This is a genomic window from Clostridium sp. (genome assembly GCF_036639235.1).
In the GTDB taxonomy this organism is placed as follows: domain Bacteria; phylum Bacillota; class Clostridia; order Clostridiales; family Caloramatoraceae; genus Clostridium_AB.
On record NZ_JAVWJB010000002.1, the window covers coordinates 1 to 57671 of the forward strand.

At 32.4% G+C, this 57671-nt stretch carries 65 protein-coding genes and 1 tRNA gene (1 of these 66 running past the window's edge); 8 read left to right on the plus strand and 58 right to left on the minus strand.

What is annotated here, in order from left to right; translation table 11 throughout:
- Positions 1-122: 122 nt before the first annotated feature.
- On the minus strand, positions 123-446 hold the full coding sequence (locus tag RR539_RS00740) for a hypothetical protein (protein ID WP_332474435.1): 324 nt from the start codon (positions 444-446) through the stop codon (positions 123-125).
- Positions 447-644: 198 nt separating this feature from the next.
- The gene (locus RR539_RS00745) at positions 645-1433 is read right to left on the minus strand and encodes a hypothetical protein (protein WP_332474436.1); all 789 of its coding nucleotides are present in this window, start codon (positions 1431-1433) and stop codon (positions 645-647) included.
- Positions 1434-2068: 635 nt separating this feature from the next.
- Between RR539_RS00745 and RR539_RS00750 the strand changes: the two genes are divergently transcribed.
- Positions 2069-2150, plus strand: a tRNA-Leu gene (locus RR539_RS00750).
- A 37-nt stretch (positions 2151-2187) separates the two neighbouring features.
- On the opposite strand, the gene RR539_RS00755 is transcribed toward RR539_RS00750, so the two are convergent.
- The gene (locus RR539_RS00755) at positions 2188-2859 is read right to left on the minus strand and encodes a CPBP family intramembrane glutamic endopeptidase (protein WP_332474437.1); all 672 of its coding nucleotides are present in this window, start codon (positions 2857-2859) and stop codon (positions 2188-2190) included.
- Positions 2860-3076: 217 nt separating this feature from the next.
- Between RR539_RS00755 and RR539_RS00760 the strand changes: the two genes are divergently transcribed.
- The 3 genes from RR539_RS00760 to RR539_RS00770 all read left to right on the plus strand — a co-directional run bounded on the left by RR539_RS00760 (position 3077) and on the right by RR539_RS00770 (position 5147).
- On the plus strand, positions 3077-4123 hold the full coding sequence (locus RR539_RS00760; RefSeq protein ID WP_332474438.1) for a helix-turn-helix domain-containing protein: 1047 nt from the start codon (positions 3077-3079) through the stop codon (positions 4121-4123).
- 112 nt (positions 4124-4235) lie between these two features.
- The gene (locus tag RR539_RS00765; RefSeq protein WP_332474439.1) at positions 4236-4907 is read left to right on the plus strand and encodes a peptidoglycan-binding protein; all 672 of its coding nucleotides are present in this window, start codon (positions 4236-4238) and stop codon (positions 4905-4907) included.
- A gap of 18 nt (positions 4908-4925) precedes the next feature.
- A complete protein-coding gene (locus RR539_RS00770) occupies positions 4926-5147 on the plus strand; it encodes a holin (RefSeq protein ID WP_442878374.1) in 222 nt (73 codons plus the stop codon).
- A 45-nt stretch (positions 5148-5192) separates the two neighbouring features.
- On the opposite strand, the gene RR539_RS00775 is transcribed toward RR539_RS00770, so the two are convergent.
- The 21 genes from RR539_RS00775 to pta form a co-directional block, all read right to left on the minus strand.
- Positions 5193-5543, minus strand: a complete 351-nt coding sequence (locus RR539_RS00775) for a YraN family protein (protein WP_332474441.1) — start codon at positions 5541-5543, stop codon at positions 5193-5195.
- A 1-nt stretch (position 5544) separates the two neighbouring features.
- Positions 5545-6312 (minus strand): ribonuclease HII, encoded by a 768-nt coding sequence (locus tag RR539_RS00780; protein WP_332500162.1) that lies wholly within the window; start codon positions 6310-6312, stop codon positions 5545-5547.
- Entirely contained in the window at positions 6312-7190 is an 879-nt protein-coding gene (gene ylqF / locus RR539_RS00785) for a ribosome biogenesis GTPase YlqF (protein WP_332474443.1), read from the minus strand. Before ylqF ends, RR539_RS00780 begins: the two co-directional genes overlap by 1 nt.
- A gap of 73 nt (positions 7191-7263) precedes the next feature.
- On the minus strand, positions 7264-7608 hold the full coding sequence (gene rplS, locus RR539_RS00790; RefSeq protein WP_332474444.1) for a 50S ribosomal protein L19: 345 nt from the start codon (positions 7606-7608) through the stop codon (positions 7264-7266).
- Between the two features lie 103 nt (positions 7609-7711).
- A complete protein-coding gene (gene trmD, locus RR539_RS00795; RefSeq protein WP_332474445.1) occupies positions 7712-8440 on the minus strand; it encodes a tRNA (guanosine(37)-N1)-methyltransferase TrmD in 729 nt (242 codons plus the stop codon).
- On the minus strand, positions 8437-8949 hold the full coding sequence (gene rimM / locus RR539_RS00800) for a ribosome maturation factor RimM (RefSeq protein WP_332474446.1): 513 nt from the start codon (positions 8947-8949) through the stop codon (positions 8437-8439). Before rimM ends, trmD begins: the two co-directional genes overlap by 4 nt.
- A 51-nt stretch (positions 8950-9000) precedes the next feature.
- The gene (locus tag RR539_RS00805) at positions 9001-9228 is read right to left on the minus strand and encodes a KH domain-containing protein (RefSeq protein ID WP_332474447.1); all 228 of its coding nucleotides are present in this window, start codon (positions 9226-9228) and stop codon (positions 9001-9003) included.
- 17 nt (positions 9229-9245) lie between these two features.
- Positions 9246-9491, minus strand: coding sequence for a 30S ribosomal protein S16 (gene rpsP / locus RR539_RS00810; protein WP_332474448.1), 246 nt, complete (start codon positions 9489-9491; stop codon positions 9246-9248).
- Positions 9492-9524: 33 nt separating this feature from the next.
- Positions 9525-10865 carry a signal recognition particle protein gene (gene ffh / locus RR539_RS00815; protein ID WP_332483326.1) on the minus strand — a complete coding sequence of 447 codons (1341 nt, stop codon included), beginning with the start codon at positions 10863-10865 and terminating at the stop codon, positions 9525-9527.
- Positions 10866-10877: 12 nt separating this feature from the next.
- Positions 10878-11210 (minus strand): YlxM family DNA-binding protein, encoded by a 333-nt coding sequence (ylxM, locus tag RR539_RS00820; protein WP_332474667.1) that lies wholly within the window; start codon positions 11208-11210, stop codon positions 10878-10880.
- Positions 11211-11285: 75 nt separating this feature from the next.
- Complete coding sequence (gene ftsY / locus RR539_RS00825; RefSeq protein WP_332474668.1) at positions 11286-12194, minus strand: signal recognition particle-docking protein FtsY; 909 nt, start codon at positions 12192-12194, stop codon at positions 11286-11288.
- Complete coding sequence (smc, locus tag RR539_RS00830; protein ID WP_332474669.1) at positions 12195-15743, minus strand: chromosome segregation protein SMC; 3549 nt, start codon at positions 15741-15743, stop codon at positions 12195-12197.
- A 163-nt stretch (positions 15744-15906) separates the two neighbouring features.
- Positions 15907-16167: a stage V sporulation protein S gene (locus RR539_RS00835; protein WP_332473049.1), complete on the minus strand. Its 261-nt coding sequence runs from the start codon at positions 16165-16167 to the stop codon at positions 15907-15909.
- Positions 16168-16242: 75 nt separating this feature from the next.
- Positions 16243-17310 (minus strand): elongator complex protein 3, encoded by a 1068-nt coding sequence (locus tag RR539_RS00840; RefSeq protein WP_332473048.1) that lies wholly within the window; start codon positions 17308-17310, stop codon positions 16243-16245.
- On the minus strand, positions 17303-18022 hold the full coding sequence (gene rnc / locus RR539_RS00845) for a ribonuclease III (protein WP_332473047.1): 720 nt from the start codon (positions 18020-18022) through the stop codon (positions 17303-17305). Before rnc ends, RR539_RS00840 begins: the two co-directional genes overlap by 8 nt.
- Positions 18023-18108: 86 nt before the next feature.
- Positions 18109-18342, minus strand: coding sequence for an acyl carrier protein (gene acpP, locus RR539_RS00850; protein WP_332473046.1), 234 nt, complete (start codon positions 18340-18342; stop codon positions 18109-18111).
- 151 nt (positions 18343-18493) lie between these two features.
- Positions 18494-19483 (minus strand): phosphate acyltransferase PlsX, encoded by a 990-nt coding sequence (gene plsX / locus RR539_RS00855; RefSeq protein WP_332473045.1) that lies wholly within the window; start codon positions 19481-19483, stop codon positions 18494-18496.
- Between the two features lie 136 nt (positions 19484-19619).
- Positions 19620-19796, minus strand: a complete 177-nt coding sequence (rpmF, locus tag RR539_RS00860; protein WP_332473044.1) for a 50S ribosomal protein L32 — start codon at positions 19794-19796, stop codon at positions 19620-19622.
- 12 nt (positions 19797-19808) lie between these two features.
- Positions 19809-20312, minus strand: coding sequence for a YceD family protein (locus tag RR539_RS00865; RefSeq protein WP_332473043.1), 504 nt, complete (start codon positions 20310-20312; stop codon positions 19809-19811).
- Between the two features lie 121 nt (positions 20313-20433).
- Positions 20434-21627, minus strand: coding sequence for an acetate/propionate family kinase (locus RR539_RS00870; RefSeq protein WP_332473042.1), 1194 nt, complete (start codon positions 21625-21627; stop codon positions 20434-20436).
- Between the two features lie 28 nt (positions 21628-21655).
- Entirely contained in the window at positions 21656-22666 is a 1011-nt protein-coding gene (gene pta / locus RR539_RS00875) for a phosphate acetyltransferase (protein ID WP_332473041.1), read from the minus strand.
- Positions 22667-22892: 226 nt separating this feature from the next.
- Here pta and RR539_RS00880 point away from each other — a divergent pair, with 226 nt between their 5' ends.
- Positions 22893-24110 (plus strand): nucleotidyltransferase, encoded by a 1218-nt coding sequence (locus RR539_RS00880; RefSeq protein ID WP_332473040.1) that lies wholly within the window; start codon positions 22893-22895, stop codon positions 24108-24110.
- A 69-nt stretch (positions 24111-24179) separates the two neighbouring features.
- Positions 24180-25358 (plus strand): hypothetical protein, encoded by a 1179-nt coding sequence (locus RR539_RS00885; RefSeq protein ID WP_332473039.1) that lies wholly within the window; start codon positions 24180-24182, stop codon positions 25356-25358.
- Here the strand turns inward: RR539_RS00885 and coaD are convergent.
- From coaD to RR539_RS00925, 8 genes are all read right to left on the minus strand, one after another.
- A complete protein-coding gene (gene coaD, locus RR539_RS00890) occupies positions 25355-25846 on the minus strand; it encodes a pantetheine-phosphate adenylyltransferase (protein WP_332473038.1) in 492 nt (163 codons plus the stop codon). The two genes, RR539_RS00885 and coaD, sit on opposite strands and share 4 nt — an antisense overlap.
- The gene (gene rsmD, locus RR539_RS00895) at positions 25839-26402 is read right to left on the minus strand and encodes a 16S rRNA (guanine(966)-N(2))-methyltransferase RsmD (RefSeq protein ID WP_332473037.1); all 564 of its coding nucleotides are present in this window, start codon (positions 26400-26402) and stop codon (positions 25839-25841) included. The genes coaD and rsmD overlap by 8 nt, the downstream gene beginning before the upstream one ends.
- 147 nt (positions 26403-26549) lie before the next feature.
- Positions 26550-26765: an alpha/beta-type small acid-soluble spore protein gene (locus RR539_RS00900; protein WP_332473036.1), complete on the minus strand. Its 216-nt coding sequence runs from the start codon at positions 26763-26765 to the stop codon at positions 26550-26552.
- A gap of 193 nt (positions 26766-26958) precedes the next feature.
- The gene (locus RR539_RS00905) at positions 26959-27174 is read right to left on the minus strand and encodes an alpha/beta-type small acid-soluble spore protein (RefSeq protein ID WP_332473035.1); all 216 of its coding nucleotides are present in this window, start codon (positions 27172-27174) and stop codon (positions 26959-26961) included.
- Between the two features lie 204 nt (positions 27175-27378).
- Positions 27379-27582, minus strand: a complete 204-nt coding sequence (locus RR539_RS00910) for an alpha/beta-type small acid-soluble spore protein (RefSeq protein WP_332473034.1) — start codon at positions 27580-27582, stop codon at positions 27379-27381.
- Positions 27583-27683: 101 nt separating this feature from the next.
- The gene (gene recG, locus RR539_RS00915) at positions 27684-29723 is read right to left on the minus strand and encodes an ATP-dependent DNA helicase RecG (RefSeq protein ID WP_442878375.1); all 2040 of its coding nucleotides are present in this window, start codon (positions 29721-29723) and stop codon (positions 27684-27686) included.
- Between the two features lie 77 nt (positions 29724-29800).
- Positions 29801-31432 (minus strand): DAK2 domain-containing protein, encoded by a 1632-nt coding sequence (locus tag RR539_RS00920; protein WP_332473032.1) that lies wholly within the window; start codon positions 31430-31432, stop codon positions 29801-29803.
- A 17-nt stretch (positions 31433-31449) separates the two neighbouring features.
- Positions 31450-31800, minus strand: a complete 351-nt coding sequence (locus tag RR539_RS00925; RefSeq protein ID WP_332473031.1) for an Asp23/Gls24 family envelope stress response protein — start codon at positions 31798-31800, stop codon at positions 31450-31452.
- Between the two features lie 265 nt (positions 31801-32065).
- Between RR539_RS00925 and rpmB the strand changes: the two genes are divergently transcribed.
- Positions 32066-32257, plus strand: a complete 192-nt coding sequence (rpmB, locus tag RR539_RS00930) for a 50S ribosomal protein L28 (RefSeq protein WP_332473030.1) — start codon at positions 32066-32068, stop codon at positions 32255-32257.
- Positions 32258-32293: 36 nt separating this feature from the next.
- Here the strand turns inward: rpmB and RR539_RS00935 are convergent, their stop codons facing one another.
- From RR539_RS00935 to dapF, 18 genes are all read right to left on the minus strand, one after another.
- Positions 32294-32461 carry a hypothetical protein gene (locus tag RR539_RS00935; protein WP_332483328.1) on the minus strand — a complete coding sequence of 56 codons (168 nt, stop codon included), beginning with the start codon at positions 32459-32461 and terminating at the stop codon, positions 32294-32296.
- A 257-nt stretch (positions 32462-32718) separates the two neighbouring features.
- Positions 32719-33357 carry a thiamine diphosphokinase gene (locus tag RR539_RS00940; RefSeq protein ID WP_332473029.1) on the minus strand — a complete coding sequence of 213 codons (639 nt, stop codon included), beginning with the start codon at positions 33355-33357 and terminating at the stop codon, positions 32719-32721.
- Positions 33358-33359: 2 nt separating this feature from the next.
- Positions 33360-34010 carry a ribulose-phosphate 3-epimerase gene (gene rpe / locus RR539_RS00945; protein WP_332473028.1) on the minus strand — a complete coding sequence of 217 codons (651 nt, stop codon included), beginning with the start codon at positions 34008-34010 and terminating at the stop codon, positions 33360-33362.
- On the minus strand, positions 34007-34882 hold the full coding sequence (rsgA, locus tag RR539_RS00950; protein WP_332483329.1) for a ribosome small subunit-dependent GTPase A: 876 nt from the start codon (positions 34880-34882) through the stop codon (positions 34007-34009). Before rsgA ends, rpe begins: the two co-directional genes overlap by 4 nt.
- Before the next feature lie 18 nt (positions 34883-34900).
- A complete protein-coding gene (gene pknB, locus RR539_RS00955; protein ID WP_332473026.1) occupies positions 34901-36760 on the minus strand; it encodes a Stk1 family PASTA domain-containing Ser/Thr kinase in 1860 nt (619 codons plus the stop codon).
- Positions 36753-37475: a Stp1/IreP family PP2C-type Ser/Thr phosphatase gene (locus RR539_RS00960; protein ID WP_332473025.1), complete on the minus strand. Its 723-nt coding sequence runs from the start codon at positions 37473-37475 to the stop codon at positions 36753-36755. The genes pknB and RR539_RS00960 overlap by 8 nt, the downstream gene beginning before the upstream one ends.
- Before the next feature lie 10 nt (positions 37476-37485).
- Positions 37486-38556, minus strand: a complete 1071-nt coding sequence (gene rlmN / locus RR539_RS00965) for a 23S rRNA (adenine(2503)-C(2))-methyltransferase RlmN (RefSeq protein ID WP_332473024.1) — start codon at positions 38554-38556, stop codon at positions 37486-37488.
- On the minus strand, positions 38516-39859 hold the full coding sequence (gene rsmB, locus RR539_RS00970; RefSeq protein WP_332473023.1) for a 16S rRNA (cytosine(967)-C(5))-methyltransferase RsmB: 1344 nt from the start codon (positions 39857-39859) through the stop codon (positions 38516-38518). The genes rlmN and rsmB overlap by 41 nt, the downstream gene beginning before the upstream one ends.
- A gap of 134 nt (positions 39860-39993) precedes the next feature.
- On the minus strand, positions 39994-40680 hold the full coding sequence (locus RR539_RS00975) for a zinc metallopeptidase (protein WP_332473022.1): 687 nt from the start codon (positions 40678-40680) through the stop codon (positions 39994-39996).
- A 7-nt stretch (positions 40681-40687) separates the two neighbouring features.
- Positions 40688-41617 (minus strand): methionyl-tRNA formyltransferase, encoded by a 930-nt coding sequence (gene fmt / locus RR539_RS00980; protein WP_332473021.1) that lies wholly within the window; start codon positions 41615-41617, stop codon positions 40688-40690.
- 13 nt (positions 41618-41630) lie between these two features.
- Entirely contained in the window at positions 41631-42077 is a 447-nt protein-coding gene (gene def, locus RR539_RS00985; RefSeq protein WP_332473020.1) for a peptide deformylase, read from the minus strand.
- A 13-nt stretch (positions 42078-42090) separates the two neighbouring features.
- Complete coding sequence (gene priA / locus RR539_RS00990; RefSeq protein ID WP_332500163.1) at positions 42091-44517, minus strand: primosomal protein N'; 2427 nt, start codon at positions 44515-44517, stop codon at positions 42091-42093.
- A 26-nt stretch (positions 44518-44543) separates the two neighbouring features.
- A complete protein-coding gene (gene coaBC, locus RR539_RS00995) occupies positions 44544-45731 on the minus strand; it encodes a bifunctional phosphopantothenoylcysteine decarboxylase/phosphopantothenate--cysteine ligase CoaBC (RefSeq protein WP_332473018.1) in 1188 nt (395 codons plus the stop codon).
- A gap of 3 nt (positions 45732-45734) precedes the next feature.
- A complete protein-coding gene (gene rpoZ, locus RR539_RS01000) occupies positions 45735-45953 on the minus strand; it encodes a DNA-directed RNA polymerase subunit omega (RefSeq protein WP_332473017.1) in 219 nt (72 codons plus the stop codon).
- 2 nt (positions 45954-45955) lie between these two features.
- Entirely contained in the window at positions 45956-46573 is a 618-nt protein-coding gene (gene gmk / locus RR539_RS01005) for a guanylate kinase (RefSeq protein WP_442878376.1), read from the minus strand.
- A 14-nt stretch (positions 46574-46587) separates the two neighbouring features.
- Positions 46588-46863: an extracellular matrix/biofilm regulator RemA gene (gene remA / locus RR539_RS01010; protein WP_332473015.1), complete on the minus strand. Its 276-nt coding sequence runs from the start codon at positions 46861-46863 to the stop codon at positions 46588-46590.
- A gap of 12 nt (positions 46864-46875) precedes the next feature.
- Positions 46876-47757: a YicC/YloC family endoribonuclease gene (locus tag RR539_RS01015; RefSeq protein ID WP_442878377.1), complete on the minus strand. Its 882-nt coding sequence runs from the start codon at positions 47755-47757 to the stop codon at positions 46876-46878.
- A gap of 123 nt (positions 47758-47880) precedes the next feature.
- Positions 47881-48705 (minus strand): diaminopimelate epimerase, encoded by an 825-nt coding sequence (dapF, locus tag RR539_RS01020; protein ID WP_332473013.1) that lies wholly within the window; start codon positions 48703-48705, stop codon positions 47881-47883.
- Positions 48706-48816: 111 nt separating this feature from the next.
- Between dapF and RR539_RS01025 the strand changes: the two genes are divergently transcribed.
- Complete coding sequence (locus RR539_RS01025) at positions 48817-50562, plus strand: Rqc2 family fibronectin-binding protein (RefSeq protein WP_332473012.1); 1746 nt, start codon at positions 48817-48819, stop codon at positions 50560-50562.
- Between the two features lie 40 nt (positions 50563-50602).
- Here RR539_RS01025 and uraA read toward each other — a convergent pair whose 3' ends face one another.
- From uraA to ileS, 8 genes are all read right to left on the minus strand, one after another.
- On the minus strand, positions 50603-51877 hold the full coding sequence (gene uraA, locus RR539_RS01030; protein WP_332473011.1) for a uracil permease: 1275 nt from the start codon (positions 51875-51877) through the stop codon (positions 50603-50605).
- A gap of 49 nt (positions 51878-51926) precedes the next feature.
- Positions 51927-52466 (minus strand): bifunctional pyr operon transcriptional regulator/uracil phosphoribosyltransferase PyrR, encoded by a 540-nt coding sequence (gene pyrR, locus RR539_RS01035; RefSeq protein WP_332473010.1) that lies wholly within the window; start codon positions 52464-52466, stop codon positions 51927-51929.
- A gap of 147 nt (positions 52467-52613) precedes the next feature.
- A complete protein-coding gene (locus RR539_RS01040) occupies positions 52614-53528 on the minus strand; it encodes an RluA family pseudouridine synthase (protein WP_332473009.1) in 915 nt (304 codons plus the stop codon).
- Between the two features lie 8 nt (positions 53529-53536).
- On the minus strand, positions 53537-53989 hold the full coding sequence (lspA, locus tag RR539_RS01045) for a signal peptidase II (RefSeq protein WP_332473008.1): 453 nt from the start codon (positions 53987-53989) through the stop codon (positions 53537-53539).
- A gap of 117 nt (positions 53990-54106) precedes the next feature.
- Positions 54107-54667, minus strand: a complete 561-nt coding sequence (locus RR539_RS01050) for a TraR/DksA family transcriptional regulator (protein ID WP_332473007.1) — start codon at positions 54665-54667, stop codon at positions 54107-54109.
- A gap of 11 nt (positions 54668-54678) precedes the next feature.
- Positions 54679-55044, minus strand: a complete 366-nt coding sequence (locus RR539_RS01055) for a DUF5665 domain-containing protein (protein WP_332473006.1) — start codon at positions 55042-55044, stop codon at positions 54679-54681.
- A 96-nt stretch (positions 55045-55140) separates the two neighbouring features.
- Positions 55141-55914: a 3-deoxy-7-phosphoheptulonate synthase gene (aroF, locus tag RR539_RS01060; RefSeq protein ID WP_332473005.1), complete on the minus strand. Its 774-nt coding sequence runs from the start codon at positions 55912-55914 to the stop codon at positions 55141-55143.
- 215 nt (positions 55915-56129) lie between these two features.
- On the minus strand, positions 56130-57671 hold the 3' portion of the coding sequence (gene ileS, locus RR539_RS01065; protein WP_332473051.1) for an isoleucine--tRNA ligase. The gene runs 1245 nt beyond the window's last position; 1542 of the gene's 2787 nt are visible here — the last part of the coding sequence; the start codon falls outside the window, past its right edge; its stop codon occupies positions 56130-56132.

The following is a 57671-nucleotide window of genomic DNA, read 5'->3' on the forward strand; positions in this document are numbered from 1 at the left end:
CTATATTCTTTATTCCCACAACCTACAAACATAAAACTCAATACCATACACATTAAACACATGGTTAAAAATCTTTTCAACATTACACACCCCTTAAACAAATATACTCTTATTACTATTAATTATTCTTTAAACTTTTCATAAAACTCTTTTTTAGCATTATTATTGTAAGTATTACTATTTGCCATATACTGTTGTAAATCTTCTTGTCTTGACATATCCATTTTTGTAAACATTTCATATATTAATCCATATGTTTTTAAATCTTCTTCTAGTGCTGAATGAAGCAAACTACATACGCTTTTATAATCTTCATCAGTTATCGAGTCCCTAAGAGTGTCCACCTTTTTTATTTTGTCTGCTACTAAATCAATATTACTTAAACTTAAATTTCTTACTCTTATATACTCTCTACTCTCCATAGATTGAGAAACATCTTTTAACATGTTATTTGAAAAGTCACCTATATCATCAACTATATATTTTAATTCTTGAATTTTTTGCTTAGATTGTTTATTTATTTCTGAAATATGATTAATTCCAACTACAGAAACAAATAACCCTATTACAATAGATGTAACTATGATAGCCCTTTTATTACTTTTGGCATTTACAATATCATTTTGTCGCTTTTGCTCTTCTTCTTAGATTTTAATAAATTTCACCTTATCTTCTACATACTCCTTAGTATATAGTTTTATCTCCTCTAAATTACGTCCACATCTAACACAACAACCATCTGTATCTTTATTTACCCTTCCACAAATACACATCCATTTATCTTCTAACATAGAAGGATAACATACTGCTTCATTATCTATTACTTGCTTAAGATTATATAATTCTTCATCACTTAAATTAATAGTTGGTACAGTAACTATATTAGGATTTTCACTTTCCCAAACCTCACCATTATCAAACATAACCTTTACTACTGATACATTAATTTGTCTAGTATCTAAATGGTTTGATAATTTAACTACCTTATCATATCCAAAACAATCTCTAGGTGATACAATAACATCTTGTACCATAGAAACTATTTTATTATCATCCCCTACAGGCTCTCCAAATGAGTTAAAACACTCAATTATGTATTTAGTTGCTACAACTGTCTTATCAGAAATATTTCTAAACTTAACTACACAATTTACATCATCTGTACTTCCTATTATTTTGTGTCCTACAATTTCTACTGGAGAATTTAAGTCAACTGTATTAGGTTTGTATAAGTCATCTTTATCACTTAATTGTATTGCTTTTCTTGTGTAATCGGCTTTGCTATTTTCAGGTAATACTATTGCATGTATCATGGCAAAGAAAAATAAGAATACACCATATACATACCATGTAGCAAAGTCCTTTCCCTTCGATTGTGCTATAAAAGCAGGAATTACTCCTATAATCAAAGATATGATTATAAATGTTATCATTTTTACATTTCCCCCTATTAGTTAATATACTAAAATTATACATTGCAACCATTTTAATTACAACATTACCACTATTTATAATATACAATTAATTATTGTAAATTTTATTTGGGGGAGAAAAGTATGTTTACCCCTTTTATCTCAGAAAAAAATGGGGTAACAAATTAAAATAAAAAAGAACAATATTTTTAAAGATTTTCATAATTATCTACATATACAAGTTATTTAAGCACACTCAATAAACACAACTTGGTATTATATATACCAATTGCGTGTACAAAACTTATTAACTTTTTTATGTATTATTCGTGATTTATTTTACTTTCTATAATTTACAATCATAATTTTACGTCAATTAATTTTCAATCATTTGTAATTATTACAATTATTTATATTCATCTAATTTGACTTAAACACTTTAAAGAATTATAATTATATTCGACCTATTATAAAAAATCGAGTGTGTGAATTTGTTCAAAATCGAGTTCGATTTATTTCATACATACTTTAAATCTATTTTAAAAACTTCTTTTAGTAAATATAGAATTGCATAAACTTTAGTATTTTCAATGGTTTATGGAGCCTTTTCATTTTATTTACTATGGTTCATTAATATGCTATAATTTTATTGATAAGCCGATGTGGCGGAATGGCAGACGCACTCGACTCAAAATCGAGAGGGCAACCGTGTGGGTTCGAGTCCCACCATCGGTACCAAAAATCAGCAGCAAGTATAACTTGCTGCTTTTTTATTTTATAGTATTCCAAACAGTATAAACCCTATTGTATTAATTGAGAAATTAGCACACATATGAACAAGCCATGAGGTATATATGTTTCCACTTTTTTCATTAAAGAAGTTAAATATTAACCCTCCTATAAAAAGACCTATAAGAGATAATAGAATAACGCTAATATGGAACCATCCTATCATCATAGCTATATGATAAAATGCAAATACTGCTGAACTAAATATATATGCAAATCTTCTAGAGGCTATCCTCTTTAAAGATAAAAATGCAAACCCTCTAAAGAAAAACTCTTCTAATAGGGAATTTACTAAAGATATATAAATAGCTACCCATATAAAATTTGTCTTAGTAACTCCTACCCCACTTTCAAGACTTGATGTTACGGAAGAAAAATCAAATATTCCTCTAAATAAAAAATAAGCTCCTAATATAAAAACATATATACCTAAACCTAATGCTATAGCTATCTTAATACTATTAAAATTAGGCGTAATCACTTGCTTTAAGCTGCAATCCTCAATAAAACATGAATATAAAATAGGTAATATTAAAAATAATCCTATTTTTACAGCTGACTTTATAGCATATCCTGGTTGAATTATAGCATCTATAATCCCCATTATTACACAGGATATTAAAACAATAATGATAATTCCACTTTTATTACTTCTCATTATATTTCCCCTTATTTTCATATTATTACAAATACATACTACCACAACCTTAAACTTAGTAAAATATATCTTAATAATATAAAGCCTTTAATTAATTTAACTAATGGTTAATTTATTAAACTAATATCTTAATTACTACTCAATATTAATTTTAATATATAAATGATACACTATATATATCAAAAGCTTTTGAAATATATAAACAGGGAAGTGCCAAATGAAAATCAATGAAGTGATTAAAAATAACCGCTTAAAACAAAAACTTACACAGGAACAGCTTGCAACTGTAATCGGTGTATCTACTCCTGCTGTTAACAAGTGGGAAAAAGGAATATCCTATCCTGATATAACTATTCTTTCTCCCCTTGCTAGGATTTTAAAAGTAGATATTAACACCCTTTTATCTTTTAATGAGGAACTATCCGAAAAAGAAATATTTGATTTTATTGAACTTAATATCCCTCTAATACCTGATAAGGGTTATGATTTTATTTTCAATAAATGCATTGATAAAATATCAGAATATCCAACCTGTGAAAAATTAATAATAAACATTGCAGTATCACTTAACGGCTCTCTTTATATGTTTAATATAGAAAATAAAAAATACTATGAGGATAAAATTTATAGTTTGCTTGATAAATGTACTAAAAGTAATGATTCTCAAATTAAATACGATGCAATTTCTATGTTAATTAGTATCTTTACTGAGAAAAAAGACTATTCTAATGCTCAAAAATATATAGATATGCTTCCTGCATCAACCTATGATAAAAAACTTCATCAAGGAAATTTGTATTTATCATCTGGAAAACTAGATATGGCCTGTGAAATTTTTGAAGGTAAACTTATTGAATCTACAACAGATATGTACACAACACTAAACTTTTTAATGGATATTGCTATTAATCAAAATCGAATAGATGATGCTCATTATATAGCTGGAATAATTAAATCTACTACTACTATATTTGAAATGTGGGAATATAATACATTTTCTTCATACTTTCATCTTTATAGTAAATTACAAGATGAAGATAATACTATTAACTCTCTTAAAAACCTTTTAGAATCATCATGTAATATGTGGGACATTTCTAATACTAAACTATACTCCCACCTTAATTCAAAGGACCATTCTATACAAGATAAAAATATATTCCACCAGTGTATTATAAATATTATTCAAAATGATCCTGATGGAAGTTTAGAATTTATTAAAGATAAATCTAAGCTTGAGAAATTATTAAAACAATATATTTAACTTTAAAAGCGGATTGTATGGAAGTTAGCTTCTATGTAGTTCGCTTTTAATTTGTAACCTTTCCTTTGAATTTACATAACTTATAATATACAAAGATAAGGTGGTGTTTTAATTGTCAAAGGATTTATCCCTTTTACATCCCCATGTTAAAGACCTTTGCGAAAAGTTTTTAACAAAATGTAAATCCTCCGGTCTTGATGTAATTATAACTCAGACACTAAGAAGCATTGCTGAACAAAATGAGCTTTATGCACAGGGAAGAACAAAACCAGGTAGTAAGATTACTAATGCAAAAGGCGGATACTCCATGCATAACTATGGCCTTGCCTTCGATATTGCAATTAAAGTTAGTGGAAAAGTAGTTTGGGATAATGACGCTTTGTATGCTAAAGCTGGTAAAATTGGAGAGTCCTTAGGACTTGAATGGGGAGGCTCTTGGAAAAACTTTAAAGATGCTCCCCACTTTCAATGGACAGGTGGTCTTAAAATAGAAGATCTTATCCGTGGAAAACGACCTGTATCACCTATTGGTTCACCCTCAAGTAAAATACCTTTATCTTTATCACCTAAACTTACTAGAACACTTGAACTTACATCTCCTAATATGAAAGGAAATGATGTTTTAGCTCTTCAAAAAAGACTACTTGCATTAGGTTATAAAATTGGAAGTGCAGATGGTATTTTTGGAGATGCAACCAAGAATGCAGTTATAGCTTTTCAAAAATCTAAAAAACTTTCTGCTGATGGAAAAGTTGGACCTGTAACTTGGAATGCACTATTTTAATAGAAAGGAATGATTAAAATGAGTAGATGGAAAAATTATGGTTTATGGATTGCAATTGCATCTTTTATACCATTACTCCTACAAGGATTTGGACTAGACTATTTACCAGGAAATTACGACCAAATAGTTAACTCCTTACTTGGTATATTAGTTATGGCTGGTATAATTAGTAATCCAACAACAGAAACTAAGTGGTTCTTAGATGATAAGTCAACTGATAATTCTCCACCAATAGAATAATTTAGATATAAAACAATAAGAGTACTCAATTAAGTACTCTTATTGTTAGAAAGCATTTTCTATGTGATTTATTCTAAAATTTTCTGATTTGTAAACTTCAATAATATCAAATCTAACAGTATGATCTAAAAGGTTATTATCTTTAAGGTAACTAAATGCTACTGTCTTAATCTTAGATGCCTTCTTAAAGTTAACAGCCTCTGATGGGACTCCAAATCTTAAGCTAGACCTTAACTTAACCTCTACAAATACAATTGCATTATTATATTCTGCTATTATATCTATTTCTCCACTTCTTGTTCTATAGTTCTTATCAATAATATAGTAACCCTTATCTTCAAGAAATCCCATAGCTTTAATTTCACCTTGTTCACCTTTTTGCCTGTTAGTTAGCAATCTACTTCTCTCCTAAAATGTTTTTTATGAAGGTATTTCTGTGTATAGGGGTAGTCCCAAGTAACTTAATACCCTCAATATGCTTACTAGCACCATATCCCTTGTTCGATTCAAAATCATAACCTGGATACTGTTTACCCATTTCCTTCATATAACTATCTCTAGCAACCTTTGCAATAATTGAAGATGCTCCTATAGATATAGAATTGTCATCTCCCTTAATAATAGATGTTTGAGGAATATTTATATCAAGCTTAATTGCATCAAGTAAAAGATAATCTGGTTTAATAGTAAGTGCCTCTATAGCACGAATCATTGCCATTTTTGTTGCATTAAGTATATTATACTTATCAATCTCCTCAGGTGTTGCAATTCCAATCGCATATGTTAAAGCAGTTTCACGAATCTTTATGTCAAGTTCTTCTCTTTGCTTTTCTGAAAGCTTCTTAGAATCCTTAACTCCTAAATAGGATGACTTAGGATTAAGTATAACTGCACTGGCGTACACAGCGCCTGCTAAAGGCCCTCTTCCTACTTCATCAAGTCCTGCAATATACTTATATCCCTTTTTAAATAGCTCTATCTCATATCTTTGCCTAAACTTGTATTCTTTAATCTCTTTTTCAAGCTTTATTATTTTATTTTCTTTCTTTTTAATAGCTGCAATAACACCTTTTCTAGTGTCTTCCTTAAGGACTTCTTTTATTGATTCGAATTCTTCACGGGTTGCATTTTCGATTTTCTGAGAAATCTCCTTAATGCTTTCCATTACTGATTATTTTCCTCTTCACTTTCCTCAAGTCCAGCAGGTGTTTCTAGGGTGATTCTACCAAGCTTACCTGTTCTATATTCATCTAGAACAAGATTAGCTACACGAACCTCATCTATTCCGCCACCTGACACTACACAGCCTCTTTTTCTTCCTATAGCAACCATAGTTTCATATGGGTCCTCCATATTAAGCTCAACATTATATCTTGAAGTTAATATTTCTGGATTTGTTTCTTGTAGGTACTTAACAAAAAAGTATGCAAGTTCTACAATATCAAGTATTTCATCTTTAATAGCTCTTGTAAATGCAAGTCTTTGGGCAACCCTATTATCATCAAATTTAGGCCATAATACTCCTGGAGTATCCTGAAGTTCAAATTCCTTATTAACCTTAATCCACTGTTTGCTTCTCGTAACCCCTGGCTTATCTCCAGTTCTAGCTGTAGACTTACCCCCTATCTTATTAATAAAAGATGATTTACCTACATTTGGTATACCAGTTACCATTGCTCTAAGGGGTCTACCTATAATACCCTTCTTCTCATCTCTTTCTATTTTTTCTTTAACTGCTTCTTTACATATAGCATAGATCTTATTTAGACCCTTACCTGTAATAGAATCTATTGCCATAGCTTCTATCCCACGCTCTTTATAATATTTAATCCATTGGTTAGTAATAGCGTCATTTGCAAGGTCTGCCTTATTAAGAAGTACAACCTTCTCCTTACCTGATATAATCTCATCAAGGTCAGGGTTCCTACTACTAAATGGAATTCTAGCATCAAGTAATTCTATTACAACATCTACTAACTTAAGATTTTCTTTAATTTCTCTTTTAGTTTTGGCCATATGGCCTGGATACCATTGTATATTCATTATTCTTCCTCCTAAAAACCATATATGTAAACAAAATGGGACTGCATATGCAGCCCCATTTCCAAGTAATCAATTACTTTATTAATTCTTTAACCTTAGCAGCCTTACCTACTCTGCTTCTTAGGTAGTAAAGCTTAGCTCTTCTTACCTTACCTCTTCTAGTAATCTCTACTTTAGCGATTCTAGGTGAGTGGATTGGGAAAGTTCTTTCAACTCCAACACCGTATGAAAGTCTTCTTACAGTGAAAGTTTCTCTTAGGCCACCGTTTTGCTTCTTAATAACAGTTCCTTCGAAAATCTGAATTCTTTCTCTTGTTCCTTCAACAACCTTAACGTGCACCTTTATAGTGTCTCCAACGTTAAATGGTGTAAGGTCTGATCTTAGTTGTTCTGCTTCAATAGCTCTGATAATATCCATTAATATTTCCTCCTTATTAGACACTCATAGGAAACAAACGTCCCAGCGGAATGCCCGTAATTGACATTGAAATTATATCACATATAAAATATTATATCAACTTTTATTTGTTTTCAGATAATTTCTTAATAAATCCTATATCTTTTTTTGTAAGGTTAGCCTTCTTTAATAGATCTGGTCTATTCTCATATGTGATTTTAAGGCTCATTTCGTGTCTCCACTTGTCTATATTAGAGTGGTGACCTGATAGTAGCACACTAGGTACTTCCTTGCCTCTAAAGACCTCTGGCCTTGTATACTGTGGATACTCAAGTAAAGAGTTTGAAAAAGATTCATCTTCATAACTTTCACTTTTTGAAAGTACACCATCTACAAGTCTTGAAATAGCATCAATAATAACCATAGTTGGTATTTCTCCACCTGTTAATACAAAATCACCAATAGACATCTGCTCATCTACAAGGTCTAAAACCCTTTCATCTACTCCTTCATAATGTCCACATAAAAATAATACATGATCCTTCTTAGAAAGAGTCTTTGCAGAGTCTTGATTAAATACAGTTCCCCTAGGTGAAAGATATATAGTATATGGCTTATATCCATATAACTTCTCAATATATTCAATAGCATCATATATAGGTTGAGGCTGCATTACCATACCAGCTCCTCCGCCATATGGGTAATCATCAACCTTTTTATGTTTATTAGTAGAAAAATCTCTAATATCATGTACATTAATGCTAATAATATCTTTCTCTTTTGCTCTTTTTATTATACTAGATTCAAAAACATTAAACATTTCTGGGAATAAAGTTAGGATGTCAAACTTCATATTAACCCCTCAAGTATATGAACCTTCATAATTCTTGCTTCAATATCTATATCTAATATAACGTCTTTAATAGCTGGTAATAAAATGTTTTTCTTATGATTTGGGCTCTTAACCTCGTATACATCATTACTTCCTGTTGGAAATACTGATACTAATACTCCAAGTTCCTCACCCTCATCAGTTATAACATTCATACCTATAAGATCTGCAATAAAATAAGCGTCATCTGGAAGCTTAACTGCATTATCTCTATCAACGTATATATACTCTTGTCTAAGCTTTTCAGCGTCATTTACAGTGTTAATTCCCTTAAGTTTAATTACAGGAAACTCCTTAACAAACTTAACTGATTCGATTTCTATCGAATCAAATTTAACCTCATCCTTTGTAGTAAATACGCTCTTTAGCTTAGTGTATCTCTTATAATCGTCTGTTAAAGGATATACCTTAACTTCTCCTCTAACACCATGAGGCTTTAAAATTTGACCAACTTTCAAATAGTTTCTCATGTTATACCACCTTTACATACTAAAAAGAGTTAGGACTACCCCTAACTCTTCTTATACTATATCAACAACTACTTTTTTATTCTCTTTAGTAGCCGCCGCCTTAACAACAGATCTGATCGCCTTAGCAATTCTTCCCTGTTTTCCGATTACTTTCCCCATATCATCAGGATGTACATTTAACTCAATTGTTATAACTCCATCCCTATCTGAAGTAGTAACCTTAACGGCATCTGGATTGTCAACTAGAGCTATTGCAATAGTTTTAACTAGTTCACTCACAGCATGCCACCTCCTAATTATTCTGTTATTCCAGCCTTCTTAAGAAGTCCCTTAACAGTGTCTGAAGGTTGTGCACCCTTAGCTATCCAGCTCTTAGCCTTGTCACCATCGATTTTAATTAATGATGGTTCAACTAGTGGGTTGTAGAATCCGATCTCTTCGATGAACTTTCCATCTCTTGGTGATCTTGAATCAGCTACAACTACTCTGTAGAAAGGAGCCTTCTTAGCACCCATTCTTCTTAGTCTGATCTTTACTGCCATAATATTTTCACCTCCTTGGTAATTTAAAAAGATTTATTTAAATAAAGGAAATTTAAACTTTCCTTTTTTCATGTTTTTTTGCATATCTCCAAATTGCTTCATAAGTTTCTTAGACTGTTCAAATTGGTTAAGAATCTTATTAACATGTTGGATAGTTGTTCCTGAACCTGCTGCTATTCTACGCTTTCTACTTGCATTAATAATAGATGGTTGTTGTCTTTCTTTAGTTGTCATTGAGCTTATAATAGCTTCAACTCTAAAGATTTCTCTTTCATCTATATTAACATCCTTCAACTTACCTGAATCCATACCTGGAATCATTCCCATTAAGTCCTTAACAGAACCTAACTTCTTCATTTGTCTAAGTTGATCTAGAAAATCTTCTAGGTTATATTGCTTTGACATCATCTTGTCATGTAGTTCTAAAGCCTTTTTCTCATCGATGCTCTCTTGAGCCTTCTCAATAAGACTTAGTACATCACCCATTCCAAGAATTCTTGATGCCATTCTATCTGGATGGAATACTTCGAAGTCTGAAAGCTTCTCACCTACACCGGCAAACTTAATAGGTTTCCCTGTTACAGCCTTAACCGATATGGCAGCTCCCCCTCTTGTATCACCATCAAGCTTAGTTAACACAACGCCTGATAAATCAAGTGATTCATTAAAGTGTTCTGCAACATTTACAGCATCTTGTCCTGTCATAGCGTCTATAACAAGTAGAATCTCATGTGGACTTACCTCAGCCTTAACTGACTTAAGTTCATCCATTAAGGTATCATCTATGTGAAGTCTTCCTGCTGTATCGATAATTACTATATCATTACCTTGCTTGCTAGCATTTTCAATACCAGCCTTAGCTATGTCTACAGGAGAAACCTTATCACCTAGTGAAAACACAGGAACTTCAATACCATTACCTAATATCTGAAGCTGCTTAATTGCTGCCGGTCTGTAAACATCACCTGCAACAAGCAGTGGTTTTTTACCTTGTTTCTTAAGATGTAGTGCAAGTTTACCAGCCATTGTGGTTTTACCAGCACCTTGAAGACCTACAAGCATTATAACTGTTGGTGGTTTAGAAGATATAGTAATTTTACTTTCTTCCTTACCCATTAGTTCGATAAGCTCTTCGTTAACTATTTTAACAACATGCTGTCCTGGGGTTAAGCTTTCCATAACCTCCGCTCCAACTGCTCTCTCACTAATCTTCTTTACAAAGGTCTTAACTACTTTAAAGTTAACATCTGCCTCAAGTAAGGCAAGCTTAACTTCTCTCATAGCTTCCTTTACATCTTTTTCAGTAAGTTTTCCTTTTCCTTTTAACTTTTTAAAAGCGTCTTGTAGTTTTGAAGTTAATCCCTCAAAAGCCATACAATGCCCTCCTTACATATTTATAAGCTCATTTAGTATTCCCAGAGCCTTAAAGGAGTTTTCATCGTTATTATCTTTCAAAAGTGTTTCGATTTCTACCATTTTTGATTTCTGGTAGTTAAATCTCTCTACAAGTCCTAACTCCTTCTCATATCCTTTTAAGACTTTTTCACTTCTTTTAATTACATCATGAACAGCTTGCCTTGATACTCCAAGTTCTTCTGATATCTCACTCAGTGACATATCCTCTTCATAATGATAAGACATAATAAGTCTTTGCTTGTCTGTGAGTAATCCTCCGTAAAAGTCTAAGAGAAGTATTACTTCGTTAAAGCTATCTACCATTCTTAACACATCCCTAATTGATAATAACAGATATGATTTGCATCTGTCAAGTATTTTTACTTAACAGATAAAAAATTATTGAAATAGGGCTTCCGCAAATGCCTTTGGATTAAATTCCTGAAGATCCTCTATTCCTTCTCCAACTCCTATCATCTTAACTGGAACCTGAAGTTCACTTGCTATTGACACAACAACTCCACCCTTTGCAGTACCATCTAGTTTAGTAAGTATTAGTCCCGATACGTCTGATACCTCCATAAACTGCTTTGCTTGTAATAATGCATTTTGTCCTGTTGTTGAATCAAGAACAAGGAATGTTTCCTTAAGAGCTTCTGGGTACTCTCGCTCTATTATTTTATTAATTTTTCTAAGCTCTTCCATAAGATTTTTTTTGTTATGTAATCTACCTGCAGTATCACATATTAAAACATCTAATTTTTTAGCCTTTGCTGATTGTACAGCATCAAATATAACTGCTGCTGGATCAGAACCCTCCTGATGCTTAATAACATCAATATTTGATCTTTGTCCCCATACTTGAAGCTGGTCAATAGCTGCTGCCCTGAATGTATCTCCTGCAGCTAGCCCTACCTTAAGACCCTTGTCCTTTAAGTAGTTTGCCATTTTACCTATTGAAGTTGTCTTACCAACCCCATTTACTCCTACTACTAAGTATATAGCAGGTGTTGTAGCTGGTACAACCGTTTTTATATCTTCACCTAAAATTTCTGAAATAATCTCCTGTAATAACCCTTTAACCTCTGTTGATTCTGTAGCTTTTGTTTTCTTAACCTTGTCCTTAAGCATTTCCATAACTTTTTCAGTTGTTTCAAATCCCATATCGGACATAATTAATACTTCTTCAAGTTCTTCATAAAGGTCATCATCTATCTTAGTGTTAAAAGATATTATCTCTTCAACTTTTTCAGTGATTCCTTTACTTGTTTTTTTAAGTCCTTCTTTCAGTCTGTCAAACCAGCTCATTTATTTTCCTCCTTCAAGCTTAAGTGATATCATCTTAGATACACCCTTTTCCTCCATAGTAACTCCATATAGACAATCCGCTGCTGCCATAGAGCCCTTTCTATGAGTAATTATAATAAATTGTGTGTTTCTTGCATACTCTTTTAGGAACTTAGCATATCTATTTACGTTTGCATCATCAAGTGCCGCCTCTATTTCATCAAGTACACAAAATGGAGTAGGTTTCATTTTAAGTATTGCAAAAACAAGTGCAATAGCCGAAAGTCCCTTTTCCCCACCTGATAAAAGTGTTAAACTTTGAAGCTTTTTCCCTGGTGGCTGTACAATAATATCTATTCCTGATGTTAAAGGATCATCTCCCTCCATCTTAAGGTCCGCATATCCACCACCAAATAGTTCCTTAAATGTAGCTGAGAAGTTCTCCCTCATAATCTTAAACCTATCTACAAACTGCTCCCTCATCTTAACAGTCATCTCTTCAATAACTTCCATAAGTGATGACTCTGCATTTTGAAGATCCTCTTTTTGAGTAGTTAAGAATTCATATCTTTCTACTACCTTTTTGTATTCTTCAATAGCATTAATATTAATATTTCCAAGGGTTTTGATTTCCCCCTTAATATCCTGCACTTTTTTTATTTCGTCTTTTATAGATTCTATTGGCACCTTAGCATTTAAAGCCTCTGGAATTGTATATTCATAGTCTTCCCAAAGCTTTGACTTTAAGCCTTCAATTTCTATTTCTAGTTTTGAAGTTTGTATTTCAAATTTATGAATACTTTCTATTAAGGATGTAATAGACTCCTCTGTCTTACTTAGTGATGTTTCTATAAATTCTCTCTTTTCACTACTTTCCTTTTTAGACTGTTCAACCTCATAAATTTTATTCTTCATTGTTATAACAGTTGTTGATATGTTTTGTATCTCAATTATTATTTTCTTAGTTTCATCTTGAGTTGCAACAATTGTTGATTCCATATCATTAATTTTACTTGAGAAGATATTAATCCTTCTTTCATGGGTAGCTTTTTCTCTGTCTAGGGATTCTATTTTATCTTCTATACCCTCAATAGACTTCTTAACTTCTGTAAGATTTATTTTAACCTTAGTAATTCTTTCTTGTACCTCTTCCTTAACTACTCCTTTTTCTCTATGTTTTCCTGTTAATAGCTCTATTTCACTATCTAGTTCCTTTTGCATAGCTAAAAGTTTTTCTTTCTCAGTTGATACACTTTTTAAGAATTCTTTGTTTTTAGATACTTCAATCTCAATATGTTCACCTTCTATATTAAGGTCCTTAATATCTTCCTCTGACAATTCAATATTGCTTTTTGTTAATACTATTTTTGACTTTTCACTATTAAATCTAGATAGTACTTCTTGATATCTTTCTTGAATAGATGCAATACTTTCATTTGAAGATTTAATTATACATTTAATATCCTCTATGCTGCCCTCTACATTTGAAAGCTTATCTTTATATGATTTTATTTCCTCTTCAAGTGTTAATATAGTATTCTTTCTTGAAATAAGACCGCTGTTTTTAAGGTTACTACTCCCCCCTGTATATGAACCACCTGAGTTAATAACATCTCCTTCAAGTGTTACTATTCTAAAAGAATAGTCCGTTGCCTTTGCAATTTCTCTAGCTGCTACTAAGTTATCACAAATAATAACCCTTGAAAGTAAGTTTTTCACAACATTTGAAAATACTTTATCATATTCTACAATATCACTTGCTATACCTTTAAACCCTTTAATAGATTTAATATTTTCTTTAATAAAACTCTCTCTTGATTTAATAACCGTTAATGGATAAAATGTGGCTCTTCCAAGCTTGTTAGACTTTAGATATTCAATAGCATTTTTTGCTATATCCTCATCCTTAACCACTATATTTTGTAGAGCTCCACTTAGTGTTGTTTCAATAGCAATTTCAAAGCCCTTTGGAACTGAAATAATTTCGTTAATTGTTCCAAATACCTTTTCCCTATCTGTATATCTTTTCATAACAGACTTAACAGCACGACTAAATCCCTCCATGTCATTTTCCATGGCAGAAAGTGCTGAGTATTTAGCTTCCCTTTGCTTTAAAGCATCGTAAATACCACTTCTTTCTCGATTTAATGAACTTAGTGTATTTTCATACTCAACTAGTGATAACTTTGATGACTCTATTGAAGCCTTTGAAGAATTTAATTCCTCTTCAATTTCATTAAGATTTTCATTCATTTCCTTAATCTCATTAAGTAAAGCATTTTTTCTCTCAAGTTTAATAGACTTTTCTCTTTCAATTTGAGTTTTTCTATTTTCTAGATTTTTAATATTAATCTCACTTGAATTTTCCCTATTAGAAACCCCACTTAAGTCTTTAAGTATTTGAATCGAATCTGCTTTTTTACTATCTATTAATTTTTCACTTTCGTTAAAGTCTTGATATGTAGCATTAAATTCATTTTCTTCACTTAATAACTTATCTTCTATTTCTTTAAACTTAAGCTTTTCTACAGATAGAAGATTTTTATATTCCTTTGTACTTGAAATAATATTCTTAATCGTAGACTTCTCTTCTTCGATTTCTTCCTTTATTCTTTCCTTTTCCTTAACAAGATTATCATGTCTTTCATTTAGAAGCTTAAGGTTACCCTGCTTGCCTTCAAAGTTTTTTTCCATTTCGTTCATATTCTTGTTAGTTTCACTAAATGATTCCTCAATAGATTTTATCTCTTCTTTTAAAGTTTCATACTGAAGCGTTAATTCAAGCTTCTTCTCTTCATATTGAGATTTTGTATTCTTTAAAGATGCTTCCTCCGCTTTAAGCTTTTTAAGTCTTTCTAATAATTCTCCATAATTATGGGCTATAAGATTAATTTCAGCACTTTTTAAAGAATCTCTAAGTGATAAAAACTTTCTCGCACTTTCACTTTGTTTTTTAAGAGGTTCTATTTGATTTTCAAGTTCTTCTATAATATCATCCACTCTCAAAAGATTTTGCCTAGTATTTTCAAGCCTTCTTTCAGCTTCATTTTTTCTCCACTTATACTTAACTATACCTGCAGCCTCTTCAAATAAATGTCTTCTATCCTCTGATCTTGTACTTAGTATCTCTTCAATTTTGCCTTGTCCAATAAGTGAATATCCATCTTTCCCTATACCAGTATCCATAAACACTTCAAGTATATCCTTTAGTCTACACTGGGTTCCATTTATGTAGTATTCACTTTCACCTGTTCTATATAGTCTTCTTTTAACAGTTATCTCACTATACTCAAAATCAATAAGACCATCTGCATTATCGATTACAAGAGTTACCTCTGCAAATCCAAGTGCTCCTCTTTTTTGAGTACCTGCAAAAATAACATCTTCCATTTTTCCACCACGAAGGCTTTTTGCACTTTGTTCCCCAAGTACCCACTTAATAGCATCTGCTATATTACTTTTTCCACTACCATTAGGTCCTACAACTGCTGTAATCCCTTTTTCAAAATCTAATTCTATTTTATCTGCAAAGGACTTAAATCCTTTAACTTCTATTTTCTTTAGGTACATAACTACACCTCATAATTAAAGTAGGAATTTTAATAAAAAAGGGATTTACCTTGGCAAATCCCTAAAATTCTAATTTAATTGTAATTTTATTATTCTTCATTGTCAACTTAACAAGAAAAATATGATTATGTGCATATAAAAAGGCTGCATATGCAGCCTTTAATTATCTTGCTTCTACTATAAACTTAATAGCAGTTCTTTCTTCTCCCTCAATACTAATTTCAGAAAAAGCAGGAATAACCACTAAATCTATTCCGTTTGGTGCTACGAATCCTCTTGTAATTGCAATAGCCTTAACAGCTTGATTAACAGCTCCAGCTCCAACAGCTTGAACCTCTGCTGCAACTTTTTCTCTAAGTACGGCAGCAAGTGCCCCCGCTACTGCTTTTGGTTGTGATTGTGCTGATACCTTTAATATTTCCATTCTACATGTCCTCCTTCTAAATAGGTATATTACTTATGTAGTTAATATTTCTTTATATTAACAGTAATTCCTTCTTTATGAAGCGAAATTCGAGAAACTTTTAATAGACATATTTCTTTGTTTTTTGCCATCATCAAAGGCTAGTTTCATACCTTCACCTAGGTATTTTTGCCTTACAACAATATTTTTACCCGTAAATTGTCGAATTTTCTCATTAAAATATCTTTTTTTGTCGGCATATAACTTGGAAATATTCCTTGGTGATATAAAAACTTCTATAGATTCTGATTCACTATAGAAATTATCTATAACATAGCCCATCATATCATTTAAAAGCGAGGATTCAACAAGCTCCCTAAATGAGGGATGAAATGGCCCTGCAACAATATCACGTCCTGTATTAATTTGCTCTGTGGTTTGAAGTCCAAGCCTAACTATAGGTATATTAGCTTTTTCAAACATTGTATAAAGCTTACTACAGATACTTACCGCCTCATCTATTGTGTAAGGCGTATATCTTCCTATCTTATAAAGATGTTCCATATAAGTTTCCTTAATTGTTAAGGCTGGATATATTCTAACGAAATCAGCATTAAGCTCTATAAGCTTACTTGCAGTATTAATATCTTTTTCAAATGTATCCCCTGGAAGTCCTACCATCATCTGAAGTCCTAAAGTAAATCTATATTCTTTAATTAGGCTTGATGCATAATTAACATCTTGAGTGCTATGTCCTCTTTCTGAAATATATAATACATCCTCATCAAGGGACTGTACCCCAAGTTCAATTATACCAACGTTATATTCTAAAAGATAATCTAAAATATCCTTGTTTATATAATCTGGTCTTGTAGATAATCTAATATTATCTATTAATCCCTTGCTTAAATACTTGTTAGCCACCTCTAATAAGCTCTTTTGGGTATCTATAGGAATTCCAGTAAAGCTTCCTCCAAAGAAAGAAACCTCTATGTAAGAGTTTTCCCTGTTAATAGTTGACAGGTGAGTATTAATAATCCCCTCTACCTCATCTGGAGTCATAGATGATACTTTACCTGTAATCTTCTTCTGATTACAGAATATACAATCATGTGGACATCCATTATGAGGAACAAAAATAGGTATTATATAATGTTTACTCATTAAAAAACACTCCCATAGAAGCTAAAGCATCCTTAGCAGCACCTTGTTCTGCTTCTTTTTTACTTTTCCCTACACCTTTACCTGTTGGCTTTTCATCTAGGTAAACTTCAACCTCAAAGGTCTTATCATGTGGTGGCCCATATTCCTTAATAACAGCATATCTAATTGGTACAAGTAAACTCTTTTGAACATACTCTTGAAGTCTTGATTTAAAGTCTCTATAGTTATAATTTTCCCCTATAGATTCTATCTTCGGCTCTAAGTTTTTTAATATAAACTTTCTAGCCTCTTCAATACCTCTATCTAAATATATTGCAGCTATAATCGCTTCACAAGCATCTGCAAGTAGTGAGTCCTTCTCTCGTCCTCCTGAAAGTTCTTCACCCTTACCTATTCTTATATACTTATTTACTTTAAGACTTCTAGATATATCTGCTAGTGATGGTTCACAAACAACAGCAGCTCTAATTCTTGTAAGCTTTCCCTCCTGTTTGTTCTTGTATCTTTTATATAGATACTCACTAACAACCATACTAAGTATAGAATCTCCTAAAAACTCTAATCTTTCATTATGATCATCGTATTTTAAGCTAAATTGATTCGCAAATGAACTATGTGTTAGTGCCTTATCAAGCAGTGATGTATTTTCAAATTCTACACCGATTATTGCTTGAAATTCTTTTATTTCTTGTGTTCTAACTCCCTTTGGCATATTCTTACCTCCGTTACCAAAATCAACGGTTCTATATGTAAAAACATATGTATATTTTAAAAGTCCCGAAAAATTCGGGACTATCTTTAGATATTAGCGTTTTCCTTTATGTAATCTACAACATCACTTACTGCCTTAATCTTAGCAACTTCCTCATCTGGAATTTGGATCTCAAACTCCTCTTCAAGAGCCATTACTAGTTCAACTAAGTCAATTGAATCTGCACCAAGATCATCTATAAATGTAGATTCCATAGTGATATCGTCAGCTTCTACACCAAGAACCTCTGAAATTCTTTCTTTTATTTTATCAAATAGCATTCTAGTTCACCTCCCTTCAGTTGTTCAAATATATAATATTACATATTGGTTTACATCGTCAACAATTAATATGTCATTCCTATTAATTATTTATATATGTATATTAGGAAAATATATTAAAATTCCTTCTAATTTATAGGAAAAACTAAAATTATTTTTCAATTATTTCTGTTTTGATAGATTCTACTATATTTCCCTCAACGCATCTAATCGCCTGTCTAATAGCATTTTTAAATGCATTAGCGTTAGAGCTACCATGTGCCTTAATAATGGTACCATCTACCCCTATAAGTATTGCCCCACCGTGCTCTGTATAATCAAACTTCTTTTTAAATGCCTTAAATCCACTTTTTGAAAGTAGTGCTCCTATTTTTGTTACAAATGATCCCATTAATGCAGATTTAATTTCTTTCATAATAGTTAATGCTGTTCCCTCAAAGACCTTAAGTACAACATTACCTACAAAACCATCAGCAACAACAATTTGAACTTCTCCTTCTAATATATCTCTACCTTCTATATTGCCTATAAATGCCTTATTCTCTTCCTTAAGAGCCTTATAACACTCCTTAGTAAAGTCAGTCCCTTTACTTTCCTCTGCCCCTATGTTAATAAGTCCTACCTTAGGATCATTATGCTTCATAACGTTTCTAAAGTATATCTCTCCCATCATAGCAAATTGAGTAATGTTTTTAACCTTACACTCTGCATTAGCACCTGCATCAACAAGCATAACAGGTCCCTTTCTTCCAGGAAGTATAGGTGCAAGTGCTGGTCTATCTATTCCTTTAATTCTTCCAACAACAAATAGTCCACCTGCAAGTAGCGCCCCTGTGTTTCCTGCTGAAACCATAGCATCTACAGTGCCCTCTTTAAGCATCTTCATAGCAACAACCATTGAAGAGTCCTTTTTAGTTCTAATAGCTGCAGTTGGAGAGTCTTCATTTTCTATTCTTTCAGTTGCGTTAACAACGAATATATTATCTCCATTGTACCCTTCTTCCTTAAGAATAGTATTAATAGTATCCTCAAGTCCTACAAGGTAAATATCCGCATTATATTCATTCGCAGCAAGTATTGCTCCTTTTATAGTTTCTAAAGGTGCATTATCTCCTCCAAAAACATCAATTGCAATTTTCATATTTCCACCTCACTGGCTTAAAAGTTTTGTGACTTTCTCTTTAGAGTTAACTATAATTTATTTTTCCTATTTTATCAATATTAAATAATCAAAATAAAAAAAGAAAGTCTAAATAGACTTTCTTTCTGAAGAAAAATTACTTCTCTACTACTGTTCTTTCCTTGTAGCTTCCGCAGCTTCCACATACTCTGTGAGCAAGCTTAGCCTCGTGGCATTGTGGACACTCTACATATCCTGGAGCATCAAGTCTCCAAGTGTTAGCTCTTCTCTTATCTCTTCTTGCTTTTGATTGCTTTCTAGCTGGATTTCCCATTGTAACACCTCCTTAGTCACCTATAGAAAGGTTCTTAAGCGCCTCAAGTCTCGGATCTATATCCTCTGAAACACAATTACACAAACCTTTATTTAAATTTTTGCCACAAATATGGCATAAACCTTTACAATTCTCGTCACAGTTTACTTTTAGAGGTAGCCCTAAGATAAGGTTATCTATAAACATCTCTTCAAGGTCAACTGTTTCTTCCTCAGATATTAGGTATCTCTCTTCGTTTTGATCTTCATCAACCTTAGAGAATTCTTCGTCAAATTCAATAGAAACAGGCATATTAACCTGACCTAAACATCTTGAGCATTGCATCATTAGTTCAGTGGTAATATTACCAACAAGTGTAACTACTTCCCCATCATAATATGCTGTACCCTTAATAATTATTGGCGAATTAAAGGATATCTCAAGTTCTTCTCTCTCTATGGTAGATAGCTGAGAAGTAACTTCAAAAGAAATAGTCTGCACTTTTTTTCTAAATAACTTTGATACATCTAGTTTCATCGTATCACCTCTTATTAAGTGCCAATCACAATTATATAAACTAGCACTAAAAAAGTCAAGATTAAATTAAAATAATACTCTAGCAGAGCTAGAGTATTATTTATTAAACTATCTCGAATTACTAACCAACGATTTCAACTGTATCTCTAGCTATCATTAGCTCTTCGTTTGTAGGAATTGCAATTACCTTAACCTTTGAAGATTCAGTAGTAATGAACTCAGCCTTACCTCTGAACTTGTTCTTCTCAGCATCAAAGTCAACACCTAAGAATTCAAGACCCTTACAAATCTCTTCTCTTGACTCTGGTGAGTTCTCACCAAGACCTGCTGTAAATACAATAGCATCTACTCCGCCCATAGCAGCAGCGTAAGCACCAATGTACTTTCTTACTCTGTAGTGGAATACATCAAGTGCAAGTTGTGCTCTCTTGTTTCCTTCTGCAGCAGCATCTTCAATATCTCTAAAGTCACTGCTTATTCCTGATATACCAAGAACTCCTGACTTCTTGTTAATTAAGTCGTTAATTTCGCCAGCTGATAGCTTAAGCTCATTTTGTAGGTATACTAATATAGCAGGGTCAATATCTCCACATCTAGTACCCATTACAAGTCCTTCAAGTGGTGTGAATCCCATACTTGTATCAACAGACTTTCCTCCGTCAATAGCCGCACAGCTTGCACCATTTCCAAGGTGACAAGTTACTATTTTAATATCTTCTACCTTCTTGCCAAGCATTTCAGCAGCAGCATCTACAACGAATCTATGGCTTGTCCCATGGAATCCGTATCTTCTTACTGCGTTATTTTCATATAGCTCGTATGGTAGAGCATATGTAAATGCATAATCAGGCATTGTTTGATGGAATGCTGTGTCAAATACAGCAACCATCGGAGTGTCTCCCATAAGGTCTTTACATGCATTTATACCAATTAGGTTTGGTGGGTTGTGAAGTGGAGCAAGTGCTGTACACTCCTCAAGAGCCTTCATAACCTCATCATCAATTAGAACTGACTTTGAGTACTTTTCTCCACCGTGAACAACTCTGTGTCCTACAGCTGAGATTTCTGACATATCCTTAATTACTCCATGAGTTTCATTAACTAGAGCCTCAAGAACTAATCTTATTGCGTCAGTATGGTCCTTCATTGGTACTTCTATCTTAACCTTATCCATTCCTTCCGGCTTGTGAGTTAAAACAGACCCTTCGATTCCAATTCTCTCAACTAGTCCTTTAGCCATAACACCTTCATTTGTCATGTCTACTAGTTGGTACTTAAGTGATGAGCTACCACAATTGATAACTAAAACCTTCATAAAACTACATCTCCTTTTGTATATAAAATTATTTAGATGACATACCTATAGCTTGAACTGCTGTAATTGCAACTGCGTTTATAATATCCTCTACATTACATCCCCTTGAAAGGTCGTTTATAGGCGCTGCAAATCCTTGGCAAATTGGACCTACCGCTTCTGCATTTGCAAGTCTTTGAACTAACTTATATCCAATATTACCTGAATTCAGGTCTGGGAACACAAGTACATTCGCACATCCAGCCACTTCGCTATTTGGAGACTTTATTGCTGCAACGTTTTTATCTATAGCAGCGTCTAGTTGTAGTTCCCCATCTACAACAATATTATCTGAAGCAAGTTCTTTTGCCAGTTGAACCGCCTTAATCACTTTTTCTGTACTTTCTGATTTAGCACTTCCCATTGTTGAGAACGAAAGCATTGCAACTTTCGGGTCTATATCTGCTAAGGCTACTGCTGAATTAGCTGTTGATATAGCAATTGCTGCTAACTGCTCTGCATTTGGGTCTGTATTTACTGCACAATCTGCGAAGAAAAATAGTCCCTCTTCTCCATAATTACAATTTGGAACCTCTATTACAAAAAAGCTTGATACAATTGATGTATTCTGAGCTGTTTTAATAATTTGAAGAGCTGGTCTTAAAAGATCTCCTGTTGAGTGCACTGCACCTGCAACAAGTCCATCAACCATTTTATTTTTCATCATCATAGTTCCAAAATAAACATCATCCATAAGGGTTTCTTTAGCCTTTTCAACTGTCATGCCCTTACTTTTTCTTAGTTCGTAAAACTGATTTACATATGTATCAAATAAATCTGACTCTAGGTAATTAATTATGTTAATACCTTCAAGTGAAACCCCTTCTTCACTTGCAATTTGGTTAATTGTCCCTTCATCACCTAAAAGTACAACATCAGCAATTCCTTCTGATTGTATAACAGAAGCTGCTTTAACTGTTCTTCTTTCAATGCCTTCTGGCAGAACAATTCTTTGTTTGTTTGTTTTTGCTTTTTCCCTTATTCTGTCTAAAAGACCCATACAAAATTCTCCTTGTTATTAAGTTTTAGTGTGTTTGTTAAATAATAAATTATATCGCAATTTAATTATACTATATTTACACAAAAACACTATAGTTATTTTGAATACTTTCTATCATTTTCAAAATTATTGTACATTTTATACCATTACACTTTAAATTTTAGCTGTTTTAATATAATATTATTCTAGCTAATTATATATTATTTAATTAAAGGAGAGTAGTTTTATGAATGTTTGTGGCATTGTAGTTGAGTACAATCCTATGCACAACGGCCATGTTTATCATATAGAAAATACTAAAAAGCTTACAGGATGTAGCCATGTTATAGCTGTAATGAGTGGTGACTTTGTTCAAAGGGGTGAACCATCAATCGTAAGCAAATGGGCTAAAACCAAAATGGCCCTTCAAAACGGTGTAGATTTAGTTATAGAACTTCCACTAATAAACAGTATCTCTAGTGCTGAGGGCTTTTGTTCTAGTGCTATAGAAATACTAGACTCACTTAATATAGTTGATTCTATATGTTTTGGAAGTGAAGAGGGCAAAGTATCTCCCCTAATGGACATTGCTTCTATTTTAGCTAATGAACCATTTGAATTAAAAGAGTTTTTACATATACATTTAGATTCAGGGTTATCCTTTCCAAAGGCTCGTCAATTGGCTATTAGAGACTATTATACCCATGTTTTAAATACACCTATACATGAAGGTATTCTTAATTTATCTAACAATATTCTAGCTATAGAATATTTAAAAACCCTTATTAGGCTTAATAGTAAAATTACGCCATATACTATTCAAAGAGTCTCTAACAACTATAATGATGAGGGTTTAACCGGTAGCATTTCAAGTGCAACTTCACTTAGAAATAATATTAATAATATAGATTCACTAAAAAACTCTATGCCATATAATAACTATAAAATCCTACTTAATGAAATAAATCTACTTAATGCACCAATAACTCTTAGTAGTTTTGAAAATATAATTTTATATAAACTCCGCATAAGTACTGCTGAGTATATCTCTTCCCTAGTAGATGTATCTGAGGGACTTGAATATAAGCTTAAAAGAGCCTGCGAAGACTCTACTACAATTGAAGAAGTTATAGATAAGACCATATCAAAGAGATATTCTAAAACAAGAATACAAAGAATTTTATTATATGCTCTGTTTGATATAACTAAGGATGTATATAACTCTTATTCTAAAATAAATTATATCCGTGTACTTGGATTTAATGATAAGGGCCGTGAAATACTTAAATCTATTAAAAAAACTTGTTCATACCCTATTATATCAATGCCAAATTCTAAGGATGTTGACCTTGTAAAATATGATATTATATCATCTGATATTTATAGTTTAGCCTCTAATAATCAAGATTTTAGATTATCAAAATCAGACCTTAAAACTCCACCTATTTACCTTAAAACAACATAAATAATTTGATTTTCATATAATCTTCATTTTCTTCATATTAATATTTAAAAGCACTTATATGGAGGATTAATGGAGATTATTTTTATTTTTTTCTTATGTACATTCCTAGCTCTTTTATGCTATAGAAAATACCGCAGCCTTGGAGCTATGCTTTTATTAATGTTACTTCTTATATTAATATTAATAAATCCATCAATTTCTATAAAAGCAGCTAAGGATGGTGTTAATCTTTGGCTATTTATAGTTATTCCGTCCCTTCTTCCCTTCTTTATAATTAATGATATGCTTACTTCTTTAAAGGTTCCTGAAAACATAGGCATTTTATTCTCTCCTATTGCTAGAAGATTATTTAAAACCTCAGGATATGGTGCCTATGCATTTATAATGAGCATATTTGCAGGTTATCCATCAGGTGCTAGGATCGTTGCATCTCTTTATGAAGAAGGAAAAATTACTAAAAAAGAGGGGGAGAAAATACTAACCTTTAGTAGTACTTCTGGTCCACTATTTATTATAGGGGCAGTAGGCTCTGGTATGATGCTCAGTCCCTCTGCTGGTTATATTATTTTTATAGCTCATATTCTAGGTGCAATCATAAATGGTATATTTTCAAATCTATTTTACAAAAGACCACCTAAAAATATAAGCCTATCAAAATTTGGACTTAATAAAATAAACGATGATATAATTTCTAAGGGAATTAAATCATCACTTGTTACCTGTGGTTTTATAGGAGGTTATATTGTATTATTTTGTGTAATAGTCGCCCTTCTTGATGAAATAAAATTATTTACATATATTTCTTCACTTATTGAAAGTGTAGGAGTTTTTTCTTCTACTACAATAAATAATATAGTACTTTTACTCGAATCAATTGTGGAAGTTTCTAATGGGTCTAATATTATTTCATCATCTTCTACAGATTTTGAAAGCAAACTTATACTTTTAAGTTTTCTAATTGCATTTAGTGGACTTGCTGTTATTGGTCAAGTCTCAAGCATATTATCTAAACATAAATTCAATATGAAAACCTATTTAGTATTTAAAATAACCCATGGTATCTTCTCATCTTTTGTATGCTTTGCACTTTTAAAATTCAATCTTATTCCTGTTGAAACCTTTACTTCTAATGATCCTAGTAGTATAGGCATCCTACTACCTCTTATTGAAATACTTCTTATAATGCTACTAGTATTTAATACCCTTGGTTATATTATTAGAAAAGCAAAACAGGATAGCTTAATTTAGCTACCCTGTTTTATTTTTTGGTATATATCATCTATAATGCACTCTGGAACAAGTTCTTCAATACTTCCTCCAAAGTAGGCTACCTGTTTAATTGCACTTGAACTTAAATACGAATAATCTGTTTTAGTCATCATAAAAAATGTTTCAATATCTGGACTTAACTTTCTATTCATTAATGTCATCTGAAATTCATATTCAAAATCAGATATTGCCCTAAGTCCTCTAACTATTATATTAGCTCCCTTAGATTCAACATAGTTAACTAAAAGTCCCATAAAAGATTCTACTTCAATATTATCTATATGACTAGTTGCCTTTTTAATAAGATCTACCCTTTCACTTACATTAAATAAATGCGATTTTTTCTCTGGGTTCTCTAAAACTGCAACTATAAGCTTATCAAAAACCTTTGCTGATCTTTGTATAATATCCAAGTGACCATTTGTAATAGGATCAAAACTCCCTGGGTAAACTGCTATCTTATTCACACTCTACCTCCTTCTTAAAGAAAGAGATCCTAATCCTACCGTACTTTTCTGTTCGATAAACAGTAATATCTCCTATTTTTTCAACAAGATTATCTACATTATCATATTCAGCTATAATAATACCATCATCTGATAATAAATTAAATCTATGTATTTCGCCAATTGACTTTTCTACAAGTCCCTTACCGTATGGTGGGTCTAAAAATATAACATCAAATTGTTTATTTTCATCTGCTAACTGTTTTAAAACCTTAAATCCATCCCTATTATATATACTTGCTTTATCTTCAAAGCCTAGGGTTTTCACATTTTCCTTTAGTATTTCAAATGATTTTTTGTTTTCTTCGCAAAATACACAATTTTCGCATCCTCTACTAATTGACTCAATCCCTAGGTTACCTGTTCCTCCAAACAAATCAAGTACCCTTGCATCAAAAATATGTTTTAGTATTATATTAAAAACTGATTGCTTAACTCTATCTGAAGTCGGTCTAGTATCAAGTCCCTCAGGAGTTTTAAGTTTTCTTCCTTTAGCACTACCTGATATTATTCTCATAGTTATTCCTCCTAAATTACAAATCTATTAAAAATCATAATATATAGTTTAGCATATATATTATGATAATAAAAACAAAAAGAAAAGGAATAGAAATTTCTTTCTATTCCTTTTCTTTTTGTTTATTATCATTAGCGCCTTATTGGCTTATTTACCAGCTAGACCTTTTTCGTAAGCTTCTACCATTCTTTTAACCATAGTTCCACCTACATAGCCATTTTGTCTTGAAGTAAGGTTACCCTTATCCATTTGAGCGTAGTTAGAAAGTCCCATTTCATTTGCAACTTCTTCCTTGAATCTGTCAAGACCTGCCTTAGCTTCTGCTACTAGTACGCTGTTTTTTCCTGTTTGATTTGTGCTCATGTTAAGCACCTCCTACTTTTTTATTACAAAGATGTTTTTTATCTTTGTAATATTAATTTGCCCAATGCAAAATTATATATTCAACATTTTACAACATTCTTTGATGTAAATTTTGGAACAAAATCCAATCTTCTTAAAATCATAATCTAGAAAAAAATAAAGTGATTAGCATGCTAACCACTTTATTTTTTATTTATTTACCTGCTAGGTTCTTTTCGTAAGCTTCTACCATTCTTTTTACCATAGTTCCACCTACATAGCCATTTTGTCTTGAAGTAAGGTTACCCTTATCCATTCCAGCATAGTTTGAAAGTCCTAGCTCAGTTGCTACTTCTTCCTTGAATTTGTCAAGACCTGCCTTAGCTTCTGCTACAAGTACACTGTTTTTTCCTGTTTGGTTTGTGTTCATATTAAACACCTCCTATTTGTTTTGTAGTATTAATTTAACCAATTTATCAAAGCTAATGCATTGTAATATATGGTTATAAAACCTATATCAAACAAATATATTGAATGTTCAAAAAACTATATGAGCATAGTAATATTACTATGCTCATATAAGTCTTAACGACTGTACAAAGATTAAATTTAATGAGGTTCAGTGGCAGAAAAACTATTTTCCTGCTAATCCCTTTTCATAAGCTTCTACCATTCTTTTTACCATGGTTCCACCTACATAGCCATTTTGTCTAGATGTAAGGTTTCCCTTGTCAATTTGATCGTAGTTGTCGATTCCAAGTTCCCTTGCAACCTCTACTTTAAATTGATCTAATCCATATTTTGCTTCAGGTATCAGTACTCTATTTGTCTTTGCCATTTTATAAGCACCTCCTATTTGTCTTTGTAGTAATAATTTGCCCCATAACTTCAGTTTTAAACGAGGTAAATTTATTTTAAAGATACTTAAAATTCCATTTTCTAATTCATAGTCTCTAAATTAGACTCTTCAAGATATTTATCCTTAACATAATCATATAAACTTTTGTATTCATGACTTTCTAACAAATTATCTTGAATTATAGATTTTGCAATATCACGTGTTAACTTTAAAAGCTTTACGTCTTTAAGTAGATTTGCTACTTTAAATTGAAATACTCCATGTTGCCTAGTTCCAAAAAATTCTCCAAATCCGCGAAGCTCCATATCCTTTTCTGATATAACAAAACCATCATTTGTACTTGTCATAATTTTTATTCTTTCAAGGGTTTCCTTTGTTTTTGAGTCTGAACTTAATATACAATAAGACTGCTTGCTTCCTCTTCCAACCCTACCACGAAGCTGATGAAGCTGGGATAGTCCAAATCTTTCTGCATTTTCAATATACATAACAGTTGAATTAGGAACATTTACACCTACTTCAATTACTGTTGTTGATACTAATATATTAATTTCTCCCCTTGAAAATCTATTCATAACCTCATCTTTTTCAGAGGCCTTCATCTTACCATGTAAAAGTCCTACACTATAATCCCTAAATACAGATGACTTAAGTTCTTCAACCATTTCAACTGCTGAACTTAAATTAAGTTTTTCTGATTCCTCTACAAGTGGACAAACTATATAACACTGTCTTCCCTTATTAATTTCTTTTTTTATAAAATTAAATGCCCTCTCCTTTTTAGATGAATCTATGTAATATGTTTCAATAGACTGTCTTCCCTTTGGAAGCTCATCTATAATTGATATGTCCATATCTCCATACATAAAAATCGCCAGGGTTCTTGGAATTGGTGTTGCCGTCATAACAAGAACATGTGGTGTTTTACCCTTATTAACAAGCTTTGCCCTTTGTCTTACTCCAAATCTATGCTGCTCATCTGTTATAACAAGAGCTAGATTACTAAACTCTACATTATCTTCAATAAGCGCATGTGTACCTATTAATATTTGAATTTCGCCATTTTTTAATCTTTCTAGTATTTCTCTTTTCTGTTTTTTAGTATTACCTCCTGTTAAAATCTCAATATTTATATTAAAATCTTTAAGGGTTTCTCTTATTGATTCAAAATGCTGCCTTGCTAGGATTTCTGTTGGAGCCATAAGTGATGCTTGAAATCCCATTTTAACAACATTAAACATTGCAATAGTTGCCACCATTGTTTTACCAGAACCAACATCACCTTGAACAAGTCTATTCATAGGAGATGAACCCTTCATATCAAATAGTATTTCACGAACTACCCTTGACTGTGCACCTGTTAAAGTAAATGGTATGCTTTCCTTTAAAGCCTTAAGATCCTTTGATATTCCAATTTCAATACCTTCCTTATTACTTGAAAACTCGTTTTTAGCAAGAAGAATAGCAAGATTTAATACTAAAAGCTCATTAAACTTCATTCTATCTATTGCAGCATTTAATTCTTCCCTATTTATAGGATAGTGAATAGACTTAATAGCTTGTCTATGATCTAAAAGATTATACTTTAAAATCATACTTTCAGGTAAAAACTCAAAAATAGTTTCATTTACATGATTTAATGCCTCTAAAACTATTTTTCTAATTGAAGACTGGGTCATATTCTTATTTAGAGAGTATATAGGATATATATCACGAAGAGACTTTTCTCCTATTTTGTGATGTTGAATCTCCTTCATCTCTACAAATGTAGGATTTACTTCAACCTTTCCATATAAAAACACCTTCTCACCAAGTAAAAATGTTTTACATATATATGGCTGATTAAACCATACTCCAGTAATATAATCATTATTATTTTTAAAAACTATTTTGCTATAGCCCTTAAACTTATTGTATTTTTTGTAAGGGTAAATCTTATATACCTCACCTATGAAAGATGTTAATTCTCCATCAATCATATCATCAACTTTTTTACATTCACCTCTAAATTCATAGTCTCTTGGATAATTATTCAATATATCCTCAACAGTATATAAAGACAGTGAATTTAAGGCTTTTTGTGTTTTATCCCCTACCCCTTTTAAATTATTAACTTCCACTTTAATCACCTTAATACTTTTTGTAGATATTTTAAGGGTATACTTTCAAGAAGCATACCCTTAATTAAACAAATAATTTATTCAACTGATATTATATAATAATAGATTGGCTGTCCACCATAGTTAACACTAACTTCAGCATATGGACACTTTTCTAGTATATACTCTTCAATAACCTCAGTATCTTCTTTAGCAACATCACTACCGTAGAATAATGTAACTATCTCGCTATCCTCATCAACCATAGAATCAATAAGTGCCTTAGTAACATCTTCTAGGCTTTCATCTGCATTAGTAAGCTTTCCTTGGGCTATACCAATGTAGTTGCCTTCCTTAACTTCAACATCGTTAAATACAGTGTCACGTACAGCATAAGTTACTTGCCCTGTCTTAACATCCTGCATAACCTCAGTCATAGTTTCAACGTTACTTTCAAGTGTATCCTCTGGGTTAAATGTTATTATAGCAGTAATACTTTCTGGAATACTCTTAGTTGGTATAACAGCAACATTCTTATCTGATATATCCTTAGCCTGCTCTGCTGCCATTATAATATTCTTGTTATTTGGGAATACAAAAATATTCTTTGCATTAACAGTGTTAATAGCTTCAAGAATATCATGTGTACTTGGGTTCATAGTTTGACCACCTTCAATAACGTAGTCAACTCCAAGATCCTTAAGTATGTTAACAATACCCTCACCTGCAGCAACAGCTACCATAGCAAACTCTTTTTCTTCAGCTATTTCCTGTACATCAACTGAAGCTGTAGTTTCTGCATCAAAGCTAATTGCTTCGTGCTGTTCTCTCATATTGTCTATTTTAATCTTAGATAATTGTCCCATATTCATAGCCATATTCATAACTGTTCCTGGTTCATTTGTATGAATATGTACCTTGATGATGTCTTCCATTCCTACAACAACAATAGAATCACCATACTTCATAATCTCATCTCTAAACTTATCTGGGTCCTGATTCTTAGCCTTAATAAAGAATTCAGTACAATACCCAAATTCAATATTTTCAGTATGAACAGGTGCCATCTCTACAGCATTAACTGGTTTAAGTCCTGCATCACCCTTAGAGATTATATCTCCTTTAAGTCTTTTTAGCATACCTTCATAAATAAGACAAAGTCCCTTACCACCAGCGTCAACAACTCCTGCCTGCTTAAGTGCAGGTAAAAGCTCTGGCGTTCTATCTAATGATTCGTTTGCCTTCTCAATAACCTTTGTGAAAAACTCTATAAAGTCATCTGTTGACTCAGCAATCATAACTGATTCCTCAGCCGATTCTCTAGCAACAGTTAAAATAGTCCCTTCTGTTGGCTTCATAACAGCTCTATAAGCTGTAGCTACACCTTCATTAAGTGCCTCAGCAAAAACCTCTGTATCTACCTCATCACTTGTTTTAATCTTTTTTGCAATTCCTCTTAAAAGCTGCGATAAAATAACTCCTGAATTTCCTCTTGCACCCATTAATGAACCCATAGATGCTGCATTTGCAACTGCGTCTATAGAATCATCTGCTGCTTGAATTTCAGCTGCAGCTGACATAATTGTCGCTGACATATTTGTCCCTGTATCTCCATCTGGTACAGGAAAAACATTTAAGGAATTAACGTATTCCTTGTTATTTTCTAGCTCGTAGGCACCATTAATAAACATTTCTTTTAATAGTTTCCCACTTAACGTAGTATATTTCAATGTCCGTACCTCCTAGATTAAACTCTAATACCTTGAACGTTCACTATAACCTTTGATACGTTAAGTCCTGTAAGTGATTCTACTGTGTACTTAACCTTCTGTATAATGTTATCTGCAATTGTAGATATTCTCGTTCCGTATTCAACTATTATATATACCTCAATCTTAATTGAATCTTCTTCTAAAGTTGTCTTAACTCCTTTACCTAGGTTTTCTTTCTTCAGTAATTCCCAAAAACCATCACTTACTCTCTTAGATGCCATTCCTACAACTCCATAACATTCTGTTGTAGCAACACCAGCTATATTAGCAAGCACCTCATCATTATATTCAATGAATCCATATTCAGTATTTGTAATTATCGCCATTTTCATAACCTCCCTATAAATTTATTAAGGGACTACTCCTTAATTATAGAAGTTCATATTATAATTTTATATGAATTGTGGGAATTCTTCAAGCATAATCGTTCTCCACAAATCGCTGTAAAGTATTTTGCCTTTACAAACTCCCAATATCTATATATAATATATTATGTTATTAATTTTATTGCAATGCCATCATACATTGTGATAAGATATATATGTTTGTATGAGGTATTTATTCGTTATTCTATATAAGGAGGTGTTATACATGGCAAGAAAGTGTGAAGTATGCAATAAGGGCCTAACTTTTGGTATTCAATATAGTCACTCACATCGTAAGTCAAACAGAACTTGGGCTCCTAACCTAAAGAGAGTTAAAGCTGTTATCGATGGAACTACAAAGAGAGTGTATGTTTGTACAAGATGCCTACGTTCAGGTAAGGTTCAGAGAGCTCTTTAATAAAAAAATGTGCTGTTTAAGCACATTTTTTTTAGTTTAACAGAAAAAACTCCAAAAACCATAGCTAATAAGACATAATCCACCAACAAGTATCCATAGCCAAAATGGGATTAATATAGAAAGTACCATTCCAACTCCAATTAAGCACAGCGCAGGTGCTAGCCTCCACTTCCAACAACTTCTACACCCTCTTCTCCTAGACATAATATCCACTCCCTTTAATAAGTACTATATCGAAAGACCAACCACCACTAAAAGTGCGCCTATAAGCACAAACCATAGCCATATAGGCATAAAAATTAATATAAACAAACTTCCTACTAACACCATTATCATAGGCAGGACCCTTAAAGACTTAAACTTTTTCGTAGTAATATTAAATTTTTTCATAAAAAAAGTCCTCCTTAAGCATCTTACTACTATCTTATGCAAAAAAGATTGTAGTTGATACCTAAGAAGGATTATATATTGTATTGTTTTATAACAATTAAGCAGCCTTCCTTAATAGATATAGTCGCTTTATTTTGTTCTAAAACATTACATGTTCCAAAAACATCTCCAAATTCAAAATCAGCATCATTTAATAAATACTTAAATCCCTTTAGAGTAATTCCACTAACAGGTGAAAGAAGAGGAATAATCGATACAGTCTCCCCTATCTCCCCACTTATATTTAAGTTGTTTTCACATATAAATATATCTGCTGTTTTAGATAGTATATAACTTCTTATACCCTTTTTAAGGGTTTTATACAGAAGATGAATATTAGATAAACTATGATCTAACCTATCACCAATTCCCCCTATGTAGTATACCTCACTTGCTGAAAGCTCTATAGCCTTCATAAGGCACAGTTCAGTATCTGTGTAATCCTTATCACTTGGATACCTCTCAACAACAGTACCTTGACTTTTATAATGCTCAAGGACTTCACTTGATATGGAATCAAAATCTCCTATTAGATAATCAAGGGAAATTCCTTCTCTAAAAGTATAATTTCCTCCACCATCTGCTGCAATAAGAATATCTGCATTTTCTATAACACTTCTCACCTTATTATTAAATTCAATTTCTCCATTAACGAATATACATACTCTCATATCTAATCTAAGCTTAAAAAGCTCTTAACAGTTCCCTCAACGTCTTCTGCTGAGAATACTGCTGATCCTGCTACTAATATGTTAGCGCCTGCGTCAAGTACTTCTTTAGCATTTGACAGTTTAACTCCACCATCTACTTCAATATCAACAATAAGACCTCTTTCATCTATCATCTTTCTTATTGCTGATATTTTTCTAAGAGCTGAAGGAATAAAGCTTTGCCCTCCAAACCCTGGATTAACACTCATAACAAGAACCATATCTATATCCTCAATTATGTAATCAAGACATGATATATCCGTTGAAGGATTAAGCGCAACCGCCGCCTTAACACCAAGCTGCTTAATTCTTTGTACAACTCTGTGTAGGTGCTTTGTTGCCTCTACATGAACACATATAATATCCGCTCCTGCTGATGCAAATTCTTCAATATATTTTTCTGGTGACTCTATCATAAGGTGCACATCTAAAACCATATTAGTTTTGCCCTTAAGTGCTGATACTACAAGTGGTCCCATAGTTATATTTGGCACAAAATGTCCATCCATAACGTCTATATGAAGGTATTGTGCCCCTGCATTTTCTACTTTTTTAACATCTTCAAGCAATTTTGAAAAATCTGCTGATAATATTGATGGTGATAGTTTCATCATCTATTCCCCCTTCTACTACTCTCCTCAAGATCTTTTAGAATATTTAGATATGCTGTATATCTTTCAACAGGAATTATTCCATCTTCAACATCCTGCTTTATTCTACATCCAATCTCTTTGTTATGTAAACATGTTGTAAATTTACATTCTCCTACTTTAAACTCTTTAAATTCATATTGAAGTTCTGATGGCTTAATAAAACTAAGATCCATAGATGAAAATCCTGGGGTATCAAGAACAAATGTATCCTCCGTCACCTCAATTAGCTGGGCATGACGTGTTGTATGACGCCCTCTACTTATCTTTTTACTTAGTCCACCGGTTTCCATTACAACACTTCCTTGAATCCTATTTGTAATTGTTGACTTACCAACCCCTGATGGACCTGCAAATACTGTTATTTTACCTTTTAAACATTCATGAAGATTATCAAGGCCATCTCCACTTAATGCATTGGCCCTTATAATCTTATATCCTATTTTTCCATATATAGCCTCAGTTTTTTCAAATTCACCCTCATCAAGGTCTGCCTTATTAAGACATATTATTGCGTCTATACCATGATGCTCAATAACTATTAGTATCTTATTTAAAAGAGTATAGTTTACATCTGGGTTTTTTAGAGCAAATACAACCACTGCTTGATCAACGTTTGCAACATTCGGTCTAATAAGCTCTGAGGATCTTTCATGTATATTTTCAATAGAACCTTTTAAGTCTCCAAGTAGCTCTATATCTACCTTATCCCCAACTAAAGGTGAAATCTTGCTTTTTCTAAATTTTCCCCTTGCCTTACATTCAATAATCTCACCTGTAGTGGTCTTAACATAATAAAACCCTGATATTCCCTTTACTATTACTCCTTGTTCCATATAACTCTCCTTAATATTTTAGTTGTTAGGTTTGGTTACTGAACCTGTTCCTGTTGGTGGCTTAGTTCCTTCACCACCGGACCCATTGCCATTTGAATCTGGATTAGTTCCAGGGTCCTTATCATCATCTATGTCACCATCTTCAACCTTATTAATTACTATATCAACAACGCTGCCTTCTTTAATATTCATACCTGATGATACACTTTGTTCAATAACAACCCCATCTGGTTTTGATGAGTCATTTCCGTATCTAACACTTCCAAGAACTAATTTATTTCTCTCAAGAAGTTCCTTAACCTCATCAAATGTTTTACCCTTTAGGTTTGGAACCTTAGATAAAATTTCCTTAGGTCCATTACTTAAAGTTATATCAACTCTAGTTCCCTCTGGAACCTCCTGATTTGATTCTACCGACTGGGACACTACCCTATCTTTTTCAATGCTATCACTAAACTCTCTCTTTACTTCTCCAAGTTCTAGACCTACAGCTTCAAGTTCTACTCTGGCCTCATCGATTGTTCGACGCTTAATATTAGGTACACGAACAGTCTTAACACCTTCACTTACCGTTATTATAACAGTGCTTTTTTCTTTAACATTCATACCCTCGCTAGGACTTACATCAATAACCTGGTCTAGGGGTTTATCAGATGCTATTTTCTTAATATCAACTACAAGATTTTTCTCCTCAAGAACCTTAATAGCCTCATCTTTTTTAAGCCCTATAACAGTTGGTATTTTAACTTCGTTTGGAGACCCTGAAAGAAAAGCAAATCCAATGCCACCTAAAAGTAAAATTCCTATAATAGCAAAAATTATACCCTTCTTAATTCCCCTAGGTTTAGACTTAGACTTTTTCTTAATTCTCTCTTTACGATTTATTTCATATTCATCTTCCTCATCATAATCATCTTCAATTTCATCTTCATAATCATTGAAATTATATGATGACATATCTATTTTTTGAGTCTTATCATTAAGTGCTTTTTCTATTTCGTCTGTAGATATTACCCTAGTACTTTCATCTATTCCCTGTGAAATTAATGATACATTAGGATTTATATTTGCCTTTGATATATCGCCTAGCATTTCAGTTAAACTTTGATATCTTTTAAGTGGGTCCTTTGTTGTTGCCTTAGCAACAATATCCCATACTCCAACAGGAATATTAATATTATATGGTTTTGTAATATCTTCTTGTATATGCTTTAATGCAACAGCTATAGGACTTTCTCCATTAAATGGAACATCCCCTGTTAAAAGCTCATACATAACAATACCAAGTGAATATATATCTGTTTTACTATCTATAACACTTCCCTTAGCCTGTTCTGGTGAAACATAGTGAACAGAACCCATTACTGTTTTAGTGTTTGTCATAGTAGCACTTGTTGCAGCTCTTGCTATTCCAAAGTCTGCTACTTTAACAACCCCCTCGTCTGTAATTAATATGTTATGAGGCTTAATATCTCTATGTATTATACCGTTTTTATGAGCATGCTCAAGGGCTCTTGCTATTTGCTTTGTAATATCAAGTGCCTGCTTATATTCAAGTTTACCATGCTTTTTTATGTAATCCTTAAGCGTTATACCATCTATATACTCCATAACAATATAATATACACCATCTTCACTTCCTATATCGTATACATTTACTATATTAGGATGTGATAGACTAGCTACTGCCTGTGACTCACTTTTAAATTTCTTAATAAAATCCTCATCTGCTGTAAGTTCAGGTCTTAGGATTTTAACTGCTACATTTCTATTTAGAAGTTCACATTTAGCCTTATAAACAAGAGCCATTCCTCCGTCTCCTGCCTTCTCTAATAAGGTATATCTGTTACCAAGTACTTTCTTATTGAAATTACTCATAAATATCCTCCTTTCTAGCTACTATAAGTGAAATATTGTCTTTTCCTCCTCTAAGGTTTGCGGTTTCAACTATTTCATCTACACTACTTCCCTTAAATATAAATTCAAGTATTTCAGACTCTGTAACGTATCTTGTTAATCCATCACTACATAAAATAAAATAATCATTTAAGTGGATAGCCTCTTGAAAAGTATCAATAACTACATACTTGTCAGTACCAACTGCCCTTGTTATAAGATTTTTCATAGGATGAACACTTGCTTCTTCCTCAGTTATTGCTCCCTTTTTAAGAAGCTCATTAATATATGAGTGGTCCTCTGTAATTTGTCTTATAGCATTATCTCTAACAATATAAGCCCTACTATCTCCTACATGTGCTATATATGCCCCATCCTTAACTACAAGTAGTGCTGTAATTGTTGTACCCATTCCGTTTAATGTTTCTGATTCACTTGAATGCTTAAAAATATTTTTATTAGCTTCAAGTATAGCGTCTCTTAAAAGGTCTTCATAATCATCATAAATATTAAAGTTACTCTCTATATACTGATTAAGAGTATTTACCGCAATATCACTTGCAATTTCACCTGCATTATGACCTCCCATTCCATCAGCAACAATTAAAATGGTATAGTCCTTATTCTCATATGTTAATATACTATCTTCATTAACTTCCCTTACCATTCCAATATGGGTAGTTTTGTTGATTCTCAAATCTATCACCTCAGTCAAGCTTATTTAAATATTGTCTCCTTAGCTGACCACATGCTGCGTCGATATCACTTCCTAATTCACGTCTAACAGTTGTGCTTATTCCACCTCTTTCAAGAATAGACTTAAACTCATCCACTCTTTTTTTGTTGGATTTTTTGTAGTCTCTTTCTTTTACTTGATTAATTGGTATTAAATTAACATGACAAAGCATACCTGAAAGAAGTCTTATTAGCTCCTCTGCAAACTCCCTATGATCATTAACCCCATCTATTAATGAATATTCAAATGTAATTCTTCTTGATGTCTTATTTATATAATATCTACAGGCTTCCATTAACTCATCAAGACTATATTTTCTAGCTATAGGCATAATCTGCTTTCTAGCCTCATCGTATGGTGAGTGCAGTGATATCGCAAGTGTAACTTGGCTATTATCATCTGCAAGTCTTTTTATTTCTGGTACAAGTCCACATGTTGAAATTGTAATATGTCTCATGCCTATATTAATTCCATCCCCTGAGTTAACAAGTGACAGGAACTTCATAACATTTTCGTAATTATCAAATGGTTCCCCAGTTCCCATTAAAACAATATTAGATATATTCTCACCAGTATCTAACTGAACCTTTAGTATCTGACCTATCATCTCACCTGCTGTAAGATCACGGTTTTTACCTCCGATAGTAGATGCACAGAATGTACACCCCATTCTACATCCTGCTTGAGTTGAAATGCATATAGAGTTTCCGTGTTTATACTTCATAAATACACATTCTATTACATTTCCATCCTTCATAGACATAAGATACTTTATAGTACCATCAACCCTAGACTCCATTTTGCCTACAATATTCATATTACATATGTATGCATCTTTTTTCAACTTTTCTCTAAGATCTTTTGATAAATCACTCATATCATCTATATCTTCTATTGATTTATGAATCCATTTAAAAATTTGTTTTGCTCTAAATGGCTTTTCTCCAATTTCTTGTAGATATACCTTAATTTCATCTATTGTTAAATCTCTTAAATCCACTTTACTCTCCTTTTTTTGAAAGCTTTGCAATAAAGAATCCATCTGTATCGAATTCTCCAGGTAAAAGCTTTACATATCCTTTACTTGCAGTATCTATATTAAATGGTATGTATGAAGAAATATCCTCAAGCATAAAATCATTGTTATTTTTAAGGAAATTGTTTATAACATCTTCATTTTCTTCCTCTGTAATTGTACAAGTACTATAAACAATCTTCCCACCTTTTTTAAGGTATTTTGAAGCATTATTAAGTATTTTTTCTTGTAAACTAGCTAGACTTTCAATATCTTCTTCTTTAATATTCCATCTTATCTCTGGCTTCTTTCTAATAATACCAAGTCCTGAACAAGGCACATCAACAAGAACCTTATCAAATTTACCTATAAACTCTTCATTAAGCTGTGCTGCATCATTAACCATTGTAGTTATTATATTAATCGAAAGTCTTTCTGCTGCCTCATTTATTAACTTAAGCTTATGTTCAAATACATCACATGAAGTTATGCTTCCCTCATTATTCATTATTTGGGCCATATACGTTGATTTTCCACCTGGTGCACTACATAGATCTAATACATTCTCACATGCTTTAGGTGCAAGACAAATAGGTGCAAGCATTGAACTCTCATCTTGAACAGTAAAATGTCCATCTATATATAGGCTTGTTTTTTCTAGTGAAGATAGTCCCTTAACCTTAACAGCATCTTCTACCTTACTTTCATATATAGTGCATCCACATGCCTCTAAGGACTTTACTAAATCACCCTTATTAGTCTTTAAATTATTTACCCTTAATGTTAACTTAGGAGACTTATTACTCATTTCAAGGATAAGCTTTGATTTTTTAGGTCCAAAGCTTTTAAGAAGCTTCTTTATGAACCATTCCTGCTGTGAGTATTCAACTGCCATATTTTGAATTTTGTCCTGTATATTAATATTGTAGAACTCCTGCTTGTTTCTAAGTAGGTTTCTAAGTAATGCATTTGCAAATGCACCATGTCTCTTGCTTTTTTCCTTTGACTTAATAATTTCTACAGCCTCATTAACAGTTGCAAAATCAGGAACCCTATCTAGAAAATATATTTCATATATAGCACATCTAAGTGTACATAAAGTCCACATGTCTATATTTTTAAGTTTAATGCTAGAGAATTTTTTAATAGTGTAATCTAATCTTTTTTTCCATCTAATAGAACCATATAGTATTTCTGTCGCAAGTGACTTATCACTTGGTGAAAGCTCTGATTTATTAAAATTATTGGTAAGCTTTAAATTTGAGTATGCTCCCTTTTTCTCTATATCATACAGCGTTTTAACTGCTACATACCTTCCGTTACTCTTCATTTTATCCTCCGCGTGTTTTATTATATATAAAAATATACCTAAAAAATATTATATATTTTATTCTTTCATTTGACTATAAAATTAATACATAAAACTAATATGAGGGTAAAACTTAAAAGCTTTACCCTCAACAGTTAATCATTACTTCTATTATATATAAGTATTAATCTTGCAAGTTCTAATATAGAGGTTAATGCTGCTGCAACATATGTTAAAGCTGCTGCTCCTAGAACACTTTTAGCACTACCAATTTCATCAGAATATAAAATATGATTACTTTCAAGTAGTTTAAGTGCCCTTGCACTTGCATTAAATTCTACTGGAAGAGTTATAACTTGAAATGCCACCGCACCTGTAAAGAATATTATACCAAGTAGTATTAAATTAGATGCTGTAAATAAAATCCCAAGTATAATAAACACCCATGAAAGATTAGACCCTATATTTGCTACCTTAAATAATCTATGGCGTAACATTAGTGGTGAGTACCCCTCAGCATGCTGAATAGCATGGCCTGTTTCATGGGCTGCAACGCTTATAGATGAAATACTATTACCATAGTAAACATCCTCAGATAACCTAATTACTCTGCTTATCGGATCATAGTGGTCAGATAACCTTCCCCTTGTTACTTCTACTTGAATAGAATATAACCCTTTAGAGTCTAATAATTTTCTTGCAACAGTAAATCCTGTTTCTCCCATTTTAGATGGGATATTTAGATATTTACTAAATGTTGATTGTACCTTAAACTGTGCATATAAACTAAGCAGTAGTGCTGGTACAATAATAATATAAGTTGGATCAAATATCATATACATTCACCTCTTACTTCAGTACTTCTCCTAAAGCCAACGTATTACCATTTAAGAAACTTTGTGCATCTAGTCTTTTTCCCCCAACTTTTTGAAGCTCTTTAATAAGAATAGCTCCATTTTTGCAGTTTACTACAATTCCTTCCTTTGAAGCTTTTAGAACTTCACCAGGACTCTTTAAGTTATTTCCTTCACACTTACATGCAGACCAAATTTTTAGTGTATCTTCTCCATAATAAGTGTAGGCACCTGGCCATGGAATAACTCCCCTAATCAAATTATATATAACATCTACATCATTATCCCAGTTAACATGACCTAAGTCTTTTTTCATCATATGTGCATAACTTGAAAGGCTATCATCTTGTTTTTCAGGGGTAATATTTCCACTTTCAATTAAAGGAAGGACCTCCGACAGTGCCTCTCCACCTAGAATCATTAATCTATCGTGAAGTTCACCTGCTGTTTCCTCTTCAAGAATTTGAATTTCCTTCTTTAAAAGCATATCACCTGTGTCAAGACCTACATCCATTTGCATTATAGTAACTCCAGTTACCTTATCACCATTAATAATAGTCCAGTTTATAGGAGCTGCTCCTCTTAAACTTGGAAGTATTGATGCATGAACATTAATACATCCGTACTTTGGAATATCTAGTATTTCCTTAGATAATATTTGTCCATAGGCAACTACTACAATTACATCTGGATTATGAGCTTTAATCTCTTCTATAACTTCTGGTTCGTTTTTTATGCGGTTTGGCTGTAAAACCTTAATATTATGCTTAACCGCAACCTCCTTTACAGGAGTAAACTGCATCTTTTGACCTCTTCCCTTTGGCTTGTCAGGTTGAGTAATTACTAAAGATACGTTATGCTTATCTACTATGCTACTTAGTGAGTGTGCTGCATAGTCTGGTGTTCCCATAAAAACTATATTCATAATCTAATATACCTTACTTTGATACCCTTTCTACAAATAGTGTTCCATTAAGGTGGTCAACTTCATGACAAATTGCTCTTGCAAGGAATTCTTCCCCTGTTAATTCATAATGGTCTCCCTTAATGTTTTGGAATCTAACTGTAACTACATTTGGTCTTTCTACCTTATCAAAAACACCTGGAATGCTTAAGCACCCCTCGTCGTCTATTTGGCTTCCCTTTTGATCTATTATCTCTGGATTAATAAGAACATATACTCCATTCTCATCACCAATATCTATAACAACAACCTGCTTTAATACACCAATTTGTGGTGCAGCAAGTCCAACACCCTCTGCTTCATACATAGTATCTATCATATCTTCTATAAGAGTTTCAAGTTTTTTATCGAAAACCTCTACTTTTCTACACTTTTTCTTTAAAACATCATCGCCTATTTTTCTAATCTCTCTTAATGCCATAATTCTTTCCTCCTTAAGTTAATGTATAGGGGTCTACATCTATCATAAAGCTTATATCTTTATTTTGCACGTTTTTTTGAAGTAAATCAAGCACCTTTATCTTACTACCACCAATATCACCTTTAATTATAAAGTGATATCTATATCTATCTTTGATTTTATATATAATACATGGTGAAGGTCCTATTAATACACCTACTCCACTTATTAAACTTTTTATTTCATCCTTAAGAATTAAACAAGTTTCTTTCAAAAGATTCTCATTAATAGATGTAACTACAATATGTATAAGCCTTGTAAATGGTGGATAATTAAGCATTTGTCTTATTTTAATTTCCTCATTATAAAAAGTTATAAAGTCATGATCCTTTGCACATCTAATGCTAAAGTGATCCGGAGTATATGTTTGTACTACAACTTCACCTATTTCATCTCCTCGTCCACATCTACCTGAAACCTGGGTTAGAAGCTGAAATGTCCTCTCTGCTGCTCTAAAGTCTGGTGAGTTTAAGCTTATATCAGCTGAAATTACCCCAACTGTTGTTACATCCTTAAAGTCCATTCCCTTAGATATCATTTGGGTTCCAACTAATATATTATACTTTTTATTTTTAAAATCACTATAAATAATATCGTACGATCCCTTTTTACTTGTTGTATCACTGTCCATTCTACAAATACTTGAATCTTTAAAATGCTTTTTAGTTTCTTCTTCTATTCTCTGGGTACCTACTCCAAAATACTTAATATATTTACTTTGACATTTAGGACAAATAGTTGGAACCCTGTATTCACGACTACAATGATGGCACTTAAGCATCCTAGCCTTATGGTGGTATGTTAATGTAACACTACAATTATCACACTCACATACATAACCACATTTTCTACATGATACGAATGTTGAATGACCACGTCTATTTAAAAATAGTATTACCTGATTGTTACTTTCTAGGGAATTTCCTATGCTAGAATATAACTTCCTACTAAATATAGATCTATTACCCATCATAAGTTCTTCCTTCATATCTGCTATAGTAACACTTGGCATTTCCCTTTGGTTATATCTCTTATCCATAACTTCAAGGTTATATTCCCCTATTTTAGCCTTATAAAATGATTCTACAGAAGGAGTAGCAGATGAAAGTAGTAGTAATCCTCCCTCAATATCTGCCCTATACTTTGCAATATTTTTAGCATTATATCTTGGACTAGACTCTGACTTATAAGCACTTTCATGTTCCTCATCAACTATTATAAGCTTTAAGTCCTTTGCAGGTGCAAATATTGCACTTCTAGCACCTATTATAACCCTAGCTTTACCTGACTTTATCTTCATGTATTCATCAAATCTTTCGCCATCAGATAATCTACTATGAAGAATTGCTACTACATCCTTAAATCTCCCCTTAAATCTCTCAACTGTTTGTGGCGTTAGTGAAATTTCAGGTACTAGTATTATACTTGAGTATCCTTCCTTTAAAAACCTTTCAACAAGATTTAGATAAACTTCTGTTTTTCCACTTGAGGTTACTCCATATAAAAGAGTAGTATTTCTACTTCCCATATAACTTGAAACTACAGAGTTTATTACCCTTTCCTGATCCTCAGTAAGTGTTACCCTATCGTAGGTAAACTCTCTATTATATGCCAGTCTAAAAACCCTTCTAAGGCTTTTATTAATAATTCCCTTTTCTACTAATGATTTAATTACACTATCCGATGTATTAAATTCTTCTTTTATCTCGCCTAGTGTATATGGCTTATTAATATTTTCTAGTAAATCTTTCACAAGCAGAATCTGCTTTTTAGCCCTACTTGATGATGTATTAATAAATTCTCTACATAGGCATTCATTGTCTATATAGTAAACATACTCTTCTTTTTCATTTTTAAGTTTAGTAAAGTCTTTCCTATATCCTAGTGCCCCTCTTTTTTGAAGTGATGCTATTTGAGAAAATTTCACCTTACTATTTAAGTCCTTATTAAGTTTTTCAAGAGTTACTTCACCTACTTCATTAAGATAATCTAAAATATTATCTTCTGTCTTAGTAATTCCATCTACTTTAGATATATATTTTATATAAATATCCTGCTTAATATTCTTTCTAGGTGGAAGCATTAAATTTAATGCATCGCTAAGGGTTGATAAATAGTAGTTTCTTATATATTTAGCAAGATTAATATCCTTTTCACTTAATGACAAGTCACTATGTAATACATCTGCAATATATTTAACCTTTGATAGATCATACTGTGAGATTTCCTTAATATCAACAACAATTCCTTCTATGTAATTATTGTAAAGACCAAATGGTATTATAACTAAGCTTCCTACCTTAACAAGATCCTCTAGACTTTCAGGTATCTTATAGTCAAATTCCCTATCAACTTCACGTGATGAATTCGATACTATTACCGATGCAATTATATTAATCACCTCCCATATATAGAAAAAAAGCGCTATTAGCGCTTAATTTTAAGTATTCTATCTAAAATATCATTGGAAACCTCATCCTTTGACTTAGTATCAAGTTCTTCTATACTATCCCTTGTTATAATTGTTACCTTATTAGTATCAACATTAAACCCTGAGTCATTTCTTGAAACATCATTAGCAATTATCATATCAAGGTTTTTAGATTGTATCTTCTTCTTTGCATTCTCAATTAGATTCTCTGTTTCAGCTGCAAAGCCTACTATTATCCTATTACCCTTTTTATTTGAAATCGACTTAAGAATGTCCTTATTCTTTATAAGATTAAGGGTTAACTCGTTAGAGGATTTTTTAATCTTCTGAGTAGACTCTCTCTCTAGTCTATAATCTGAAACAGCCGCAGCCTTAATTACTATATCCGCACTTTCTAGGTTATCCATAACCTTATCATGCATCTCCTTAGCTGAAAACACCTCAACAATATTAATAAAATTAGGCTTTTCAATGGAGGTTTTACCTGTAATTAAAGTTACATTTGCACCTCTATTTCTGGCAGCTCTTGCAAGTGCATATCCCATTTTGCCAGATGACTTATTCGTAATATGGCGAACAGGGTCTATATTTTCACTTGTAGGACCTGCCGTTATAAGAAGGTTTTTACCACTGTAATCCTTTTCAGTAAGCAGTGATTCAACGTATTCAACTATAACCTCTGGAGATTCCATTTTACCAATGCCAACATCTCCACAAGCAAGTCTTCCACTTATAGGATCTATAAAATTATATCCATATTCCTTAAGTATACTAATATTACGCTGATTTATCTTATTAAGATACATATTAGTATTCATAGCTGGTACAAATACAACAGGTGCTGTTGTTGCCATAATAGTGGTTGATAACATATCATCCGCTATTCCATTTGCAACCTTACCGATTATGTTTGCAGTTGCAGGTGCAACTAGAAAAACGTCTGCTCTTTGTGCTAGTGATATATGTTCAACATCAAAGCTTGAAGGCGTCTCAAACATATCAGTCGTAACAGGGTTAAGGCTTAAGGATCTAAAACTAAGTTCTGTAACAAACTCCTGGGCTGATTTTGTCATAATAACAAACACATCAATACCCTTTTTTTTAAGTCTGCTTACAATATCAAGTGACTTGTAAACAGCAATTCCACCTGTAACACCTAATACAACAGTTTTCTTCCTTGTCATGTACTACTTAATACCTTCTTTTAGTGATTCGAACTCAATCTTTCCTTGATTAATTTCAGCAACTGCAATAGTAACTGGCTTATTTGATGGTACTTGTACGTTTGGTTCTTCTCCATCAATAATGTTTCTAGCTCTTTTAGCCGCAACTACAACTAGTGAATATCTGTTTCCAACCTTGTCTAAAAGATCGATAATTGGTGGATTAATCATTGAATTACTCATAACTATTTAACCTCCTGAAATACATCTAAATCATCTATTATTCTATCTATTTTACACTTTTCTGCTCGTATTATACCTTCTATAACACTAACAGCATTATCTACAGTGTCATTAATAACTCCATAGTGGTACTTTGTTGCAAGTTTAATTTCACTAGCAGCAGCACCAAATCTCTTATTAAGAGTTTCTTCTGTTTCTGTTCCTCTACCTACAATCCTGCTTTTAAGCTCTGCAAGTGATGGTGGAAGAACAAAAATAAATACTCCATCTTTAAAAGTGTCCTTTACATTAAGGGCACCCTGAGTATCTATCTCCAAAAGTACATCATAACCCATTTCTAAAGTTTTTTCAACATACTCTCTAGGTGTTCCGTAAAAATTCCCATATACATTAGCATGTTCTAAGAACTTATTCTCACTTACCATGCTTTTAAATTTATCTTCACTTGTAAAGAAGTAGTTAACTCCATCTACTTCACCTTCCCTTGGAGATCTTGTAGTACATGAAATGGAAATCTTTAATGTTTTATTTTTGCTAAGAAGCTCTTTACATATAGTTCCCTTTCCTGTTCCTGAAGGTCCTGAAAGTACAACAAGTATACCTTTTCTCATGTTATTCACCCTATCTATTATAATTATTCATCACTTTCATCTTGCTCAGGCTCTGCATCCTTAACAACAAGTCTGTGAGCTACTGTTTCTGGCTGAACAGCTGATAATATAATATGGTCACTATCAGTTATAACAACTGCTCTAGTTCTTCTTCCATATGTAGCATCAATAAGCATTCCTCTATCCCTTGCCTCTTGAATAATTCTCTTTATAGGAGCTGACTCTGGGCTTACTATTGCAACTATTCTATTAGCTGAAACAATATTACCAAATCCTATGTTTATAAGTTTTATAGACATTTTACTTCCCCCTTATTCTATGTTTTGAATCTGTTCTCTGATTTTTTCTATTTCACTCTTTATATCAACAACAACTCTTGTTATAGTAAGATCATTTGCCTTAGATCCTATAGTATTAGTTTCTCTATTCATCTCTTGAATTAAAAAGTCTAACTTTCTTCCAACTGACTCATCAACAACTTCAAGTGAAGACTTAAGCTGAACAATATGACTTCTAAGTCTTACTGTTTCCTCTGCAATACTACATTTATCTGAGAAGAATGCTACCTCGTTTAAAAGTCTAACTTGATCAATTTCAACTTCTCCAAGAAAATCATTTAGTCTTTGAGTTATCTTCTCTCTATATTCTGCAACAACACTTGGTGATCTTTCTTCAACCTTTTCGATCATATCAAGTATAAAGTCACATCTTGAAAGTACATCATCACAAAGCTTACTTCCCTCTGCTTCTCTCATGCTAAGGAACATAGTTAAAGCTTCATTTAATGCAGTTTTAAGAACACCCCATATTTTATCAAGGTCCTCTTCTTCTTTTTCTACATTAATAACATCTGGAGCTCTAGAAATTAATGATAATGATATATTTTCTTCTATATTTAATAAGCTCTTTAGGTGAGAATATGCACTAAAATATGCATTAGCCATATTTTCGTCAACATTAATGTTAACGTTACTTTCTGATTTGTTTTCAAATGTTATAAAAACATCTACTTTACCTCTTGATACCTTTGAAGATATTTCTTTTCTGATTCTATCTTCAAGAGAATTAATAGCTCTTGGCAGTCTAATGTTAATATCTAAATATCTATTATTTACTGATTTAAGTTCAACATTAAAGCTAAGTCCTTCTAATTCATTAGTTCCTCTTCCGTACCCCGTCATACTTTTTATCAATCTCTTCACCTACCGACTTATTTATTTAAATTTGCTTTTTCAGCTGTTTTGTTTATTTTTCTCTACTTTAAAGCGTTTTCCTTCTAATTATACATAATTACACATGATTTTTAAAGTTTTATTTTAGAAATAAAACTCCCCATCACAAATAAACTGTGCAGGTCCTGACATATATATATTTCCCTCTATATATTCTATCCTAATTATCCCTGCATAAACCTTAGCATTGACTATATTTGAATTTTTGTTTTTCAGTATTCCACATACTACACTTGCACTTACCCCTGTTCCACATGCATATGTAATACCTGCCCCTCTTTCAAAGGTTCTAACCTCAATATTATCCTCATCTATAATTCTTACAAAGTTAACGTTAGTACCATCCTTATATATAGGTAGTTTCTCAATTTGACTTCCTACCCTTATAACTTCATCCTCTTGAATGTTATCAACATATACAATAGTGTGGGGTACACCAAGTAGCATAGTAGTTACCCTATACTCCTTATTATCTATTATTACAGTATAGTCTTCTATATCATCCTCTAATAAAAATCCTACTTCTTCTTTATTAAGTGAATAGTTGCCCATATTAATCTTAATAGCACCTGCAGAATTATCTACAATATCAATATATGCTGTAAGTATCCCTGCACCTGTTTCTACATTTATTATAGGTTTTTTAACTATTCCCTTGTCATATACATACTTACAAAAACATCTTATACCGTTTCCACACATTGCAGCATAACTACCATCTGCATTTATAATATCCATTCTAACATCTGCAGAGGTTGACTTTCTAACTACTAAAAGTCCATCTGCCCCAACTGAAAAATTTCTATTACACACAGTTAATGCAATCTTTGATAGTTCATCCCCATGCAAATCATTGTTTTCAATTATTATAAAGTCATTTCCAAGTCCATGCATTTTTGAAAATTTCATAACAATCTCCTAACTATATTTAATTTATGATTTCTATGTTGCGCAATTTATATTATTATATTACTATAACTTAAATAAAATAAACTAACAACAAGTAACGGAGGTAGTACAATGCCCTTTGACGGATTTTTTACTAATAGTATTGTAAATGAACTTTCATCCCTTATAGATGGCAGAATTGATAAGATTCACCAACCAACCAAGGATGAGATTATTTTATACATTAGAAAAGATAGAAAAACAAACAAAGTATTATTAACATCTAACCCATCTTTCCCAAGAGTACATATAACAGAAAATGATAAGGATAACCCACTAGTACCACCTGGATTTTGTATGGTTCTTAGAAAGCATTTAACAGGTGCACGTGTGCTTAGTGTTGACCAGGTTAACTTTGATAGAATAGTTAACTTTTCACTTGAGGGTAAAGATGAACTTGGCTACCCTATTAACTATAATTTAATTATTGAAATAATGGGCAAACATAGTAGCATAATACTAATTAATAGCGAAAACAAAATAATTGATTCTATTAAACATATAACATCAGAAACTAGTAGATATAGAACCGTTTTACCGGGATTTGAATATATATCTCCTCCTACATCTGATAAAATAAGCCCATTAAATATTAATGCTATGGAGTTTGATTCATGTATTAACAGGCATGATCTTGAACCTATTACAAAATCTATTATGAATTCCTTCCTAGGTATTTGTAAAAAATTTAGCGATGATATTGCAGGAGATATTAAAAATAAAAAGACTATTGAACTTTTAAAGGATGAAAGAGAAAATATATGTTCTAACTTTTTCTATTATATAGCTAAAACTAAAAGCCATGACTTTTCCTATAAGATATATTATAAGGATGATATTATGAACGATTTTTACTGTCTTCCTTTAAAGTCATTTGAGGGTCTTTCTAGTATAGGATATGATTCTCCATCTAAACTTTTAGATAATTTCTATGGACAAAGAGATCTTAAAAACTCTCTAAAACAAAAATATAGCGATTTATTTAAATTAGTTTCTAATTTATACGATAGAAATCTTAAAAAGATACAAATACACAAGGAAAAGCTAATTGAATGTAGTAACCATGATTTATACAAGGTATATGGAGATATATTAATGGCTAACCAATATTCATTAAGTGATGGTCTTAAAAGCGTAACTTTACAGAATTTTTATGATGAAAATTTTTCTGATATTACGATACCACTTGACGAGTCATTATCTGTTAACCAAAATGCTCAGAAGTACTACAAAAGATATGCAAAGGAAAAAAGTACAATTGATACGGTAGAGAGTCAGCTTATAGAGGCTGAGGATGAGTCTATTTACCTAGAAAACACTCTATACAATGTAGAGAATGCAAGGGATGTTGAAACCCTTGAGGAGATTAAAATGGAGCTTATTAACCTATCCTATATTAAGAAGAAGGGTAAAACACATAAAAACAGTAAAAAATCCCTTCCATATCACTATGTATCAAGTGATGGATTCGATATATATGTAGGTAAAAACAATCATCAAAATGATTATTTAACAACTAAGTTTGCAGTGTCTAGTGATATATGGCTTCACACTAAGGATATACCAGGGTCCCATGTTATTATTAAATCTAAATCTGGAAAAATATCAGATGATGCTATAGTTGAAGCTGCAAATCTTGCTGCCTTCCATAGTAAGGGTAAAAACTCAACTAACGTACCAGTTGATTATACAGAGCGTAAAAACGTTAAAAAACCATCAGGAAGCAAGCCTGGAATGGTTATATACTCAACTAATAAAACTATTTATATTACACCTGATGAAAATAAGGTTAATACATTGACAAAACTTGATAAATAAAATAAGCCCTAAGGAAATCCTTAGGGCTTTATACTTTATATTATTCGTTTGTTAACTTAAACTTCTCTAGGATTAGGAATATTATGTTGATTGAGATAGCAACTATTGTAGCTAGTCCCATTCCTGCTAGAGGAACTCCAACATTAACATGTACTCCACTTAGTCCTATTGACATAACTACTGCTGTAAGAATTAGATTCTTTGACTTTGAGTAGTCAACAGCTTGTTCTACTAGTACTCTAAGACCTGCAACTGCTATTGAACCAAATAGTAGTATACAAATTCCTCCCATTACTGGTTGAGGTATCGTTCTTATTAAAGCTGAAAGCTTACCACATACTGATAATAGTATTGATAGAGCCCCTGCTCCTCCAATAACCCATACACTGTAAACTCTAGTTATTGACATAACTCCAATGTTTTCACCGTATGTTGTTGTTGGGACTGATCCAAAGAATCCTGAAATCATTGTTGAGATACCGTCTCCCATAAGTGATCTATGAAGTCCTGGGTTCTCTTCAAGCTTTCTTCCAACTAAGTTACTTGTAACTACAAGGTGTCCAATATGTTCTGCTAGTAGTACGAATACCGCTGGTAGTATAGTTATTATTGCAACCATGCTAAACTTAGGTGTTACAATCTCTGGGAATGCAAACCATGAAGCCTTGGCAACTAATTCAAAACTTACTTCTCCAAGTCCATATGCAACTGCATATCCAACTACTACTGATATAAGAACTGGTATAACTTTCATGAAACCTCTAAACATCATTGAACCTAGTACTGCAACTGAAAGTGTTGTTACTGAAATAATAACACTATTCATGTTAATTGGTGCTTCCGGTGTTGCTATCCATCCAGCCATGTTAGCAGCTGTTGGTGCAAGCTCTAACCCCATTACAGCAAGGATAGCTCCCATAGCTGCAGGTGGGAATAATACGTTAATCCAATTTGTACCTGTCTTCTTAACAATAAATCCTACTAAAGTAAATACTGCACCTGTTGCAATAAATCCACCTAGTGCATAATCGTAACCTTGAGTAGTTATAATCGCCCCAGCTGGTGCTAAGAACGCAAAACTTGAACCAAGGTATGAAGGAATACCTGCCTTAGTAATTGCAATGTATAAAAGTGTTCCAATACCGTTAAATAAAAGTACTATTCCTGGGTCAATTCCAAATATAATTGGTACTAAAACTGATGCTCCAAACATTGCAAACATGTGTTGAAGGCTTAGTGGGAATGCCTTAATAAATGGTAGCTTTTCCCCTACGTCTACGTAGTCCTTTTTGATTTCTTCTTTTACTTGATACATAATTCATTTTCCCCCTTCTTTATTAGTCTCACAGGACTAATTTAAAAGATTATTCATTTTCGCCTATTGTAACCTTGTCCTCTCCATCCGTATCGCTTAATTCAACCTTTACGATTTCTTCGATTGATGTTGGAACATTTTTACCTACATAGTCAGCTCTAATTGGAAGTTCCCTATGCCCCCTATCTATTAATATAGCTAGCTGTACACATTTTGGTCTTCCTATATCTATTATAGCATCTAGTGCTGATCTAACTGTTCTTCCAGTGTATAACACATCATCAACAAGTATAACAATTTTGTTATCTATTGATATTGGCATACTACTGTCGTTAACCTTTGGTATGTAATCTTTCTCTGTAAGGTCATCTCTATATAAAGTAATATCTAATGTTCCTATTGGAACTCTTGTACCTTCAAACTTCTCAATATAGCTTGCAATTCTTTCAGCAAGTGGTACACCTCTTGTTTTAATTCCTACAAGTATAATATCTTCAACACCCTTGTTTTTTTCGATTATCTCATGTGATACTCTAACAAGTGCTCTGTTTATACTTTTTTCGTCAAGTAGCTGTGCCTTTACTTTCATAAATACCTCCTTGAGAACAAAAAAAACTTCTTGCGAACTGCAAGAAGTTAGTATATACCTATTATAAATAATTACTCCTTACAGCCTCACTGGACCAACTTAAAGGTTCTCATCTAAAATTAATTATATTACATTTGTAATATATTATCAAGCGTTTTTTAATACTTTTAGAATTTTTATAAAGTCAGCAGGTAATTCAGCTTCAAACTCTACATACTCACCAGTTGATGGGTGAATAAAGCCAAGCTTTTTAGCATGTAATGCCTGACCTCCAATTGAAAACTTTTGTTTCTTATATCCATAAACAGGGTCCCCAACAAGTGGAAATCCTAAATGTGCCATGTGTACTCTAATCTGATGTGTTCTACCAGTTTCAAGTCTTGCCTCGATTAAAGTATTCCTACTAAATCTTTCAATTACACTATAATGTGTTATTGCATGACGTGAATTTTTCTCTGTAATACACATTTTTTTTCTGTCTACACCATGTCTTCCAATAGGCTGATCTACTGTACCACCCTCTGTCTTTATAACTCCCTCTGTTAATGCAGTATAACATCTTGTAACAGTATGATCCTTAATTTGATTCGATAAACTTTGGTGTGCAGCGTCATTTTTAGCTACAACAAGCACTCCAGTTGTATCCTTATCAATTCTATGAACTATACCTGGTCTTATTACTCCATTAATACTTGAAAGGTTTTTACAGTGGTATAAAAGAGCATTTACAAGGGTTCCTGTATAGTTTCCTGGTGCAGGATGTACAACCATGCCTCTATGCTTATTAACAACTACAATATCATTATCCTCGTATATTATTTCTATAGGAATATTTTCAGGGGTAACCTCTAAAACCTCAGGTTCCTTTTCGAATGTAGTAACAACGTCACCTTTACGAAGCTTATAATTGCTCTTGGTTTTCACCTCATTAACTTTAATATATTCCTCTTCTATTAGTTTTTGAATCTGACTTCTTGTTGAATCCATTTTATTACTTAAGTATACATCTATTCTAGTTCCAATATCACTATCCTCAAGTAAAAACTCATTAATATTATCCATATATCCTCCTACTCATCCTTTGCGAATAAAATTGAAATAGCCATTAATCCCGTACCTATAACAACACAAATATCTGCTATATTAAATACTGGCCAATCAAATATATCTGTTATATAAAAATGAAAATAATCAATAACATATCCTAAAAATACCCTGTCTATTAAATTACCAATAGCACCACCAATAATTAAAATAATAGATATTTTTAATGTCTTAGTAAGTCTCTTTTCTTTATACAGGAAAATTATAAGTCCTATAATTACAAGAGAAGTAAGTCCTACTAATATAAATTTATTATTTTGGAACATACCAAAAGCAGCTCCTCTATTTTCTAAATATGTAAGTGAAAAAAGACCCTTTACTAATACTATATCACTTTGACCTTTAAGGGTTACATTAGCTAAATACTTAGAACCCTGATCTAAAAGTACTAAAATAAAAATCATAAGGGCATTAAACATATTATCCCCACCTTTAATTATATTACTATTAAATAATATATTACTAAGTATATGGTTTCAAGTAAAATATAATACATATAGGTTTTTAGGAATATAAAAAAGAGGCATTAGCCTCTTTTAAAACTGACTTCTATATTGCTCATTACTAATTTCCTCAACCTTTTCTACACATCCTGATGCAATGCAATCCGGTGATTGAAGGTTGATTAGGTTTTCTTCCGATTCATACGAACCACTTTCCTCAAGATCACTATACATATCATAAAAGTTCTCTAATGCCTTTTCATTAATATAGTCACTACGCACCTCATAATCTGGCATAGAATTACTTTTTGCACATGATGCACAAACATCTGTATAAGGAAGAACTTCAAGTCTTTCTCCCTCAATCATATTACTACACTGACTACATTTTTCATAATCTCCACTTTCAACCCTGTTAATAGCACTTGTAATCTTTTCTTTAATATCTTTTTCATTATTAATAAGCGCCATATCTAGTTCCTTTTCAAAAAGCTCAGTTCCAATATCTGCTGGATGGTTTGTAACCTGAGAATTTGAGGTTGATAATCCCTTATTAGTAGAATTTACCAAACTCCCTTTTAAGGAAGTAATAGTTTTTTCACTTTCTTCCATGGATTCCTGAAGTATTGCCTTTAGATCACCTTTATGAATCATAACGTCAACTCCTATCTTAGTTTAAGCTGTATTAATTCAATCATATCTGCTATAAGATCACTTACAATAGGAAGATTTAGAACTAACATCTTTTGAAGAATAAAGATTAAAATAGCTCCTAGTATTGTAAATCCAACTGCAAATCCAAGTCCCCTTGCAACACCTGCTAAAAAGTTCATCATAATCATTTTACGTGGCCTTTGCATTAAGTCAACATAATCTGCAACCCTTGCACGTACAAAATGATCTGATACTTTTTCTATTAATTTAATTTTCTCATCAAGGGTGGTCTCTTCCTTAGTATTAGATTTACTCTTTTCCTTACTTGGATTATTTTTTTTAAGAGATTTAAATCGTTTTTTGTTTTTAGATGTCATTATTAATTTCCTCCTATTATATTCTTAGCAGCTTATTACTAAATATAAGTGAAAAAAAGACCCGTAGAATATATATTATTCCATAGGTCGTAATTTTTAGTCTCTTATAAAATTATACAGCTTAACAACGTCATTATATATATCTGTAAACTGCTCTAAATTTACTGATTGTTCTCCGTCACATACAGCTTCACTAGGATTTGGATGCATCTCTATAATTAATCCATCTGCACCTGCTGCAATTGATGCCCTACTCATCGGATTAACCATATTTCTAACCCCAGTACCATGACTTGGGTCAATTATAACCTTAAGTCCTGTTTTCTCTTTAATTGCTGGAATACAGCTTAAATCTAGTGTATTTCTCGTATATGTTTCAAAGGTTCTAATTCCTCTTTCACACATAATTATATCTTCATTACCTTCAAGTGCAATATATTCAGCTGCGTTAAGCCACTCATCAAGTGTTGCTGAAATACCTCTTTTAAGAAGAATTGTATTTTTAACCTTACCGACTTCTTTAAGTAAAGTATAATTGTACATATTTCTTGAACCTATTTGAATAACATCAACTATATCAAGTGCATACTCAACATCCCTAGCATCCATAATTTCAGACACTATCTTAAGTGAGTATTTTTCTTTAATTTCCTTAAGTATATCAAGACCATCCCTACCAAGTCCTTGAAAACTATATGGTGAAGTTCTTGGCTTAAAAGCTCCACCTCTTATATACTTAACGCCAAGTTCACTTAAAAGCTTTGCTGACTTATCCATAACTTCAAAATTTTCAACTGTACAAGGTCCTGCTATAATTAATGGACCATCAGCAGCGTTGTCTTTTTTCTTAGATATTATATCAAGTGCCATTATATCACCGTAACCCTTCTCGCTTGTAAATTATAAACCCTTTATTGTGATTTTATCGCAATGCCTACTAATTCTAAACATAAATCCAGTTGTAATTATAGCTTAAATAGACTTCAAAGTAAATAAGCATGTTTTTTCCATAAAAAAATTAGGTAGCAATGCTACCTAATTTGATATTTTAAAAAACAAATATTAAAGTCTAAATATTTATATTATTATTCTACAACTGATGCACATCTAGCACATAAAGTTGGATGGTCCTTATTCTCTCCAATTGTTTTGCTAAAGATCCAACATCTTTCACATTTTTCACCTGGAGCCTGCTCTACTAGAACTGATAGACCCTTAATTTCCTCTGAGTTATAAGTCTTCTCTGATGAAAGATCTGCATTATTTGAAAGCTCTAACTGTGAAACTATAAATACAGTTTCTAAGTAATCTCTCATGCTGTTTAAGAAGTCATAAACTTCTCCTTCAGCCTTAATATATACCTTAGCGTTTAGTGAGTTTCCTATAACCTTTTCACGTCTTGCAATTTCAAGAGCTTTTGAAACTTCTGCTCTAATTTCAAGCATCTTATCCCACTTAGCTTCTAATGCATCATCACTAAAGTCTGATACAGCTGGCCAGCTTGAAAGTAGTACACTATCTGCTACATTTGAGCTTTCTTGCTTAACAAATCCCCAGATTTCTTCAGCTGTAAATGCCATAACAGGAGCAATCATCTTAACTAAAGCGTTAAGAACTTCATACATAACTGTTTGAGCTGCTCTTCTTTCTGTTGAATCTGTTTTCTCTGTATATAGTCTATCCTTAACAATATCAAGGTAGAAGTTACTCATATCAACTACACAGAAGTTGTGTATATCATGGTAAACTGCATGGAACTGATAATTCTCATATGATTCTGTTACAGCCTTTATAAGCTTTTGAAGTTTAAGCATAGCCCACTTATCAAGCTCATTCATGTTACTATAGTCAACCTTATCAGTTGATGGGTCAAAGTCTGATAGGTTACCTATCATATATCTTGCAGTATTTCTAATCTTTCTATATCCTTCAGCAAGCTGCTTAAGTATACCCTTAGAAATTCTAACATCACCCTTATAGTCTGCTGAACTAACCCATAATCTTAGTATGTCAGCACCATTTTCCTTAATAACGTCCATAGGATCAATTCCGTTTCCTAGTGACTTAGACATTTTCTTTCCTTCACCGTCAACTACCATACCATGAGTTATAACAGCCTTATAAGGAGCAAGTTCCTTAGCTGCAACTGATGTTAATAGTGATGACTGGAACCATCCTCTATATTGATCATTTCCTTCAAGGTATAAATCTGCTGGCCATGAAAGGTCTTCTCTAGCTTCAAGTACGCCTGCGTGTGATGAACCTGAGTCGAACCAAACATCCATAATATCCATTTCTTTTCTAAAGTCACTGCATCCACATTCGCATACAGTTCCCTCTGGAACTAGATCCTTTGCATCCATTTCAAACCATGCATCTGAACCCTTTTCCCTGAATATTGATGATATTTTAGCAATAGTATCTTTATTAATAATTTCTTTGTTACACTTATCACAGTAGAATATTGGAATAGGTACTCCCCATACTCTCTGTCTAGAAATACACCAATCAGCTCTATCTGATACCATGCTAGCGATTCTCTCCTCGCCCCACTCTGGTATCCATTGAACCTTTTTAATTTCTTCAAGTGCAGCATCCTTAAATCCGTCAATTGACGCAAACCACTG

Bases quoted from the DNA above. Each gene is read 5' to 3' on its own strand.
- rsgA (WP_332483329.1), bottom strand. From the start codon at position 34,882: ATGGAACAAGGAGTAATAGTAAAGGGAATATCAGGGTTTTATTATGTT.
- RR539_RS00770 (WP_442878374.1), top strand. From the start codon at position 4,926: ATGAGTAGATGGAAAAATTATGGTTTATGGATTGCAATTGCATCTTTT.
- rsmD (WP_332473037.1), bottom strand. From the start codon at position 26,402: ATGAGAATAATATCAGGTAGTGCTAAAGGAAGAAAACTTAAAACTCCT.
- ylxM (WP_332474667.1), bottom strand. From the start codon at position 11,210: ATGGTAGATAGCTTTAACGAAGTAATACTTCTCTTAGACTTTTACGGA.
- RR539_RS00905 (WP_332473035.1), bottom strand. From the start codon at position 27,174: ATGAACACAAACCAAACAGGAAAAAACAGTGTACTTGTAGCAGAAGCT.
- RR539_RS00745 (WP_332474436.1), bottom strand. From the start codon at position 1,433: ATGATAACATTTATAATCATATCTTTGATTATAGGAGTAATTCCTGCT.
- acpP (WP_332473046.1), bottom strand. From the start codon at position 18,342: ATGCTATTTGATAAAATAAAAGAAAGAATTTCAGAGGTTCTTGGTGTA.
- pyrR (WP_332473010.1), bottom strand. From the start codon at position 52,466: ATGAAAGTAAAGGCACAGCTACTTGACGAAAAAAGTATAAACAGAGCA.
- RR539_RS00900 (WP_332473036.1), bottom strand. From the start codon at position 26,765: ATGAGCACAAATCAAACAGGAAAAAACAGCGTACTAGTAGCAGAAGCT.
- rpe (WP_332473028.1), bottom strand. From the start codon at position 34,010: ATGATGAAACTATCACCATCAATATTATCAGCAGATTTTTCAAAATTG.
- RR539_RS00755 (WP_332474437.1), bottom strand. From the start codon at position 2,859: ATGAGAAGTAATAAAAGTGGAATTATCATTATTGTTTTAATATCCTGT.
- uraA (WP_332473011.1), bottom strand. From the start codon at position 51,877: ATGTATCAAGTAAAAGAAGAAATCAAAAAGGACTACGTAGACGTAGGG.
- coaBC (WP_332473018.1), bottom strand. From the start codon at position 45,731: ATGACAAGGAAGAAAACTGTTGTATTAGGTGTTACAGGTGGAATTGCT.
- RR539_RS00740 (WP_332474435.1), bottom strand. From the start codon at position 446: ATGTTAAAAGATGTTTCTCAATCTATGGAGAGTAGAGAGTATATAAGA.
- rpmF (WP_332473044.1), bottom strand. From the start codon at position 19,796: ATGGGAAATCCAGCTAGAAAGCAATCAAAAGCAAGAAGAGATAAGAGA.
- RR539_RS00865 (WP_332473043.1), bottom strand. From the start codon at position 20,312: ATGAAACTAGATGTATCAAAGTTATTTAGAAAAAAAGTGCAGACTATT.
- rpmB (WP_332473030.1), top strand. From the start codon at position 32,066: ATGGCAAGAAAGTGTGAAGTATGCAATAAGGGCCTAACTTTTGGTATT.
- RR539_RS00835 (WP_332473049.1), bottom strand. From the start codon at position 16,167: ATGGAAATATTAAAGGTATCAGCACAATCACAACCAAAAGCAGTAGCG.
- RR539_RS01050 (WP_332473007.1), bottom strand. From the start codon at position 54,667: ATGATTCATAAAGGTGATCTAAAGGCAATACTTCAGGAATCCATGGAA.
- RR539_RS00870 (WP_332473042.1), bottom strand. From the start codon at position 21,627: ATGAAGGTTTTAGTTATCAATTGTGGTAGCTCATCACTTAAGTACCAA.
- RR539_RS00780 (WP_332500162.1), bottom strand. From the start codon at position 6,312: ATGGAAAGCATTAAGGAGATTTCTCAGAAAATCGAAAATGCAACCCGT.
- RR539_RS00840 (WP_332473048.1), bottom strand. From the start codon at position 17,310: ATGAGTAAACATTATATAATACCTATTTTTGTTCCTCATAATGGATGT.
- RR539_RS01025 (WP_332473012.1), top strand. From the start codon at position 48,817: ATGCCCTTTGACGGATTTTTTACTAATAGTATTGTAAATGAACTTTCA.
- rpoZ (WP_332473017.1), bottom strand. From the start codon at position 45,953: ATGAGTAATTCAATGATTAATCCACCAATTATCGATCTTTTAGACAAG.
- RR539_RS00940 (WP_332473029.1), bottom strand. From the start codon at position 33,357: ATGAGAGTATGTATATTCGTTAATGGAGAAATTGAATTTAATAATAAG.
- RR539_RS00910 (WP_332473034.1), bottom strand. From the start codon at position 27,582: ATGGCAAAGACAAATAGAGTACTGATACCTGAAGCAAAATATGGATTA.
- fmt (WP_332473021.1), bottom strand. From the start codon at position 41,617: ATGAATATAGTTTTTATGGGAACACCAGACTATGCAGCACACTCACTA.
- plsX (WP_332473045.1), bottom strand. From the start codon at position 19,483: ATGAAAATTGCAATTGATGTTTTTGGAGGAGATAATGCACCTTTAGAA.
- def (WP_332473020.1), bottom strand. From the start codon at position 42,077: ATGGCATTAAGAGAGATTAGAAAAATAGGCGATGATGTTTTAAAGAAA.
- rpsP (WP_332474448.1), bottom strand. From the start codon at position 9,491: ATGGCAGTAAAGATCAGACTAAGAAGAATGGGTGCTAAGAAGGCTCCT.
- RR539_RS00880 (WP_332473040.1), top strand. From the start codon at position 22,893: ATGAATGTTTGTGGCATTGTAGTTGAGTACAATCCTATGCACAACGGC.
- pknB (WP_332473026.1), bottom strand. From the start codon at position 36,760: ATGAGTAATTTCAATAAGAAAGTACTTGGTAACAGATATACCTTATTA.
- rlmN (WP_332473024.1), bottom strand. From the start codon at position 38,556: ATGGATTCTTTATTGCAAAGCTTTCAAAAAAAGGAGAGTAAAGTGGAT.
- RR539_RS00975 (WP_332473022.1), bottom strand. From the start codon at position 40,680: ATGTATATGATATTTGATCCAACTTATATTATTATTGTACCAGCACTA.
- smc (WP_332474669.1), bottom strand. From the start codon at position 15,743: ATGTACCTAAAGAAAATAGAAGTTAAAGGATTTAAGTCCTTTGCAGAT.
- RR539_RS00935 (WP_332483328.1), bottom strand. From the start codon at position 32,461: ATGTCTAGGAGAAGAGGGTGTAGAAGTTGTTGGAAGTGGAGGCTAGCA.
- ylqF (WP_332474443.1), bottom strand. From the start codon at position 7,190: ATGAATATACAATGGTATCCAGGCCATATGGCCAAAACTAAAAGAGAA.
- RR539_RS00885 (WP_332473039.1), top strand. From the start codon at position 24,180: ATGGAGATTATTTTTATTTTTTTCTTATGTACATTCCTAGCTCTTTTA.
- RR539_RS01040 (WP_332473009.1), bottom strand. From the start codon at position 53,528: ATGGATAATATTAATGAGTTTTTACTTGAGGATAGTGATATTGGAACT.
- trmD (WP_332474445.1), bottom strand. From the start codon at position 8,440: ATGAAGTTTGACATCCTAACTTTATTCCCAGAAATGTTTAATGTTTTT.
- RR539_RS00760 (WP_332474438.1), top strand. From the start codon at position 3,077: ATGAAAATCAATGAAGTGATTAAAAATAACCGCTTAAAACAAAAACTT.
- rplS (WP_332474444.1), bottom strand. From the start codon at position 7,608: ATGGATATTATCAGAGCTATTGAAGCAGAACAACTAAGATCAGACCTT.
- RR539_RS00925 (WP_332473031.1), bottom strand. From the start codon at position 31,800: ATGGCGATAATTACAAATACTGAATATGGATTCATTGAATATAATGAT.
- dapF (WP_332473013.1), bottom strand. From the start codon at position 48,705: ATGAAATTTTCAAAAATGCATGGACTTGGAAATGACTTTATAATAATT.
- rimM (WP_332474446.1), bottom strand. From the start codon at position 8,949: ATGAGAAACTATTTGAAAGTTGGTCAAATTTTAAAGCCTCATGGTGTT.
- remA (WP_332473015.1), bottom strand. From the start codon at position 46,863: ATGTCTATAAAACTTATAAACATAGGATTTGGTAATATTGTTTCAGCT.
- ftsY (WP_332474668.1), bottom strand. From the start codon at position 12,194: ATGAGCTGGTTTGACAGACTGAAAGAAGGACTTAAAAAAACAAGTAAA.
- ffh (WP_332483326.1), bottom strand. From the start codon at position 10,865: ATGGCTTTTGAGGGATTAACTTCAAAACTACAAGACGCTTTTAAAAAG.
- rsmB (WP_332473023.1), bottom strand. From the start codon at position 39,859: ATGAAGAGTAACGGAAGGTATGTAGCAGTTAAAACGCTGTATGATATA.
- rnc (WP_332473047.1), bottom strand. From the start codon at position 18,022: ATGCCAAAGGGAGTTAGAACACAAGAAATAAAAGAATTTCAAGCAATA.
- lspA (WP_332473008.1), bottom strand. From the start codon at position 53,989: ATGTTTAATGCCCTTATGATTTTTATTTTAGTACTTTTAGATCAGGGT.
- pta (WP_332473041.1), bottom strand. From the start codon at position 22,666: ATGGGTCTTTTAGACAGAATAAGGGAAAAAGCAAAAACAAACAAACAA.
- RR539_RS01055 (WP_332473006.1), bottom strand. From the start codon at position 55,044: ATGACATCTAAAAACAAAAAACGATTTAAATCTCTTAAAAAAAATAAT.
- aroF (WP_332473005.1), bottom strand. From the start codon at position 55,914: ATGGCACTTGATATAATATCTAAGAAAAAAGACAACGCTGCTGATGGT.